45 protein-coding genes and 2 tRNA genes (2 of these 47 running past the window's edge) are annotated in these 57,671 nt (G+C 62.4%); 37 read left to right on the top strand and 10 right to left on the bottom strand.

Translation table 11 applies throughout. From position 1 onward, the window contains the following. On the top strand, positions 1–786 hold the 3' portion of the coding sequence (recA, locus tag IFJ82_RS13150; RefSeq protein WP_040511528.1) for a recombinase RecA. It extends 255 nt beyond the left edge of the window; only the last 786 of its 1,041 coding nucleotides appear in the window; its start codon lies off the left edge, out of view; the stop codon is at positions 784–786. Between the two features lie 131 nt (positions 787–917). Beyond that, the gene (locus tag IFJ82_RS13145; RefSeq protein ID WP_225578670.1) at positions 918–1,313 is read left to right on the top strand and encodes a hypothetical protein; all 396 of its coding nucleotides are present in this window, start codon (positions 918–920) and stop codon (positions 1,311–1,313) included. Between the two features lie 163 nt (positions 1,314–1,476). Here IFJ82_RS13145 and IFJ82_RS13140 read toward each other — a convergent pair whose 3' ends face one another. Further along, positions 1,477–2,808 (bottom strand): glycerate kinase type-2 family protein, encoded by a 1,332-nt coding sequence (locus IFJ82_RS13140; RefSeq protein ID WP_408901688.1) that lies wholly within the window; start codon positions 2,806–2,808, stop codon positions 1,477–1,479. Positions 2,809–2,902: 94 nt separating this feature from the next. On the opposite strand from IFJ82_RS13140, the gene IFJ82_RS13135 reads away from it, so the two are divergent. Together IFJ82_RS13135 and coaA are read left to right on the top strand one after the other, a co-directional pair. After that, complete coding sequence (locus IFJ82_RS13135; protein ID WP_155734134.1) at positions 2,903–3,061, top strand: hypothetical protein; 159 nt, start codon at positions 2,903–2,905, stop codon at positions 3,059–3,061. A gap of 68 nt (positions 3,062–3,129) precedes the next feature. Then, positions 3,130–4,104 (top strand): type I pantothenate kinase, encoded by a 975-nt coding sequence (gene coaA / locus IFJ82_RS13130; RefSeq protein WP_003617930.1) that lies wholly within the window; start codon positions 3,130–3,132, stop codon positions 4,102–4,104. Between the two features lie 117 nt (positions 4,105–4,221). On the opposite strand, the gene aldA is transcribed toward coaA, so the two are convergent. Next, on the bottom strand, positions 4,222–5,670 hold the full coding sequence (gene aldA / locus IFJ82_RS13125) for an aldehyde dehydrogenase (protein WP_003617932.1): 1,449 nt from the start codon (positions 5,668–5,670) through the stop codon (positions 4,222–4,224). Positions 5,671–5,876: 206 nt separating this feature from the next. Further along, complete coding sequence (locus IFJ82_RS13120; protein WP_192264862.1) at positions 5,877–6,440, bottom strand: ferritin-like domain-containing protein; 564 nt, start codon at positions 6,438–6,440, stop codon at positions 5,877–5,879. 190 nt (positions 6,441–6,630) lie between these two features. On the opposite strand from IFJ82_RS13120, the gene IFJ82_RS13115 reads away from it, so the two are divergent. The 5 genes from IFJ82_RS13115 (at position 6,631) to IFJ82_RS13095 (ending at position 11,976) form a co-directional block, all read left to right on the top strand. After that, entirely contained in the window at positions 6,631–7,554 is a 924-nt protein-coding gene (locus IFJ82_RS13115) for an NUDIX hydrolase (RefSeq protein ID WP_225578857.1), read from the top strand. Between the two features lie 158 nt (positions 7,555–7,712). Further along, the gene (gene nadA, locus IFJ82_RS13110; RefSeq protein ID WP_192264860.1) at positions 7,713–8,693 is read left to right on the top strand and encodes a quinolinate synthase NadA; all 981 of its coding nucleotides are present in this window, start codon (positions 7,713–7,715) and stop codon (positions 8,691–8,693) included. Beyond that, positions 8,690–10,300, top strand: a complete 1,611-nt coding sequence (locus IFJ82_RS13105; protein WP_192264858.1) for an L-aspartate oxidase — start codon at positions 8,690–8,692, stop codon at positions 10,298–10,300. Before nadA ends, IFJ82_RS13105 begins: the two co-directional genes overlap by 4 nt. Then, positions 10,297–11,166, top strand: coding sequence for a carboxylating nicotinate-nucleotide diphosphorylase (gene nadC, locus IFJ82_RS13100; RefSeq protein ID WP_192264856.1), 870 nt, complete (start codon positions 10,297–10,299; stop codon positions 11,164–11,166). Before IFJ82_RS13105 ends, nadC begins: the two co-directional genes overlap by 4 nt. A gap of 135 nt (positions 11,167–11,301) precedes the next feature. Beyond that, complete coding sequence (locus IFJ82_RS13095) at positions 11,302–11,976, top strand: GntR family transcriptional regulator (protein ID WP_003617938.1); 675 nt, start codon at positions 11,302–11,304, stop codon at positions 11,974–11,976. A 106-nt stretch (positions 11,977–12,082) separates the two neighbouring features. Here the strand turns inward: IFJ82_RS13095 and minE are convergent, their stop codons facing one another. The 3 genes from minE to minC all read right to left on the bottom strand — a co-directional run bounded on the left by minE (position 12,083) and on the right by minC (position 14,054). Continuing rightward, positions 12,083–12,367 carry a cell division topological specificity factor MinE gene (gene minE / locus IFJ82_RS13090; protein WP_003617939.1) on the bottom strand — a complete coding sequence of 95 codons (285 nt, stop codon included), beginning with the start codon at positions 12,365–12,367 and terminating at the stop codon, positions 12,083–12,085. 2 nt (positions 12,368–12,369) lie between these two features. Beyond that, positions 12,370–13,182 (bottom strand): septum site-determining protein MinD, encoded by an 813-nt coding sequence (minD, locus tag IFJ82_RS13085; RefSeq protein WP_003617940.1) that lies wholly within the window; start codon positions 13,180–13,182, stop codon positions 12,370–12,372. Between the two features lie 140 nt (positions 13,183–13,322). Beyond that, entirely contained in the window at positions 13,323–14,054 is a 732-nt protein-coding gene (gene minC / locus IFJ82_RS13080) for a septum site-determining protein MinC (RefSeq protein WP_003617942.1), read from the bottom strand. 219 nt (positions 14,055–14,273) lie between these two features. Between minC and fzlA the strand changes: the two genes are divergently transcribed. From fzlA to IFJ82_RS13045, 7 genes are all read left to right on the top strand, one after another. Beyond that, entirely contained in the window at positions 14,274–14,942 is a 669-nt protein-coding gene (gene fzlA / locus IFJ82_RS13075) for an FtsZ-binding protein FzlA (protein ID WP_003617943.1), read from the top strand. Positions 14,943–14,953: 11 nt separating this feature from the next. Continuing rightward, entirely contained in the window at positions 14,954–16,183 is a 1,230-nt protein-coding gene (locus IFJ82_RS13070; RefSeq protein ID WP_192264854.1) for a BaiN/RdsA family NAD(P)/FAD-dependent oxidoreductase, read from the top strand. Continuing rightward, positions 16,132–17,559 (top strand): MBOAT family O-acyltransferase, encoded by a 1,428-nt coding sequence (locus IFJ82_RS13065; protein WP_225578669.1) that lies wholly within the window; start codon positions 16,132–16,134, stop codon positions 17,557–17,559. The genes IFJ82_RS13070 and IFJ82_RS13065 overlap by 52 nt, the downstream gene beginning before the upstream one ends. Positions 17,560–17,931: 372 nt before the next feature. After that, on the top strand, positions 17,932–19,290 hold the full coding sequence (locus IFJ82_RS13060; RefSeq protein ID WP_081254607.1) for a replication-associated recombination protein A: 1,359 nt from the start codon (positions 17,932–17,934) through the stop codon (positions 19,288–19,290). After that, positions 19,287–20,264: an RluA family pseudouridine synthase gene (locus tag IFJ82_RS13055; RefSeq protein WP_003617948.1), complete on the top strand. Its 978-nt coding sequence runs from the start codon at positions 19,287–19,289 to the stop codon at positions 20,262–20,264. Before IFJ82_RS13060 ends, IFJ82_RS13055 begins: the two co-directional genes overlap by 4 nt. Before the next feature lie 51 nt (positions 20,265–20,315). Then, positions 20,316–22,799, top strand: coding sequence for an AsmA family protein (locus IFJ82_RS13050; RefSeq protein ID WP_192264852.1), 2,484 nt, complete (start codon positions 20,316–20,318; stop codon positions 22,797–22,799). A 5-nt stretch (positions 22,800–22,804) separates the two neighbouring features. Further along, on the top strand, positions 22,805–23,575 hold the full coding sequence (locus IFJ82_RS13045; protein WP_192264850.1) for an ATP12 family chaperone protein: 771 nt from the start codon (positions 22,805–22,807) through the stop codon (positions 23,573–23,575). A 279-nt stretch (positions 23,576–23,854) separates the two neighbouring features. On the opposite strand, the gene ispF is transcribed toward IFJ82_RS13045, so the two are convergent. After that, positions 23,855–25,042: a 2-C-methyl-D-erythritol 2,4-cyclodiphosphate synthase gene (gene ispF, locus IFJ82_RS13040; protein ID WP_075596005.1), complete on the bottom strand. Its 1,188-nt coding sequence runs from the start codon at positions 25,040–25,042 to the stop codon at positions 23,855–23,857. A 236-nt stretch (positions 25,043–25,278) separates the two neighbouring features. On the opposite strand from ispF, the gene dusB reads away from it, so the two are divergent. The 8 genes from dusB (at position 25,279) to IFJ82_RS13000 (ending at position 35,470) form a co-directional block, all read left to right on the top strand. Further along, entirely contained in the window at positions 25,279–26,349 is a 1,071-nt protein-coding gene (gene dusB, locus IFJ82_RS13035; RefSeq protein WP_192266542.1) for a tRNA dihydrouridine synthase DusB, read from the top strand. Then, the gene (locus tag IFJ82_RS13030; RefSeq protein WP_081378586.1) at positions 26,346–27,476 is read left to right on the top strand and encodes a two-component system sensor histidine kinase NtrB; all 1,131 of its coding nucleotides are present in this window, start codon (positions 26,346–26,348) and stop codon (positions 27,474–27,476) included. The genes dusB and IFJ82_RS13030 overlap by 4 nt, the downstream gene beginning before the upstream one ends. A 112-nt stretch (positions 27,477–27,588) precedes the next feature. Beyond that, complete coding sequence (ntrC, locus tag IFJ82_RS13025) at positions 27,589–29,040, top strand: nitrogen regulation protein NR(I) (protein ID WP_040511547.1); 1,452 nt, start codon at positions 27,589–27,591, stop codon at positions 29,038–29,040. A gap of 3 nt (positions 29,041–29,043) precedes the next feature. After that, positions 29,044–31,314, top strand: coding sequence for a sensor histidine kinase NtrY-like (locus IFJ82_RS13020; protein WP_003617956.1), 2,271 nt, complete (start codon positions 29,044–29,046; stop codon positions 31,312–31,314). Beyond that, the gene (ntrX, locus tag IFJ82_RS13015) at positions 31,304–32,695 is read left to right on the top strand and encodes a nitrogen assimilation response regulator NtrX (RefSeq protein ID WP_003617957.1); all 1,392 of its coding nucleotides are present in this window, start codon (positions 31,304–31,306) and stop codon (positions 32,693–32,695) included. Before IFJ82_RS13020 ends, ntrX begins: the two co-directional genes overlap by 11 nt. A 129-nt stretch (positions 32,696–32,824) precedes the next feature. Beyond that, positions 32,825–33,109: an RNA chaperone Hfq gene (gene hfq, locus IFJ82_RS13010; RefSeq protein ID WP_040510463.1), complete on the top strand. Its 285-nt coding sequence runs from the start codon at positions 32,825–32,827 to the stop codon at positions 33,107–33,109. A gap of 20 nt (positions 33,110–33,129) precedes the next feature. After that, the gene (gene hflX, locus IFJ82_RS13005) at positions 33,130–34,416 is read left to right on the top strand and encodes a GTPase HflX (RefSeq protein WP_174805745.1); all 1,287 of its coding nucleotides are present in this window, start codon (positions 33,130–33,132) and stop codon (positions 34,414–34,416) included. 214 nt (positions 34,417–34,630) lie between these two features. Next, positions 34,631–35,470, top strand: a complete 840-nt coding sequence (locus IFJ82_RS13000) for an inositol monophosphatase family protein (protein WP_003617960.1) — start codon at positions 34,631–34,633, stop codon at positions 35,468–35,470. A gap of 350 nt (positions 35,471–35,820) precedes the next feature. On the opposite strand, the gene mazG is transcribed toward IFJ82_RS13000, so the two are convergent. Then, a complete protein-coding gene (gene mazG, locus IFJ82_RS12995) occupies positions 35,821–36,660 on the bottom strand; it encodes a nucleoside triphosphate pyrophosphohydrolase (protein WP_408901687.1) in 840 nt (279 codons plus the stop codon). A 94-nt stretch (positions 36,661–36,754) separates the two neighbouring features. Here mazG and argC point away from each other — a divergent pair, with 94 nt between their 5' ends. The 5 genes from argC (at position 36,755) to IFJ82_RS12970 (ending at position 41,767) form a co-directional block, all read left to right on the top strand. Continuing rightward, positions 36,755–37,699: an N-acetyl-gamma-glutamyl-phosphate reductase gene (gene argC, locus IFJ82_RS12990; RefSeq protein WP_003617964.1), complete on the top strand. Its 945-nt coding sequence runs from the start codon at positions 36,755–36,757 to the stop codon at positions 37,697–37,699. A 76-nt stretch (positions 37,700–37,775) separates the two neighbouring features. Next, positions 37,776–37,859 (top strand) — tRNA-Leu (locus IFJ82_RS12985). 56 nt (positions 37,860–37,915) lie between these two features. Beyond that, the gene (locus tag IFJ82_RS12980; protein ID WP_192264848.1) at positions 37,916–39,097 is read left to right on the top strand and encodes a phosphoserine transaminase; all 1,182 of its coding nucleotides are present in this window, start codon (positions 37,916–37,918) and stop codon (positions 39,095–39,097) included. Between the two features lie 126 nt (positions 39,098–39,223). Then, positions 39,224–40,387: an ATP phosphoribosyltransferase regulatory subunit gene (locus IFJ82_RS12975; protein ID WP_003617966.1), complete on the top strand. Its 1,164-nt coding sequence runs from the start codon at positions 39,224–39,226 to the stop codon at positions 40,385–40,387. A 90-nt stretch (positions 40,388–40,477) separates the two neighbouring features. After that, entirely contained in the window at positions 40,478–41,767 is a 1,290-nt protein-coding gene (locus IFJ82_RS12970; RefSeq protein WP_003617967.1) for an adenylosuccinate synthase, read from the top strand. A gap of 331 nt (positions 41,768–42,098) precedes the next feature. Here the strand turns inward: IFJ82_RS12970 and rpoH are convergent, their stop codons facing one another. Beyond that, entirely contained in the window at positions 42,099–42,998 is a 900-nt protein-coding gene (gene rpoH, locus IFJ82_RS12965; RefSeq protein WP_003617968.1) for an RNA polymerase sigma factor RpoH, read from the bottom strand. Positions 42,999–43,252: 254 nt separating this feature from the next. Next, positions 43,253–44,224: an RluA family pseudouridine synthase gene (locus IFJ82_RS12960; RefSeq protein WP_062808634.1), complete on the bottom strand. Its 972-nt coding sequence runs from the start codon at positions 44,222–44,224 to the stop codon at positions 43,253–43,255. A 48-nt stretch (positions 44,225–44,272) separates the two neighbouring features. On the opposite strand from IFJ82_RS12960, the gene IFJ82_RS12955 reads away from it, so the two are divergent. The 8 genes from IFJ82_RS12955 to IFJ82_RS12915 all read left to right on the top strand — a co-directional run. Beyond that, the gene (locus tag IFJ82_RS12955) at positions 44,273–44,638 is read left to right on the top strand and encodes a hypothetical protein (protein ID WP_040511556.1); all 366 of its coding nucleotides are present in this window, start codon (positions 44,273–44,275) and stop codon (positions 44,636–44,638) included. A 112-nt stretch (positions 44,639–44,750) separates the two neighbouring features. After that, a tRNA-Glu gene (locus IFJ82_RS12950) sits at positions 44,751–44,826 on the top strand. Between the two features lie 476 nt (positions 44,827–45,302). Continuing rightward, on the top strand, positions 45,303–45,797 hold the full coding sequence (locus tag IFJ82_RS12945; protein WP_062808635.1) for an RrF2 family transcriptional regulator: 495 nt from the start codon (positions 45,303–45,305) through the stop codon (positions 45,795–45,797). A 544-nt stretch (positions 45,798–46,341) separates the two neighbouring features. After that, on the top strand, positions 46,342–47,427 hold the full coding sequence (locus IFJ82_RS12940) for a glycosyl hydrolase family 8 (RefSeq protein WP_040511559.1): 1,086 nt from the start codon (positions 46,342–46,344) through the stop codon (positions 47,425–47,427). Beyond that, the gene (locus tag IFJ82_RS12935; RefSeq protein WP_192264846.1) at positions 47,424–48,485 is read left to right on the top strand and encodes a hypothetical protein; all 1,062 of its coding nucleotides are present in this window, start codon (positions 47,424–47,426) and stop codon (positions 48,483–48,485) included. The genes IFJ82_RS12940 and IFJ82_RS12935 overlap by 4 nt, the downstream gene beginning before the upstream one ends. A 275-nt stretch (positions 48,486–48,760) precedes the next feature. Continuing rightward, a complete protein-coding gene (gene bcsA, locus IFJ82_RS15770) occupies positions 48,761–53,362 on the top strand; it encodes a UDP-forming cellulose synthase catalytic subunit (RefSeq protein ID WP_225578668.1) in 4,602 nt (1,533 codons plus the stop codon). Continuing rightward, positions 53,359–57,267: a cellulose biosynthesis protein BcsC gene (locus IFJ82_RS12920; RefSeq protein ID WP_064478851.1), complete on the top strand. Its 3,909-nt coding sequence runs from the start codon at positions 53,359–53,361 to the stop codon at positions 57,265–57,267. The genes bcsA and IFJ82_RS12920 overlap by 4 nt, the downstream gene beginning before the upstream one ends. Continuing rightward, on the top strand, positions 57,267–57,671 hold the 5' portion of the coding sequence (locus tag IFJ82_RS12915; RefSeq protein ID WP_003617981.1) for a cellulose synthase operon protein D. The gene runs 66 nt beyond the window's last position; the window shows 405 of its 471 coding nt (coding positions 1–405); it begins with the start codon at positions 57,267–57,269; its stop codon lies beyond the right edge, outside the window. The genes IFJ82_RS12920 and IFJ82_RS12915 overlap by 1 nt, the downstream gene beginning before the upstream one ends.

Genomic DNA, 57,671 nt, shown 5'->3' with positions numbered 1-57,671 from the left:
GCACAGAAAAAGGGCGGCACCTGCGCCTTTATCGATGCGGAACATGCGCTTGATCCCGGCTATGCGCGCAAGCTTGGGGTGGATGTGGACAGCCTTCTCATCAGTCAGCCCGACGCGGGGGAGCAGGCGCTTGAAATTGCCGATACGCTGGTGCGTTCGGGGGCGATTGACGTGCTGGTGATCGACAGCGTGGCGGCCCTTGTCCCGCGTGCGGAACTTGAGGGCGAGATGGGCGACAGCCATGTCGGCCTGCATGCGCGCCTGATGAGCCAGGCGCTGCGCAAGCTGACGGGATCGGTGTCGCGGTCCAACACCATGATGATCTTCCTGAACCAGATCCGCCTGAAGATCGGGGTCATGTTCGGCAGCCCGGAAACGACGACGGGCGGCAATGCGCTGAAATTTTATGCGTCGGTGCGTATGGACATCCGCCGGATCGGTTCGATCAAGGACAAGGACGAGGTCGTGGGCAACCAGACCCGTGTGAAGGTGGTCAAGAACAAGATGGCCCCCCCGTTCCGGCAGGTGGAATTCGACATCATGTATGGCGAAGGCATCAGCAAGATGGGCGAGCTGATCGACCTTGGGGTCAAGGCCGGCATTGTGGAGAAGTCCGGGGCATGGTTCTCCTGCGATAGCCAGCGCATCGGCCAGGGGCGTGAGAATGCCAAGCAGTTCCTGCGCGACCATCCTGAAATGGCGGCGGATATCGAACGCCGCGTGCGTGAACAGGCGGGCGTGGTGGCCGAAGCCATGCTGGTCGGTCCCGACGACGACGCAGAATGATGCAATCATCCGTCACGACGGGCCGTGCCCCCGCCATGGTGTGATGGCGGGGGTATGAATGGCACGGGTGTGACGGCAGGATATGCAATAATCGGTCTTTGTGTCGTGGTGCGGGATGATACTGTGCGGGCATGAAACCGCGTCTTGTCATGTTTGGGGTGTTGCTGTGCCTGTCATCGTGTGCCGATACGATGCATGGGGACCGCAATGACCCGGTGGATGTTGATGAGGCGATGCCCCCGATTGGCGGGCATCGCGCCAACGGTACTACGGTGCCCGGACCGGCGCATGCCTCTGCCGCCGGGCATGTGCATCGCCTGCCGCGCGTTGATCCCGAACCTGATCCCCCGATGGAGGCGTATCATCCCATGCCCGATGCGGCGGCGATGCAGATGATTTCCTCCGGTTATGATCCGTCGCAGGCGGGGGACGATGATGATTCCCAAAATCAGGAAGACCCCAAGCACTTTGTCGTGCCTGATACCCAGGTCAGTTATGGCAAGCCGCATGGCGGCAACGCGAACTGACCCATCATTTTATAAGAGCGTGTTTGAAAACAGCTCATTGATAAAAAATAAGAAAAGTTTTTGGGTGCCGCTTTTTTTCAAAAATGCGGCGTCCTTCGAAGCTTTTTAGAAAAAGCTTCACCAAAAACCTTTATAATTTCAGTATGTTATCGAGGGTGGCTTTTCAAACAGTCTCTGACACCATAATCACACGGATATCATTGACGTTTGTAAGTGTCGGGCCGGTCCGTACAAGGTCGCCCGTGGCGTCGAACAGGCTGTAGCTGTCATGGCGGCGCAGGAATTCACGCGGGTCCAGCGCCCGTGCGCGGGCGCGTGACAATGTATCGGGCGTGACGATCGCCCCTGCCGCATCCTCGGTCCCGTCGATGCCATCACTATCCCCTGCGATGGCCCAGATCCCGTCATGTTCCTGCAATGCAAGGGCGAGGGACAACAGGAACTCTGTATTGCGTCCGCCGCGTCCGGGTGGCCCGTCGCCTGCGCGAAGGCTGACCGTCATTTCCCCACCCGACAGCAGTACGGCAGGCCCCGCCACCGGTACACCGTGATGGCGGGCGGACTGTGCAATGCCTGCCATGACGATTGCAGCGTCCCGGCTTTCCCCCTCCAGCGCATCGCCGAGGATCAGCGGGGTCAGGCCGAGTGTGCGTGCCTCCTGCGCTGCGGCCTCAAGCGCCATCATGGGGGTGGCGATCAGGACGAAGCGGTTATCCGGGTTGGCCGCTTCCTGCCCGCAGGGTGGCAAGGGCCGCATGAGGGCGTCCAGGATTTGCGGCGTGACCGTAATGTCACGGCGACGCAGCACCGCCAGCGCATCGGCAGGGGTCGTCGGGTCGGGCACGGTCGGGCCACTGGCAATGGTCAGCGGATCATCCCCCGGCACGTCGCTGATGGCCAGGGTCAGCACGCGTGCAGGCGCACATGCGCGGGCCAGGCGCCCGCCCTTGATGTCCGACAGGTGGCGACGCACCAGGTTCATGTCCCCGATATCCGCCCCACAATGCAGCAGTTCTTGGTTGAGCGCACGCATGTCCGCAAGTGTCAGCCCCGGCGCGGGCAGTTCCATCAGGGCCGACCCGCCCCCCGATATCAGGGCGATGACAAGGTCATCAGGCCCAAGGCCACGAACTTCGTGCAATATGGCGCGGGCGGCATCCTCGCTCCGGCTGTCGGGCACGGGATGGGCGGCTTCCATCACACGTATGCGCGACGTGGTGGCGACGTGCCCGTCACGTGTTACAACAACCCCGCGCAGGGGAACATCCGGCCATGCCTGTTCCAGGGCGACCGCCATGGCCGCCGCCGCCTTGCCTGCGCCGACCACGACACACTGTCCCTTTGGCGGGGAGGGCAGGTGGCGTGCCAGCACGCGTGCGGGTTGCGCACTGTGGATGGCGGCATCGAATATCCGCCGCAATGCCGCACGTATGTTCTTATCGTGCCATGCGTCCGGCATGTCAGGCATCGGCAGGGTGGAATATGTGGGTGTCATCAGGCGATCCATCGTCACGGAAAGGGGCAGGCACGGCAGGTAACCACGGCAGGTAACGCAGGGCAAAACGCCACGCCATTGGCGGAGGAAGGGGGTGGTACCTGCTCTTCATGAAAGGCAGGGCGCGCCATCGGGCAAGGGGGACATGCGTGTCACAATTGTCACGACTGTATCAGGTGGGGGCGGTCGCGGGCGTGTCGTGGCCCTGCACACGCGAAATTGGGGGCGGTTGCTCTGGATCGGGGAAGGGTAAGATGTTACGCCGCCCGGCGTGGATCGTGACATCCGTGTCCAGATCGACCATCAGGAGGAGAGCGGCCCTTGGAGAGTGGAAAGGGTAACAGTCCCGTCACGCCACAGGTCGCGTCATATGGCGCGATCCGGCCATACATGATTTTCCCCCGCCCCGAATGGGCGGCCCTGCGCGCCAATGTCCCGCAATCCCTGAACGAGGCGGAGGTCGCGTCCCTGCGCGGCCATAACGAACCGGTTTCGCTGGAGGATATTGCCGAGGTTTACCTGCCGCTTTCGCGCCTGCTCAACCTGCACGTGCTGGCCAGCCGCAGCCTTAATAATATGGTCAAGAGCGCCTTCCTTGGCGTGCCGCGCCGGACCGTACCCTTCATCATCGGCATTGCGGGCAGTGTGGGCGTGGGCAAGAGTACGTTCGCCCGCCTGTTGCAGGCGGTGCTGTCGCGCTGGCCCGACCATCCCAACGTATCGCTGGTCACGACGGATGGGTTTTTGTTGCCCAAATGCGTGCTGCAGGAACGCGACCTGATGGCGCGCAAGGGATTTCCCGAAAGCTATGACCTGCGGCAGATGATTTCCTTCCTCGCCGCGCTCAAGGCGGGGGAACGCAACCTGGACGTGCCCATCTACTCGCACGAGGCATATGACATCATCCCAGACCGTTACCAGGTGGTGGACCAGCCGGATATCCTGATCTTCGAGGGGCTGAACGTGCTTCAGACCGCCTCTGAACAGCCATTCATGGCGTCGGATTTCTTTGACTTCTCGATCTATCTCGACGCGGATACGCACGATATCGAACGGTGGTACGTGGAACGTTTCCGGATGCTCCAGCAGACGGCCTTTCGCAAGCCGACGTCCTATTTCCACCATTACCGCGACCTGAGCCCGGCAGAGGCGGAAAATGTCGCGCGTGATATCTGGCGGCGCATCAACCTGCCCAACCTTGAAGAAAACATCCTGCCCACGCGTGAACGCGCGCGCCTGATCCTGCGCAAGGGACCAAGCCACAGCGTCAGCACGGTATGGATGCGCCAGATCTGAAGGCGGCATTTCTGGCGCCTGACGCGTTTTCCGGTTCCTGCGGGCCCCCGGCAATGGGCGCATGGCAAAACAGGGGGCCAGAGGCCCCCTGTCATGGTCGCGTGGCGTGCCGCCGCCTCAGTAATTGAGGTAGATGGTCTTGGTATCGACATAAGCTTCGAGGCCGTACTGCCCGTCCTCCCCGCCGATGCCGCTGTCGCCATAGCCGTGATGGAATCCCTGCGCGGCCTCGCCCCCCTCGCGGTTGACATAGATCTCGCCGAAATTCAGTTCGTTGCTCATGCGCATGACTTTCTTGAGGTCCTGTGTGAACATATAGGCCGACAGGCCATAGCGTGACTTGTTGGCCATCATCAGGGCTTCGTCGAAATCCTCCACCTTGATAAGCGAAAGGACCGGGCCGAACACCTCGTTCTGCGTGATATCCATTTCATTCGTAACATTGGTCAGCAGCGTGGGGGCATAGAAGTTGCCCGCGTCGTAGATACCGCCCGTCAGTGCCTTGCCGCCGATCTCGACCTTTGCGCCCTGTGCGATGGCGCGCTGGACCATCGCATCGACCTTTTCCAGTTCGGCCTTGCTGATTTTCGGTCCCATGGTTGTGTCCGCATCCAGCGGGTTGCCGACCTTGATCTGTGCGATTTTCTTGCGCAGGAGGTCCAGGAACTGGTCATACACCGCCTGATGGACATAGGTGCGTTCGTTGGCGGTACAGACCTGCCCGCAGTTCATGAAGCGTGCGGAAACTGCGGCGGTTGCCGCGGCCTCGATATCCGCGTCGTCCATGACGATGAACGGGGCCTTGCCACCAAGTTCGAGGCGCACTTCCTTCAGCCCTTCCGACGCGGCGGCCATGATCTTGCGTCCCGCAGGCGTGCTGCCGGTCATGGTAATCAGCTTGGTGATCGGGTTTGTGACCAGTTGATTGCCCACCGTCACGCCACCACCAGTGACGACGTTGAACACGCCCTTGGGGAAGCCTGCCTCCACCGACAGTTCGGCCAGGGCAAGTGTCGAAAGCGGGGTCAGTTCATGCGGTTTGATGACAAAGGTGTTGCCCGCCGCAAGGGCCGGCCCCAGCTTGCGCGCCGTCAGGGCCAGGGGGAAGTTCCATGCCGAGATCCCGGCAATAACGCCATGGGGGATCTTCTCGATCAGAATTTTTTCGCCCGGTCGGCTGCCGGGGATGATGTTACCCTCCAGCCTGCGGGCATTTTCCGCGGCAAAGCGGATCAGTTGGATGGCAAAATTGACCTCCACCTTTGCTTCGCGGATGGGCTTGCCATTTTCGCTGGTGATGAGGCGCGCCAGCCTGTCTTCGTCGCGGCGGATCAATTCGATCAGCTTGTACAGATAATCCGCGCGGTCGGTCGCGATCAGGCGGCTCCATGTGCCAAAGGCTTCCTGCGCGCCCTGCAGGGCACGATCGACGTCGTCCTTGCTGGCGATGCCGACACTGGCCAGTACGTCGCCGGTTGCGGGATTGCGGATGGTGTCGCGTTCCTCGGTCGTGGCGGGAATCCATTCGCCACCAATGAACAGGTCGTAATTTCTGACGTCTGCCATGTCAGGGTCTCCAGTATGGTCATAATTATGGTCAGTTGCGGATCAGCATAAGGTTAGGCCACCTTCGTAAAAATGGCACAAACCCTGCCTGCCTGCCTGCCTGCCGCGCGGCGGTGGACGGGACGTGCGATGGCGACCGGCCATGTCGGGACATGGCCGGGTCATGCGGGCGCCGCGGAAAAAAGGGGGGGATGCGCGACTGCGTATCAGGGCAGGAAAGGCTTGCCTTCGTGCGCGACCAGAAGGTCATGCATGTCGGTGGCGTGTTCTTCCTCTTCGGCCAGGATCTTTTCAAGCATGATGCGCGTGGTGGGGTCATGATCGGCGAAATAACGGATCAGTTCGCGGTAATGCTCAATCACGAGGCGTTCGGCCACAAGGTTCTGCCGCACCATTTCAACAAGGTTGCCGCCCGCGCCATATTCGCTGGCCGATCGGGTGGCCAGTCCTTCGGGCGACAGGTTGGGCACGCCGCCAAGCTGGTCAATGCGTTCGGCGGCCCACATCATGTGCGCGCGTTCTTGCTTGGCATGGGTTGCGAATTCGGCGGCGATGCTTTCGCTGGTGATGCCTTCGACGGCAATGGAATGCATGGTATAGCGTAAGACGCAGACCAGTTCCGTCGCAACCACCGTCTGCAACAGGTCGATGGCTGTTTTGACATTCCCTTGATAGGCAGGGGTCAGCGCACCCTGTTCAATGGATTTCTGTGCACGTGCGCGCAGGGTCTGCACGTCGGTAAGGAATGTGTTTTCAGTGGCTTTTGCCATTCCGATGCTCCTTTCGGGTCATGAACGGGCACGGTGTCAATGCGAACGAGGTGCCTTTTGCGTCCGTTGCGGAGTGTGTCCGTCATAACGGCAGGGGGGCGGAACGGTTGCATGCGAAACTCCGGGGTGTATCCCCACGATGGGAAGGCATGAAGGCATGAAGGCATGAAGGCATGAAGGCATGACAGGCATGACAGGCTCGGATGGCATGATGTCGCATGTTGTGACGGAACTGATCGCGGTGCTGACGGCCGTGCGCGATGGCGTGCCACAGGTGATGACGATTGATGATGGCCGCCTGTTGCCCTCCGGCCCGCTTGAAAGCGGACATCGTTCCTTGCAGGCTGGTGTGCGGTCATGGGTGGAACAGCAGACCGGCCACCCCATCGGCCATGTGGAGCAGCTCTATACCTTTGCCGATCATGATCGCGTCCTGCATCCCGAACAGGGGCGCAGCATCTCCATTTCCTACCTCGCCCTGACCCGCAGCCATGCGCGGGAGACGGGGTGGCGGGACTGGTATGATTATTTCCCGTGGGAGGACCGTACCAGCGATACGATGCAGGCGGTGACGGACCTGATCGAACGTCGCCTGTGCGCATGGGTTGCGGGCATGGCGGATATCGAAACCCGGATGCGGCAGTGGCAGCGGTGCATGGCGCTGTTTGCGATTGGCGATACGGGCGGGTGGGACGATGAGCTTGTGCTGCAACGTTATGAACTGCTGTATGAGGCGACATTGGTGGCGGAGGCGGGATGCCCCCCCCCGCAGGCGATTCCCGGTCGGTACATGCACCGCGATCACCGGCGCATTCTGGCGACCGCGATGGCGCGCCTGCGTGCAAGGATACGTTACCGCCCCGTCGTCTTCGAACTGATGCCCGAGGAGTTTACCTTGCTGCAATTACAGCGCGCGGTCGAAAGTCTGGCGGGATGCCACGTGCATAAACAGAATTTTCGCCGCCTGGTGACACAGCAGCAACTTATTGAGGAAACAGGCCGGATTGACGAAAAGACCGGTGGCAGGCCCGCCCGCCTGTTCCGTTTCTGTGGCGAGGTGCGGCGCGCGCGGCAGTTCGCGGGCAGCAAGCTGCCGATCGTGCATTCGGGGTGATCCCCCCGCCCGGTGGGCGCGGATGTGGGCGGGATCACGAAAATCCTGATTGACACAGGCAGGGTTTCACGTTGGAAGTGTCCGGCCGGATCATCGTGCCTCACTTATACTCAATTTGAGTATAAAAGAAACTGGGGCCACCGGCGAGGAGGGCAATCATGAATCAACTGGGTCCCCGGCACGCGGCTGACCGGCTTTATGACCGCGTGCGCCACCTGGTTCCTGAGATGGAATGGGCGACGTTCCTTGACGACATCCGCGCGATTGAAGCGCTCAAGCAGCAGCGCAACGCGATCATCCTTGCGCATAATTACCAGACGCCGGAAATCTTTCACTGCGTTGCCGATATCCGTGGTGACAGCCTTGCCCTTGCACGCGAAGCGCAGGAGGCCAATGCCGATGTCATCGTCATGGCGGGCGTGCATTTCATGGCCGAGACGGCAAAGATGCTCAATCCCGACAGCACCGTGCTGATCCCCGACATGCATGCGGGGTGTTCGCTGGCGGATTCCATCACGGCGGCCGATGTGCGCCTGTTGCGGGAACGCCATCCGGGGGTGCCGGTGGTCACTTATGTCAACACCTCGGCAGAGGTGAAGGCTGAAAGCGACATCTGCTGCACATCGGGCAATGCGAAGCGCGTGGTCGAAAGCCTTGGCACGGATCAGGTCATCATGATCCCCGATGAATTCCTTGCCCGCAATATCGAGGCGGAAACCGGGATCAAGATGATTACATGGCCCGGCCATTGCGAGGTGCATGAGCGGTTCACCCCGCAGGAAATCACCCGCATGCGTGATGAAAATCCCGGCGTGGTTGTGCTGGCGCATCCCGAATGCCCGCCAGAAGTCGTTGCGGTAGCTGACTTTTCCGGTTCCACCGCGATGATGAGCGATTATGTGCAGGCCCATGATGGTGGCAAGGTGCTGCTGGTGACCGAATGTTCCATGAGCGACAACCTCGCTTTGCTGCATCCGAAGATTGATTTTGTCCGTCCGTGCAACATGTGTCCGCACATGAAACGCATCACCCTGTCGGGCCTGCGTCACGCGCTGGAGACCATGACGCATGAGGTGACGATCGATCCCACGCTTGCGGCGCGCGGCCGGCGTGCTGTTGAACGCATGCTGGCGATATGACGGGCGCTGCTGCCCTGTCTTCCCTGTCTGCCGTGGGCCTGAGTGATCTGTCTCCGGCCTCCCTGGTGGGGCAGCCTGTCATCGTCGGTGGTGGGTTGGCCGGGGTGATGACGGCGCTGATGCTGGAACAGCCCTGTGTGTTGCTGTCATCCGGGCCGCTGGCCGCCATGCGCCCGGCTCTGGCGTCGAGCATGCTGGCGCAAGGGGGGGTCGCCGCCGCGGTTGGGGGGGACGACACGCCTGCATTGCATGCGGCCGATACGCTGGCGGCCGGGGTGGGCCTGTGCGATCCCGCGATTGTGGCGCGTGTGACGGCCGATGGGCCGGACGCCATTGCGCGTCTTGCGGCATTCGGGGTGCATTTCGATCGTGCGGCGGATGATGGTGCGTTGGTGCTGGGGCTGGAGGCCGCGCATTGCCGCCACCGGATCGTGCATGCCCGTGGTGATGCATCCGGCGCCGCGATCATGGAGGCGCTGGTGGCGCGCGTGCGCGCCACGCCACGCATTACGGTTGTTGAACATGCCCCGGTCCATGCGCTTCTGACGCAGGATGGGGCGGTGACGGGGGTGCGTGTCAACGTGGCGGGACGTGACATCGCATGGCCCACGTCTGCCGTGGTGCTGGCGACGGGGGGGACCGGTGGCTTGTTTGGCGATACGACCAACCCGCTGGGCGCATGCGGGCAGGGACTTGCACTGGCGGCGCGGGCAGGCGCGGTTCTTGGTAATATGGAGTTTGTGCAGTTCCATCCCACCGCGCTGGCCGCGCGGCATGTGACAGGGCCGATGCCGTTAATCAGCGAGGCCGTGCGTGGCGAAGGCGCGGTGCTGGTGGATGAAAATGGCGATCGCTTTACCGAGGAACTGGCCGCGCGCGACATCGTATCCCGCGCGGTGTGGCGGCATATGCGGGCAGGCCACCATGTCTTCCTTGATGCGCGACAGGTGCTTGGTGCGCGGTTCGCCACCCGTTTTCCCGCCATTGACGCGCTGTGTCGTGCGCAGGGCATCGACCCTGCCCGGCAGCCGATCCCGGTGCGTCCGGCCGCCCATTACCATATGGGCGGGATTATGGTGGATGGTCATGGGCGTACCGGCGTTCCCGGTCTGTGGGCCTGTGGGGAGGTCGCCTGTACCGGCCTGCACGGGGCCAACCGCCTTGCCAGTAATTCCCTGCTGGAAGCCGTGTCATTCGGCACATGGGTTGCCCATGACCTGTCCGCCCTGCCGTTGACACGCACCGCCGCGCCATCGGAACAGGGGATTGCGGCACCAATGGCGCCATCACCGTCCGATGCCCGGCGCCGCGCCATGGCGCGTGGCGCGGGTGTGGTTCGTACGCATGATGAATTGCATGAAACCGTGCGCCTGTTCGCCCCACGTCTGGAACATGATGATGCGGCCCTTGTGTCCGCGATGGTGGCCCTTGCGGCATTGCAGCGCGAGGAAAGCCGTGGTGGGCATTTCCGTGCCGACTTCCCCCATGCCGCTGCCGGGGCCACGTCGTCGCGCCTGACGCTGGACATGGTGCGTGCCGCCATTATCCCGATCGTGGCACGGGACGCGCAGATGACTTTCCCCCCTGATAACGGAGTGATCGCATGACCCATTCCCCGTCAATCCGACCCTTGCCCGACCTTATGCTTGAACCTCTGGTGCGTGCTGGCCTCATGGAGGATCTGGGCCGTGGGGGCGACCTGACCACGGATGTTACGCTGGGGGCCGGGGACGTGCAGGCGCATGCGGTGCTGTCGGCACGGCAGGCGGGGGTGGTCGCGGGGCTGGATATGGCACGGCTGTCCTTTTGCCTGATGGACCCGCGCATCGAATTCACCGTCGCAGCCCCCGATGGCACCCATGTCACCCCCGGACAGGTCATCGCCAGTGTGCGCGGCCCGGCGCGTGGCATCCTGTCGGGGGAACGGGTCGCCCTGAATTTCGTATCACACCTGTGTGGCATCGCCACCGCGACGGCACAGGTGGTCGCGGCCGTGGAACCTTATGGCACCAAGGTCAGTTGTACGCGCAAGACCCTGCCGGGCATGCGCGCGATCCAGAAATATGCCGTGCGGGCCGGTGGGGGCGCCAACCATCGTTTCGGCCTGGATGACGCCATCCTGATAAAGGACAACCACCTTGCGATTGCGGGGGGAATTCGTCCCGCCCTGACGCGCGCACGCGCGGCGGCGGGGCATCTGGTCAGTATAGAGCTGGAAGTCGATACGCTGGAACAGTTGGCCGAGGGGCTGGAGGTTGGGGGGGTCGATGTCTTCTTGCTCGACAACATGACACCGGACCAGTTGCGTCAGGCGGTCGCCATGATCGACCACCGTGCCGTGGCCGAGGCATCAGGCGGTGTGACACCGCAAAACGCGGCAACGGTCGCCGCAACGGGGGTTGACCTGATTTCCATGGGATGGCTGACCCACAGCGTCAGGGCAATGGATATCGGGCTGGATTATCAACCATAGGATGTGGCCGTGTGTCATTTTAATTAAATATGCATAAAATATGCAACTGACACATAGTACAAGTTGCCATCTGCCGGGAGATCATTATTTATACGGATTAATAAGATATATTTGTTTGAAGGATAAGAAACCGGTATGGTGGCGGATATCACGGAGCAGAGCAACAAGCCCCCCCGACGTGTACTCAGCGTTGATGCCTATGAACATGTCCGGCGGGGCCTTATCCGCAGCCGCTATCGTGCGGGTGAACGTCTTGTCCTGCGCCCGCTTGCCGCCGAACTGGGCCTGAGCCCGACCCCCGTGCGCGAGGCGCTGCTACGGCTGGTGTCTGAACATGCGCTGGAACTCAATGACCGTAACACGGCGGTCGTGCCCGCCATGACGCGCCGCAATTTCGCGGAAATCCATGCCCTGCGTTCCGACCTGGAGGTCAGGTTGGCAGAGGCCGCGGCCATGAAGGCCAGTGCGCACGGGATTGAAACCCTTGCCATGCTGCATCGTCAGTTCGTCGATGCGCTGGCTGTTCGTGATGATGGGGCGGTTGCCGCCCTGAACGCGGATTTCCATACCACGGTCGCAACACTGGCCGACCTGCCCCTGACGGCGAATATCCTGCGTAACCTGTGGGTGCGGATTGGCCCGCTTTATGCCCTGTCGCGGCCGATGCCCAGCCTGCGCAGCATGGGGGAGGTTCATCCCCATGCCGCATTGATCGATGCGCTGCGTACACGTGACCCGCAGGCCGCACGCGATGCGATTACGCGTGATTTCAACAATGCGCGCATATGGATCGAACCACTGCTGGCGTAAGCGGCGCCGGCATGGTCGTCACAGGGCCGCCGCCATGGACAGCCCTGTGAAACAGGTCGTGATGAAAAATAAGGTCTCCATCACGCTGCCGGTTTCTTGCGTAGCTTTATCGCACTTCGCGAAGTTTCTTTTTTTCGAGGGCTGGCACCTCGATATCTATTTCCAGCATTGAAACCGATGTCCCGCGATCCACCTTGATCTGGACCTTGTCCTGATCGACGGGGATATGCCTTTTGATGACCTCCAGGATCTCGCTGTGGAGCGTATTGAGCAGTTCGGATTCCTGCCCGTCCGTCCCGGCGCGTTCATGCGCCAGAAGGATCTGCAGGCGGTCGCGCGCGACGGGCGCGGAACTGCGGGAACGACCGAAAAGAGTATCAAGCAGGCCCATGATCAGGATCTTCCCTTGAACAGCCACCCGAACAGGCCGCTACGTTCAGTGGGTACGGTGACATCGATCTTTTCGCCTTCCAGCCGGCGCGCCGCCTCGAAATAGGCGCGGGCGGGCGGGCTTTGCGGGCTGGAAATCGTGACGGGCGAACCAAGGTTCGACGCGCGCAGGACTTCCTCGCTTTCCGGGATGATCCCCAGAAGCGGGATCGACAGGATTTCAAGCACGTCTTCGGTGCGCAGCATTTCCCCACGCGCCGCGCGTCCGGGGTCATAACGCGTCACCAGCAGGTATTTTTCGACCTTGCCGCCGGACTTGGCCTTTGCCGTCGTGCTGTCAAGCATGCCGATGATGCGGTCACTGTCACGCACGGAGGACACTTCGGGATTGGTGACGACGACGGCGTAATCCGCATGGTACATCGCCAGTTGCGCGCCGCGTTCGATACCTGCCGGGCTGTCGCAGATGATCCAGTCGAACTTTTCACGCAGTTCACCGATCACCTTGTCCACGCCCTCGGCCGTCAGGGCATCCTTGTCGCGGGTCTGCGATGCGGGCAGGATAGACAGGGTTTCGACGCGTTTGTCACGGATCAGGGCCTGCGACAGTTTTGCTTCGCCCTGAATGACATTGATCAGGTCGTACACGACCCGGCGTTCCGCGCCCATGACCAGATCGAGATTGCGCAGCCCGACATCAAAATCGACCACGACCACGTTCTGCCCCGTCTGTGCCAGCGCCGCGCCCAGTGCCGCGGTGGACGTTGTCTTGCCGACCCCGCCCTTTCCGGAGGTGACGACCAGCACTTTCGCCATTCTAGTTTTTCCTTGTCCTGTTATTTCTGCTCGCGGTCGGGAAGGGTATAGGCCGCAACGGTTGAAATATGGTTGTTAAGTAGTAAGGGCGCGGCAGGGTGGGATGCAACCGCTGCAACGATGAAAACTGTATCTGGAATTCATCTTCTGGGGGAAGGCGCCATCCGCAGGCTGAGTGGCTGCACCACGATTGTGTCATTATTAAGCATGGCCTGTGAGGGCGTTCCTGAAAACTGGGGGTCCATATCCTCGGCGGTCATATAATACCCATCAATCGCCAGAAGTTCCGCGCGCATGTCATGGGCAAAGATGCGGGCTTCGGGCTGTCCGTTCATTCCCGCGATCGCGCGCCCGCGCAGTGCGCCGTAAACATGGATGGACCCTGCGGCGGTAACTTCCGCCCCCGACCCGACGGACCCGATGATGATGATGTCACCATCGGGGTTTACGATCGTCTGTCCCGAACGGATGGGCTGTTCCACGATCAGGGATGATCCCTGTATGCGTTCGGGCACGGGAACATGGTCGTCGGGAATGTCCACTGCCCCCGACGCGCGCCCGCCCTCCAGCCCGGCCGGCCATTGCCAGTGGGCGATGGCGGGGGTGGTGGGGTCAGCCCCCTCGATCGCGATGATGCGGATGCCGCGTTCAAGCAGCGCGGGATACAGCTTGCCAAGGCCAGGTTCATCCGCCCCAAGCAGCGACAGGTCGAGGATGACCGGCTTGCTGGCGAAAAAGGCTGCGGAACGCGCGATCTGCGCATCAAGCCCGGCCATCCAGTCGGACAGGCCGGGTTCGGGTGACAGCACCAGCGCCAGGAAGGAGCGGCCACGGGCACGTATTTTCGGAAGGGAACGCAATTCGTCGGACAAGTGGTTACAGCCTTCGTCTGCCTGGGATTCGTCTGTCTGCGGCCCGACGGGTTATCATGGGCACGTTGCCAATGTGCCAGAAAAAAACGTCCCACGCCACGGCCCGTGGCCGGTGGATGCGCCCCCGGTCACGATCATGGCGCGGCCGCGTGCGATGCAATGCGGTTTTGTTGACATGAAGGCTTGGCGAAGGGTGGTGCGATGCAATAAAGCGGATGCATGCGTATCCTGTATCATCTTCCCCTTTCACCCTATTCCCGCAAGGTGCGCCTTGCACTGGGAGAAAAGCGGCTGCCATTCGAACTGAAGGTGGAACGGGTATGGGAACGTCGCCCCGATTACCTTGCGCTGAACCCCGCGGGCGGGGTGCCGATGCTGGTGGAGGAAACGGGGCTTGCGATTCCCGATTCGTGGGTGATCTGCGAATATCTCGAAGAGGCCTATCCCGACACCCCCCTTCTGGGCCGCACCCTTGCCGAACGGGTGGAGGTGCGGCGGCTCGTCGTCTGGTTTGACGAGAAATTCGGCAACGAAGTGACGCGCAACCTGCTCAATGAAAAGGTGATGAAGCGCATATCCGGTCGGGGCAATCCTGATGGCGGTGCGTTGCGGGCAGGATATGCCAACATCCGCTTTCACCTGTCCTATATCGACTGGCTGGCGGAAACGCGGCAATGGATGGCGGGCAATACGCTGTCGCTTGCGGATTTTGCGGCCGCGGCCCATCTGTCATGCCTTGATTTCATCGACGATGTCGCCTGGGACACCGCGCCTGCGGCCAAGGACTGGTACGCCCGTATCAAGAGCAGGCCGTGCTTTCGCACATTGCTGCAGGATCGCGTCAGTGGAATGACACCGCCCGCCCATTATGCCGACCTTGATTTCTGAGCGCGCCTGTCATGGCCGGTGCCGATGTGCTTGATGCCGTAATCCTGGGGGCGGGGGCCGCCGGGATGATGGCCGCCGCGACGGCGGGACAGGCGGGATGCCGTGTCGTGGTCGTGGACCATGCGGCACAGCCAGGGCGCAAGATCCTGATTTCAGGGGGTGGGCGCTGTAATTTCACCCATCTTGAGTCCGGCCCGGGGATGTTCCTGTCGGCCAATCCGCATTTCGCCAAATCCGCGCTGGCACGTTATACGCCGCGTGATTTCCTTGACCTGCTCGCCCGGCATCGCATTGCGTGGCATGCCAAGGCACCGGGCCAGCTTTTCTGCGATCGTTCAGCAGGCGAGATCGTGGAAATGCTGGTGCGTGAATGCCGGCAGGGCCATGTGGAAATGGCGCTTTCGAATCGTATTATCGCGGTGCGCCGCGATGCCGATGGATGTTTCGTGGTGGAAACGGACCGCATGGCCCTGCGGGCCCGTGCGGTGGTTCTTGCGACGGGGGGGCTGTCGATTCCCAAGCTGGGTGCGACGGGCCTGTCGCACGATCTGGCGCGGCGGTTCGGGCTGAAGATCGTGGAGCCCGCACCCGCGCTTGTGCCGCTGACATTCGGTGCGGGCGACCGGGAATGGATGGTCGAACTGGCGGGTGTGTCGATGGAGGTCGCAACACGCTGTCATGCCGGGGCGGGGCGACGCGCCCGTGACATCGTGTTCCGGGACGGGATGCTGTTTACGCATCGTGGCCTGTCTGGTCCTGCGATCTTGCAGGCGTCGTCCTACTGGTCGGCGGGGATGGCGCTTGATATTGACTGCCTGCCTGGCCGTGATGCGGTGCGCTGCCTGCGTGACCTGAAGCGGGGGCGCCCCCGCATGGGGGGGGCTGCCATGTTGGCGACCCTGCTGCCGCAGCGCCTGGCGCAGATGCTGGCGACGCGCCACCTGCCTGATGGCCCGGTGGGCGAAATGCCCGACAGTGTGCTGGACGCGCTGGGTGCGATGCTGTCGTCGTGGCGGCTGATGCCCAACGGAAGCGAAGGTTACGTCAAGGCCGAGGTCACGCGCGGCGGTATTGATACGGACGGCCTGTCATCGCAGACGATGGAGGCACGCGACGTGCCCGGCCTGTTTGCCGTGGGCGAGGCCGTGGACGTGACGGGATGGCTGGGTGGCCATAACTTCCAGTGGGCATGGTCGAGTGGCCATGCGGCGGGGCGGGCGCTGGCGGAGCGGCGGGGCTGATGCTGTTCAGCACGCAGGGCTTTTTGCTGCTGTTCCTGCCGGTTGTGCTGATGCTGTATTACCTGTGCGCACCCGTGCGCCGGGTGCGGCAGGGCGTGATGATCGCGGCGTCGGTGGTGTTCTATGGCCTGTGGGACTGGCGGTTCGTGCCGTTCCTTGTGGGGATGACGCTGCTCAACTGGGGGCTGGCATGCCTGTGGGGGCGCACGCGCGACCGGGCATGGCTGCTTGGCGGGATCGTGTTCAACCTGTGTGTGCTGGTGTTCTTCAAGGATGCCAACTGGCTGGCCGGTGTGCTGGCGGCCGCGCGGGGGCAGGTACATAATCCGTGGGACATTGTCCTGCCTCTGGGGCTGTCATTTTTCGTGTTCCAGAAAATATCCTATCTCGTGGACCTGATGCGTGGGCGCGCACCGGTTTATGGGGTGGTGGACTTTCTTGAATTCGTGACGTTTTTTCCGCAACTGATCGCCGGGCCGATCGTGCGTCATAACGAGATCGTGCCACAGTTTGCCCAATCCCCGCGTAATGGCGCAATGTGGGAAAACCTGTCGCGCGGGGCGATGCTGCTGCTGATCGGACTGGCGAAGAAGGCGGGGCTGGCGGATACACTGGCAGGCCTGTGTGATCCCGTCTTTGCCCTTGTGGCGCAGGGGCATATGCCGACACCGGGGCAGGCATGGCTGGCGGCGCTGGCTTACACTTTGCAGATCTATTTCGATTTTTCGGGATATTCCGACATGGCGATCGGTATGGCGCTGATGTTCGGGCTGCGCCTGCCATTTAATTTCGACGCCCCGTACCGTTCGGTATCCATCCGCGATTTCTGGCGACGGTGGCATATGACCCTGTCGCGATTCCTGCGCGATTACCTGTATATCCCGATGGGTGGCAACCGGTGTGGGGCCGTACGGCAGGGATGCAACCTTGGGGCGACGATGCTGCTGGCCGGTGCGTGGCATGGCGCGGGCTGGACCTACCTTGTGTGGGGGGGGCTGCATGGCGGGGCGCTGGCGGTCGCGCACTGGTGGGGGCGGCGCGGCAATCGCATGCCCGCGTTGGCGGGATGGGCGCTGACGATGCTGTTTATCATGCTGTCATGGGTGATATTCCGTGCCCCCGACATGGGGGCGGCGCGCATGATGCTGCTGGCGATGGCGGGTGGCGGGCGTGACCATGCCGCGACCGGCCATCATGGCGTTGTGCTGGTCATGGCGCTGGCGGTCGCGTTGGTGGGGCCATCGTCACAGCGCGCGATCCTGCGCGACATGCCGCCTGCGCCATGGATTGCGGTGGCGGGGGGGATTGCCTTCGTCCTGCTCATCCTGCTGATCGGCGGGCGCATTCCTGACCCGTTCATCTATTTCCAGTTCTGATGGCTGCTGTTTGAAAGCAAGTCATTGATAAAAAATAAGAAAAGTTTTTGGGTGCTGCCTTTTGATCGAAAAAGGCGGCGTCTTCTGAAGCTTTTTGGAAAAAGCTTCACCAAAAACCTTTATAATTACAGGATGTTATCAAGCCTGACTTTTCAAACAGTCTCTAAAGAGTGCCTGTTCCCGGAAAACGACGTTTTCCGAAGCATCTGGGACAAGGCTTTCCCCAAGAGATGTTCATGGTTTTCGGATGTCCCCGGCCCATGACCTTTGTCGGGCATGCAGGGTGTATTGCGCCGTCTGTGTTCCTATATGTCATGGTGATGCGCCGCGATGTCACGTGGCGTCCTTTTTCATGGAAACAAGACAGGCCCCATGCCCGATCCTACCCAAGACCTGTTCGGGGACATGCCGGATATGGCGCGTCCACAGGCCACACCCGCTGGGCGCGGGGAAGAAGGCGCATCACGGCACCGCCCGCTTGCGGATCGCCTGCGGCCCGAAACACTGGATCAGGTCGTGGGGCAGGACCACCTGCTTGGCCCCGAAGGCACGCTGAGCCTGATGCTGCGTCACCACAGTCTGGCCAGCCTGATCCTGTGGGGCGGGCCAGGGGTGGGCAAGACGACCATCGCGCGCCTGCTTGCCCATGCGGCGGGTTTACGCTTTGTGCAGATTTCGGCGGTATTTTCCGGGGTGGCGGACCTTAAGCGCGCGTTCGAGGAGGCCCGCCGCCGGGCTGCCAATGGTGAAGGAACGCTGCTGTTCGTGGACGAAATCCATCGCTTCAACCGCGCGCAGCAGGACGGCTTCCTGCCGGTGGTGGAGGACGGGACGGTGGTGCTGGTTGGCGCCACGACAGAAAATCCGTCCTTTGCGCTGAATGGTGCGCTGCTGTCACGCTGTCAGGTGCTGGTGCTGCGTCGGCTTGATGATGCGGCACTTGAACAGTTGCTGTGCCGGGCGGAAGGCGAAACGGGGCGCGCCCTGCCGCTGACGGCGCCTGCGCGTGCGACATTGCGCGCCATGGCCGATGGCGATGGGCGTTACCTGCTGAACATGGTTGAACAGATACTGGCGCAGCCGGGCGACATGGTGTTCGACCCGCAATCCCTGTCACGCCTGCTCGCCAGACGTGCGGCATTGTATGACAAGGACCGGGAGGAACATTACAACCTGATTTCCGCGCTGCATAAATCCATGCGCGGGTCTGACCCGGATGCGGCGTTGTACTGGTTCGCCCGGATGCTCGAAGGGGGGGAGGACCCGCGCTACATCGCCCGTCGCCTGACCCGTTTCGCGGCAGAGGATGTCGGCATGGCCGACCCGCAGGCCCTGCCGCTCGCGGTTGCGGCGTGGGAGACGTATGAACGCATGGGCTCGCCCGAGGGGGAACTGGCACTTGCGCAGCTTGTGGTGCATCTGGCGACCGCGCCGAAATCGAACGCGGTCTATGTCGCCTATGGCAAGGCGCGTCAGGCCGCGCGCGCCACCGGCAGCCTGATGCCGCCCGCCCATATCCTCAATGCCCCGACCAGACTGATGAAGGAGATCGGCTATGGCAGGGGGTATGAATATGACCATGATCAGGCGGAGGGGATCTCGGGGCAGAATTACTTTCCTGACGGCATGCGTCGGCCACAATTCTATCGTCCGACGGGGCGTGGATATGAACGTGAAGTCGCGCGACGTCTGGACAGTTGGGGCAGAGTGCGCGAAAGCCGTGGGTCATGAGTGTCGTGACCCTTACCGTCAGTGATGACGAAGCCGATATCCGCCTTGACCGCTGGTTCCGGCGGCATTACCCGCACCTGACGCAGGGGGCGTTGCAAAAGCTGTGCCGCACGGGGCAGATCCGTGTGGATGGCGGTCGTGTGACCACATCGACCCGCCTTGCCCCCGGTCAGGCGGTGCGTGTGCCCCCCATCCCGCAGGCCAGCCGTCCCGCCCCCGTGACGCACCGGACGCTTGACGATCGCCAGGTGCGCGAAATCCGCAAGATGGTCATCTACAGTGATGATCAGGTGATTGTCCTGAACAAGCCCGCAGGCATTGCTGTGCAGGGCGGGCCGGGCATCACCCATCATATTGACGGGCTGCTTGACGGATTGCGTGAACAGCCTGACGACCCGCGCCCGCGCCTTGTCCATCGCATCGACCGTGACACGTCGGGGCTGTTGTTGCTGGCGCGCACGCCCGGGGTCGCGGCAAAGCTTGCCGCGTCCTTTCGTAGCCGTGACGTGCGCAAGGTCTACTGGGCGGTGACGGTAGGCCGTCCCACGCCTGCATCGGGTATCGTGGATCAGCCGCTGACCCGCCTTGGCGCGGGGGCGGGGGCGATCATGGTTGTTGCGGGGCGGCGCGACAAGGATGCAGTACATGCGTTGTCGGAATATGAAGTGCTGGACGCGGCGGGACGGAAACTGTCATGGCTGGCGCTGTCGCCGCTGACGGGGCGCACCCATCAGCTTCGTGTGCATTGCGAAGCGCTGGGTACCCCGATCCTCGGCGATCCGAAATATGGCGATGATCGTGCCCATGTCGAAGGTTTCCCCGATCAGTTGCACCTGCATGCCCGTATGCTGGACCTGCCGCATCCGGCGGGTGGGCGGCTGGTGGTGTCGGCGGATCTGCCTGCGCACATGAAGGAGACGTTCCGCCAGCTTGGCTTTACGGCGCCTGCGGCCCCCGCGCCACAGCGCGCATGACGCCGCGGCGGTAATCTCATCGCCGCGATCACGCAACGGGATTGAGCGAATATGGCAAACAGCGCGAATTTACGGCGTGGCCTGCTGGTGTCCGCCGCCGCGATCATCGTGGTGGCGGGCGGGGGCGCTCTGGCGTTACGCGGCATCCTTGACCCGCAGGCCCTGCGGGCGCGTGCCATCGCCGCGATCGAACGGCAGACCGGGCGTGAGGTGACGCTTGGCGCGATGGAGGTGCATGTCTTCCCCGCCGCCATTTCCGTGCATGACATTGCCCTTGCGGACATGAAGGGGGGCGACGGCACGCCGATGTTCAGCGCACGCGCCATGGATGCCAGTGTCGGGCTGATGGCGTTGCTGCATCATCGGATACAGCTTGACAACATCACGCTGGACCATCCCGTGCTGCATCTGCGGCGTGATGCGGATGGGCAGGCCAACTGGCGCATGACCCCCAACGGGGCACAGGCGGCTGACGCCACACCGGCCCCGGTGCGGCCTGTGGCCCCGGCGGCGGGCAACCCGTGGTCGGTGCAACTCGGCAGCCTTCGTGTCAGTGATGCGACCGTGGGGTGGGATGACCGCCTGTCGGGCATGAAGACGCAACTGGCGCTGGGTCATGTCCGGGTTGATGGTCTGAATGGCGCGCGACCGACATTCGATGTGGCAGGCACGCGCGATGGGGCGGCCTTTACCCTGTCGGGGCATACAGGAGCGATTTCCCTGACACATGTGGGGCAGGATGCGAAATGGCCGGTCCATTTCGAACTGGCCTTTGCCGATCATCAACAGCCCGCCGGTCATCTGACGGTCGATGGCACCGTGGCCGACCCGGACCGGGCCAAGGGATATGACCTGAAGCTTGACGGGACCCTTTCGCGGCTGGTGGACCTTGCGCCATGGGTTGGGGGGTATGACCTGCCTGACGCCCGCGATGTTGCGCTGTCATTGCGTATTGTCGATGGCAGCACGCCCGCCGATACGAACATCGTCCCGCTGGTGCAGTCATTGCATCTGCGCACAGGGGCGTTCGATGCGGGGCATTACCTGACCGGGCTGCGGGTTGGCAGCCTGTCGGTCGATGCCGCCGGACCAAAAGAGACGCTGGCCGTCGCGGGGGCCGGCAACTGGAATGGGCAGGATCTGAAACTCGCGGCGTCCTTCGGGTCGCTGGAACAGGCGGAACATGCCGTCCTGACGCACCTGTCGGACTCGTTGCCGATGTCTGTGGACCTGTCGGGGGTGGCGGGGTCGCTGCGGGTCGCGGGGATGCTGGGTGGTTCGCGCGCGGTGGTGAATGTCACGGCATCGGCCGGGCATCTCGCGCTGCCCAATGGCGCAGCACTCGATCACCTGGAGGCGACGACCCACCTTGTCAGCGAGGGGAATGGCGCACGTTTCGCCCTGTCTGACCTCAATATCCGCAGCACCCAGCTTGCGCTGACCGGGACGCTGGATATGAGCGTCCATGGCGGCCATGGTGGCGTCCCGCTGGTCAGTGGCGCGGTCGAGGCAAGCTGGCTTGACCTTGATGCCCTGCGCGGGGGGAATGCCACGGCAAAGGCCGCGCCCGCCACATCGGGCGGCAAACCGGGGGATGACCGCATCGCCTTTGAACGCCTGCGTGACATGGACATGGATGTGCGTTTCAATGTGACGCAGATGGAACTTGCGGGTGATGTCTATCGTCAGGCGCTGATGCATGTCGCCCTGCGTGAAGGGCGGCTGGGCATCGACCCCTTGCAGGCCACGGGCACGGGGCGCAGGGTTTCGGGGCGCCTGTCGGTGGATGCATCGGGGGACATGCCGGTCGTGTCGGGCACCATAGGCACGCTGGTGCTGCCCGCGACATGGATCGAGCAGCACGCGGGCATGCCCATGGCGGTGCAGGGGGCATTCCAGCTTGTGGGGGAGGCGACTGCACGGGGGCATACGGCAACCGAACTGCGCAATACGCTGGACGGGCATATGGGGGCCTCCCTCGTCAATGGCACGATCGACGGCGCGGCGCTGGGTTCGCTGCTGGGGCAGGCGGCGCGTGGCCTGACGGGATCGGGGTCGATCCCGCTGCGTTGCTTCGGGATGCATATGGTGATGGCGAATGGGCGGGCGAATGTCGATACGCTTGGCCTTCAGACCTCCGTACTCAGCATGACGGGGCAGGGCAGTGTGGGTCTGGCATCCTATGCGCTGGATCTGCGTCTTGTGCCGCAGGTGATGATTGGCGGGACGGGGGCATCGGTGCCGGTGCGTGTGGGCGGCACGCTGTCCGCGCCCCGTCCGCGCATGGATGCGGGGGCGGACGGGCGCTATGCCATTGGCCTGCTGCTGGGGGATTCATCGGGCAAAAGCACCGTGCCTGACCTGTGCCCCGCGACGCTGAAGGCCGCACGTGAGGGGCAGGCAGGCCCCGAACCCACCGGTGCCGCGCCCCAGCCGACCGGCAATGTGGGCAGTCTGGTGCGCGCGAACCCCAAGGCGGCGCAGAAAATCGACAAGGCGAAAAACCTGCTCAAAGGACTGGGGCTGATACATTGACCGATATGACGCAGGATAGCCCGGCCCCGCCGGGGGGGACGGCCGCGCGCAGGCGTTTTTGGGACACCGCAACCGTGGCCCCGCAGGCGGGGGGGGGGCAGGCGGGGGGATATACCGTACATCTTGATGGCAGGCCGGTGCGCCTGCCGGGGCGGACATTGCTGGTGGTGCATGCGGATGCGCTGGCCCATGCCCTTGCCGGGGAGTGGGAGCGTGCAGGGGGGGGCGCCAAAGGGGGGCTTTTCACACCGGAGGATCTGCCCCTGACCCGGATCGCGGGCACGATGATCGAACGCATCGCCCCCGACCGGGAGGCCACGGTGACGGCATTGCTGCAATATGCCAACGGGGAACTGCTGTGTTATCGCGCGACGCATCCGGCCACGTTATGTGAACGTCAGGCAGCACAGTGGGCGCCGTGGCTCGACTGGCTGCGGGAGCGGTACGGCATCACGCTGCGCACGACCGAAGGGGTCATGCCCATCACCCAGACGCCAGGGACGCTGGCGGCATTGGGGGATATCCTGCGTGGGTATGACGATGCGACGCTTGCCGCGCTTGGCGTCATGGTGCCCGCGATGAAGAGTCTCGTGCTCGGGATCGCGGTGGTGACGGGGGCGTGCGACGCCGCGCGTGCGGCACAGGTCGCGACACTTGATGAACGCACGCAGATGGAAATCTGGGGCAGTGATGCACAGCAGGAGGCCATGCTGGCAACGTTGGGGCGCGAAGTGGCCGAGGCATCGACTTTCCTCGAACTGGCCCGCAAGGGGTGACGGATAAAAGCTGTTGGTAAAGAGAGTGTTTGAAAACACGCCGTTGATAAAAAACAGGAAAAGTTTTTGGGTGCCGCCTGTCGATCGAAAAGGCGGCGTCTTCTGAAGCTTTTTAGAAAAAAGCTTCACCAAAAACCTTTATGATTTCAGTATGTTATCGCGCCTGACTTTTCAAACAGTCTTAACGCTTTTCCCAAAAAACATGAAAAAGCGCCGCCTTTCAGGGTGAAAGGCGGCGCCAGACAACTGTTGTGACCTTGATTGGTGGCTTCGTGGGCGTCAGGGCACCAGCACGCTGACGGCGGCGGTGCAGGCAATGCCTTCTTCACGCCCGGTAAAGCCAAGGCGTTCGGACGTCGTTGCCTTGACGGAGATCCGGTCCACCCCGACCTGTAGCAGCTCGGCCAGCCGTTCGCGCATCGCCTGCGCATGTGGCCCGATCTTGGGCCGTTCACAGATCAGCGTCAGGTCGGCATTGATCAGCATGCCGCCGCGCGCGCGGATGCGTTCGCCCGCATGGATCAGGAAGCGTGCGCTGTCGGCATCCTTCCATTCATTCTGGCTGGGTGGGAAGTGGCGACCGATATCCCCTTCGGCCAGCGCGCCATAGATCGCATCGCACAGGGCATGGATGCCGACATCCGCATCTGAATGCCCCGCCAGCCCGCGCGTATGGGGCACGGTGATGCCGCACAGGATCAGGGGACGCCCCTCGGCAAAGGCATGCACGTCATATCCCAGCCCCGTGCGTGGCAGCAGGGTCGGGCCGATCAGGCGTTCCAGGCGCACCAGATCCTCCTTGTAGGTCAGTTTGATATTGTCTTCGGACCCTGCGACGATGGCCACATGATGGCCCGCGGCCTCCAGCAGTGCCGCGTCATCGGTCGCATCCGATGCCGCCGCCCCGCGATGCAGATCACGCAGCAGGTTGAAACGGAATCCCTGTGGCGTCTGTGCGCGATAAAGGTCGGTGCGCGGCACGGTGTCGGTGATGATGCCGTCCCGCGCGCGCTTGATCGTATCGGCAACGGGCACGCCGGGAATGGCGCCTGCATGGGCGGACAGCGCGTCGATGACCGCGCGCGTGACATCGGCGGGGACATAGGGGCGTGCGCCATCATGGATCAGCACGAGGTCCGGCCTTTCCCCCACCGGCAGGCGGTCCAGCGCCTCGAGTCCGGCGCGCACGCTTTCCTGTCGTGTCTCCCCGCCGGGGACGCATTCCAGGATGGCGCACCCGTTCGGGGTGGCGTCACCCGTGGCGGACAGGCCCGACAGCGCATCGTCAAGCGACGCGCGTTCGCCCACGGGCTGGAGGATCTGGACATGCGGGATCAGGGCATCCGCGGCATGGCGGATGACGGGCCTGCCGCCGAGCGTCAGATACTGCTTGGCGACGGGGGACGCGGTCTGGGCGCTGAAACGGCGGCCCTGACCTGCGGCAAGGAGGATGGCTGCAACACGCATGGTCGGCAGGAATGCGGCCATGTTGCGCCGACGTCAAGCATCATGGCCGCCAATTTCGTTCCCCGGACGCATTATCATCAATTGCGTGATGGAAACGGAAAAGGTATTCTGCCTAAATCATAAGCATTGTGGTGTGTGGACGGCGGGGTATGTCCCGGGCGGTGACGGCTGGCGTCGCGTCTGGTGCGCGTAAATGGCGTGCGGGTGGGCAGGCCGCCGGGGAAAGCGGATTTTTGATGTCATCTGAACTGTTGTCGCCGATTGATCTGGGAAATGGCATCGTCCTTGACGTGCCGGTGATCCTGGCCCCGATGTCCGGTGTGACCGACCTGCCGTTCCGGCGTCTGGCGCGGCGTCTGGGCGCGGGGCTGGTGGTATCGGAAATGATCGCGTCATGGGCGATGGTGCGCGAAAACAGCAACACCCTGCGCATGGCGGAGGTCGCGGGCGATGGCCTCAATGCCGTGCAGTTGGCCGGGTGCGACCCCGATGCGATGGCGCAGGCCGCACGCATTGCGGTGGATCGCGGCGCGAACCTGATCGACATCAATTTCGGCTGTCCGGTCAAGAAGGTGGCCGTGGGGCAGCAGGCGGGCTCCGCCCTGATGCGGGACGAGGCGCTGGCCGCGCGGCTGCTCGCCACCGTCGTGCGCGCGGTGGACGTGCCCGTCACGCTCAAGATGCGCATGGGCTGGGATCATGACAGCCTCAACGCGCCCACGCTGGCACGCATCGCGCAGGAGGCGGGCATCCGCATGGTGACGGTCCATGGCCGCACCCGCCAGCAGTTTTATAACGGCACGGCGGACTGGCGTTTCGTGCGCCGGGTGAAGGAGGCGATCGACCTGCCGGTGATCGTCAATGGCGATATCCTGACGGTGGGTGATGCACGCGAGGCCCTGGCGCAGTCGGGTGCTGACGGGGTGATGATCGGGCGTGGCTGTTATGGCCGCCCGTGGTTCCCGGCACAGGTGGGGGCGGCGCTGACGCGCGGTGTCATCGTCGATGAACCCGATCTGGCGACGGAAAAGGGTATCGTCCTGGAACATTACACCATGATGGTGGAACATTTCGGCGCGCATCCCGGCCTGCGTCTGGCGCGCAAGCATGTGTCGTGGTACTCCGCCGGCCTGCCGGATTCGGCCGGGTTCCGGGCTGCGGTCAACCGTGTCGATACGGTTGATGCCGCATTGTCGATGATCGGGGAATTCTATGACCGCCAGATCGCGGCCGGGCATGTGCGTGGTCCACGCCCGTCCACCACCGGCGCGGAGTGCGGCCCCGGGCCAAGCGCACGCGCGGCATGACGGGGCAGGCGAGCCCATCTGTCTGTACGCCCGCAACCGTTACCGGCGCAGGCCGCATCGTCCTTGATGCGTTGCCACTGCCGGTCATGGTGGTGGGGGATGGCATGATGATCCATTACGTCAACGCCGCCGCCGAACCGTTCCTGGGCATGTCGCGCACCCATCTGGTGCAGATGCGCCTTACAGATATCATCCCCTCCGACCATCCTGTCTTCTTGCTGATCGAGCAGGTGCGCGACCATGGGCAGACCGTGGTGGAACACGAAGTCACGCTGGAGGGGCCGCGCCTGCACCGCGAGGGCGTGACCGTGCAGGGCGCCTCGTTGATGGAGGAGCCGGGGTCGGTCGTCCTTACGTTCCACGATTCCTCGGCCGCGCGTGTGCTGGATCGGCAACTGACCTTTCGTTCCGCCGCCCGCAGTGTGGCGGGAATGGCCGCAATCCTTGCGCATGAGGTCAAGAACCCGCTGTCGGGCATCCGTGGCGCGGCGCAGCTTCTGGAAAGTTCGGTGGGGGAGGCGGACCGCGAACTTGCGGTCCTGATCCAGGACGAGGTCAACCGCATCCGCGATCTTGTTGACCGTATGGACATGTTCAGCGACAAGCCGATCGAACGCCGTCCCGTCAATATCCACCGTGTCCTTGAACATGTCCGCCGCCTTGCACAGCAGGGATTTGCCGCCGACATCCGCTTTGAGGAGGTTTATGACCCCTCGCTTCCGCCGGTGTGGGGCAATCGCGACCAATTGGTGCAGGTGCTGCTCAACCTCGTGAAGAATGCGGCAGAGGCGCTGCATGGCCCGGATGCGCGGCCCGATGCGCAGATCACGCTGAGCACAAGCTATCGTCCCGGTATCTGGGTTTCCACGGTGGGGGGCAAGCGCAGGGTGCAGCTGCCGCTGCTGGTATCGGTGCGGGACAACGGACCGGGTATTCCAGAAAATATCCGCCCCCACCTGTTCGAGCCCTTCCTGACCACCAAGACCAGTGGCAGTGGGCTGGGCCTGGCGCTGGCGGGCAAGATCGTGGGTGACCATGGTGGCGTCATCGAGGTTGAAAGCCGCCCGGGCCAGACGGATGTGCTGCTGCACCTGCCGGTGGTGGCCGAAGACCGCGACATGCCGTAAGGGGCGGTGTCGTTTTTCCTGACCTGTTACGAACATCCGCCCGTGATATCCGCCCATGCCCGGCGGCCCCTGCATCCGGGCGATCAAGAAGCTGAAAGATTGTAAAGCCGTCATGTCGCTGCCGACCATCCTTGTTGCCGATGATGACCGTTCGATACGCACCGTGCTCAGTCAGGCATTGGGGCGTGCCGGATATCAGGTCCGGGCCACGGCCCATGCCTCCACCTTGTGGCAGTGGGTGGAGGAAGGTGAAGGCGACCTTGTCATTACCGATGTCGTGATGCCCGACCTCAACGGCCTCGACCTGATCCCGCGCATCCGCCGTATCCGGCCCGACCTGCGTGTCGTGGTCATGAGCGCGCAGTCAACGCTGACGACGGCGGTACAGGCGACGCAGCGCGGGGCGTTCGAATACCTGCCCAAGCCGTTCGATCTGAAGGAAGTTCTGGCGGTGGTTGCGCGCGCGCTGGCCGCACCCGCCAGCGTCGTGCCCGCGGCCGCCACGGCCCAGCCGGAGGAGCAGATGCCCCTGATCGGGCGGTCGGTGGTGATGCAGGATATCTATCGCATCATCGCGCGGCTGACGACGTCGGACCTGACGGTCATGATCTCGGGCGAGAGCGGGACGGGCAAGGAACTGGTGGCGCGTGCGCTGCATGAATATGGCCGCCGCCGCGCCGGGCCGTTCGTTGCGATCAACATGGCCGCCGTTCCGCGCGACCTGATTGAAAGCGAGCTGTTCGGCCATGAACGCGGCGCATTCCCCGGTGCGACCAGCCGTGTCGCCGGGCGTTTTGAACAGGCCGCCGGCGGCACGCTGTTCCTTGATGAAATCGGCGACATGCCGCCCGAGGCGCAGACGCGGCTGTTACGCGTGTTGCAGGATGGGGAGTTCACGACGGTGGGCGGTGTGCAGCCGGTGCAGGCCAATGTGCGCATCATCGCCGCCACCCATCGCGACCTGCGCCAGGCGATCCGCGCCGGTACTTTCCGCGAGGACCTGTACTATCGCCTTAACGTCGTGCCGATGCGCCTGCCGCCGCTGCGTGAACGGGTGGAGGATATTCCCCTGCTGGCGCGGCATTTCCTCAATGCCTGTCAGGAGGAGGGGACCCCTGCAAAGATGCTGGATGACGCGGCCATGGCACCGTTGCAGGCCTATCGCTGGCCGGGGAATGTGCGCGAACTTGAAAACCTGATGCGCAGGCTCAGCGCGCTATATCCGCAAGAAACGCTTGGCGCGGATCTGGTGGAGCATGAGCTGGAGGAAGCGCAGGCCATGTCCACCCCGGCGACAGAGGTTGCCGCGCGTGATAACGAAACGCTGTCTGATGCGGTGGGACGGCATATCCGCCATTTCCTCGATACCGGGCAGGACGGGATGCCGCTGCATGACATTTATGACAAGGTGATCGCAGAGGTTGAACGCCCGCTCATCACCATGACGCTGTCGGCCACACGCGGCAACCAGATCAAGGCGGCGGCGATGCTGGGCCTGAATCGCAATACGTTGCGCAAGAAGATACGTGACCTTGATATCCCCGTCGTGCGTGGTGGTGGCTGACCCATGGCGCGAACGGGTGGCGACCTCAACGGCGCGCATGGTCTGGTGCGACGCGGGCTGGACCTGCTGGTGCGGCGCAATGTCTCGCTCCTGCTGGTGCTGCTGGCGCTGTGCCTGGGGGTGGCGACGTTTGTCGTACTGTCGGGGGGGATGTCGCTTGCGCGCCATCCACAGATCGAGGCGCTGATCTTCATCCTTAATTTCCTCGTCCTGCTCCTGCTGGCGACTGCGCTGACGGAACAGGTGGGGCGCATGCTGGCCGAACGGCGCAGCGGGCTGGCGGGGGCGCGGCTGCATGTGCGGCTGATGACGCTGTTCGGGATTGTCGCGGTCGCGCCGACCATTGTCGTGGGCGTGTTCGCGGCCATCTTCTTCCATTATGGCATCCAGATCTGGTTCAGCGACCGCGTCAATACCGCCCTGAACGAAGCGCTTGAGGCGTCGCGCGGCTATCTGCAGGAACATAACGCCAATATCCGTACCGAGGCGTTTTCGCTGGCGAACTACCTTGTCAGCGCGCAAAGCGGGCTGATGGGTAACGGTACAGACCTGATGCGCGATCCCGACTCGCTGGGGCAGATACTGGATTCGCAGGCGACGTTGCGCGGCCTGAACATGGCCGTCATCTATGACCCGTTCACGAACACCGTGGTCGCATCAGGTGGCCTGATGGGGCATTCCGGATACCGGCAGGACCTGCCGCCGCCCGCCGCCACCCTGATGGCGCGGACCAATGACATCGCCATCCTTGACTCCCCCGATGAAAAGACGGTGCGCGCCGTCATTTCTCTGGGTGATACACCGCCGCTTATGCTGATGATCTCCCGCCCCGTTGACCCCGACATCCTGGGGCATATGCGCAAGACCGAAGGTGTGGTCAGCGATTACCAGCGCCTTAATCGCAACCGTGCGAAGATCCAGTTTACCTTTGTCCTGATCTTCGCGCTTGTCGCGATTCTGGTGCTGGGGGCGGCGATCCTGATCGGGCTGGTGCTGGCGACACAGATCGTGCGTCCCCTCAGCCTGCTGATCCTTGCTTCCGAACGGGTCAGTCGGGGCGACCTTGCCTCCCACGTGCCCGAAGGCGATGGCGATGATGAGGTCTCCAGCCTGTCACGTGCATTCAACCGCATGACCGACCAGCTTTCGACCCAGCGTACCGAACTGATGAACGCCTCCACCCAGATCAACGAGCGTCGCCGCTTTACCGAAGCTGTGCTGTCCGGGGTGTCGGCAGGGGTGATCGGCCTCGATTCCCATCAGGTCATCGAACTGCCTAATCGTGCGGCCAGCGTGCTGTTGCACCGCGACCTCAATGACGCGGTGGGCGCGCGGCTGGTGGATGTGGTGCCGGAATTCGCCCCCCTGCTGGAACTGGTGGCCAAGGGGGTGAACCGCGAATTGACGGACGAGGTGCATGTGGTCGCGGGCACGCGGTCCTGCACGTTGCTGGTGCGGATCGGCGCGGAAATGCAGGGGAGTGTGACCGGCGACGTGGCGGATGGCTATGTCGTGACGTTCGATGACATCACCGCCCTGCAGGTGGCGCAGCGCAAGGCGGCGTGGGCGGACGTTGCGCGTCGCATCGCGCATGAAATCAAGAATCCCCTGACGCCCATACAGCTTGCGGCGGAGCGGCTGAAGCGGCGGTTCCTGCGCGAAATCGCATCTGATCCGGACACATTTTCGCAATGCGTGGACACGATCGTGCGACATGTGGGGGATATCGGGCGCATGGTGGATGAATTTTCCGCGTTCGCGCGCATGCCGCAACCGGTGATGCGCGACGAGGATTTTTCGCGCATCGTCCGTGAAACCCTGATCCTGCAACGCAGCGCGCATCCTGAAATCCGTTATGTGGTCAACCTGCCCGATCGTGGGCCAAAGGTCGAATGCGACCGCCGCCTGATCGGGCAGGCGCTGACAAACCTTTTGCAGAATGCCGCCGACGCCATTGCCATGCGTCCCAAAGAAGGGGATGCTGTGCAGGAGGGTGAGGGTATTGCCGGGACGATCCGCCTCGACCTGTCATGCGGGCAGGGGGTCGTGCGCCTTGCTGTCACGGATGACGGGATCGGGTTGCCGGTGGAAGACCGCACCCGACTGACGGAGCCCTATGTGACGCACAAGCCCAAAGGAACGGGGCTGGGTCTTGCAATCGTCAAGAAGATTCTGGAAGACCATGGGGGCAGTGTAGGTCTAGAAGATTGTCCCGAAGGTAGGGGAGCTGTTTCGACGTTGATTTTGCCGATAAAGGACGACCATGGGACATGAAATCCTGATCGTCGATGACGAGCCTGACATAAGGCTGCTTATCGAGGGAATCCTGAGCGACGAGGGATACGAGACACGGCTGGCAGGGGATGCCGATTCCGCCATCAGCGCCTTTCGCGAACGCCGTCCGTCGCTTGTTATCCTTGATGTATGGCTGCAGGGATCACGCCTTGACGGGCTTGGCATCCTGAATGTCTTCCACAAGGAAGAACCCTCCGTGCCGGTTGTCATGATCTCCGGTCATGGCACGATCGAGACCGCGGTGGCGGCGCTTCAGCACGGGGCGTACGATTTTATCGAAAAACCCTTTCAGTCCGATCGCCTGCTTGTGGTGGTCCGCCGTGCGCTGGAGGCGTCGCGCCTTGCGCGTGAAAACGCTGAACTGCGCCTGCGTGCAGGGTCGGAGGCGATGCTTGACGGGCGCAGTGCCGCAATCGTCGCGGTGCGCAACCAGATCGACCGTGTGGCGCCCACCGGGTCGCGCGTGCTGATTTCCGGGGCCGCGGGCGCGGGCAAGGAAGTGGCCGCGCGCATGATCCATGCCAGTTCGCGCCGTGCCGAAGGGCCGTTCATTGTCCTGAACTGCGCAACGCTTGCCCCCGGTCGGTTTGAGGAGGAATTGTTCGGTATCGAAGGAACCGACGATGGGGCGGGGCGTCGTACCGGCGTGCTGGAACGTGCCCATGGTGGGACGCTGGTGCTGGACGAGGTCTCTGACATGCCGCTGGAGACACAGGGCAAGATCGTGCGCGCCCTGCAGGACCAGACGTTCGAACGCCTGGGCGGGTCACGCCGGGTGAAGGTGGACGTACGTGTCTTGGCGACGACGAATCGTGACCTTCAGGCCGAAATTTCGGCCGGTCGTTTCCGCGAGGATCTGTACTACCGCCTTGCCGTCGTGCCGTTGCGTGTGCCGGGCCTGCGTGAACGGCGCGAGGATATTCCCGACCTTGCGCGGCTGTTCCTGCGCCGGGCGGCGGAAAATGCGGGCCTGCCGCTGCGTGAACTGTCGGGAGATGCGATTGCGGCCCTGCAGAATTACGAATGGCCGGGCAATGTGCGTGAACTGCGCAACCTGATGGAACGCCTGCTGATCATGATGCCGGGCACCGGGACGGACCCGATCCGCGCGGACATGCTGCCGTCCGGCGTGGGGGAAGGTGCGCCGGCATTGTTGAAATTCGATTCCGACGAGGATGTGATGGGCCTGCCCCTGCGTGAGGCGCGTGACCTGTTCGAAACCCAGTACCTGCAGGCCCAGCTCTTGCGCTTTGGTGGAAACATCAGCCGTACTGCCGGGTTTGTCGGCATGGAACGCAGTGCCCTGCATCGGAAGCTCAAGCAGCTTGGCGTGACATCGGAAGATCGCAACCCGGCCTGAGATTTTGCCCGATGAACGCATGCCTGCTAAACAATGAACCGTGATACGGACGGTGGCAACGCCGTAGCATGGACATGGGGGCACCCATGTTCTGTGAACCGCCCAACAGCAACAAAGTAAGGCCCAGCCGTGGCAAAAGACCCTTCGCAGAACGTTCAGGATGTCTTCTTGAACCATGTCCGTCGATCCAAGACCCCTGTTACGATTTTCCTTGTGAATGGCGTAAAGCTGCAGGGAATCATCACGTGGTTCGACAATTTTTCCGTCCTGTTGCGCCGTGATGGGCATACGCAGCTTGTATACAAGCACGCGATCAGCACGGTGATGCCTGCAACCCCCGTCACCCTGTTCGAACCGCCCGCCGCAGAAGGCGAGGATGTTGCGCCCATGGCCGGTAGTGGCGAATTCCTGTGACATCGGCCCCTGGACCGGTCATGACGCGCGCGGCCGTCATCCTGCCATGGGAACGCCCCGACAGGCAGGATGAAAGCCGCGCCGCCGAAGCCCGCCTCGAAGAGGCCGTGGGGCTTGCCGCTTCCATCGGGCTTGTCATCATCTGCAAGGCGGTCCTGCTGTTGCGTGCGCGCCGTCCCGCCACCCTGCTGGGTAGTGGACAGGTCGAGTCGCTGCATGCGACGGTCCGGGCGGACAACATTACCGTCGTTATTATCGATTCCCGCCTGACCCCGGTGCAGCAGCGTAACCTTGAACGCGCGCTGGGGTGCAAGGTCATCGACCGTACGGCCCTGATCCTCGACATCTTTGGCGAACGCGCCGCGACAAAAGAAGGCTCGCTTCAGGTCGAGCTTGCGCATCTTGAATATCAGCGCAGCCGCCTTGTGCGCACATGGACCCATCTGGAACGCCAGCGCGGTGGCTTCGGCTTCCTCGGCGGTCCCGGCGAAACACAGATCGAGGCCGATCGCCGCATGATCGGCGACCGTATCGTCCGCCTGAAGCGTGAACTGGAACAGGTGCGCCGCACGCGTGGCCTGCACCGGCAGGCGCGCAGGCGGGTGCCGTTCCCCGTGGTGGCGCTGGTGGGGTATACCAATGCGGGAAAATCGACGCTGTTCAACGCCCTGACCGGGGCCAGCGTCTATGCGCAGGACCAGCTTTTTGCGACACTTGATCCCACGATGCGCGGCATCCGCCTGCCATCTGGGCGCCAGATCATCCTGTCGGACACCGTGGGGTTCATCAGCGACCTGCCAACCGAACTGATCGCCGCCTTCCGCGCGACGCTGGAGGAGGTGGCGGAGGCCGACATCATCCTGCATGTTCGTGATGCCTCCCACCCCGAAACGTCGGCACAGCGTGCCGATGTGGTCGAGGTGCTCGAAGGCATGGCCCATAGCGGGACGATCGAACCCGACTGGCAATCACGCGTGATCGAGGTGCTGAACAAGGCTGACCTGATGGGCGGGCGCGACGCAGTGGGCGCGCGTCCCGGCGCGATCGTCATTTCCGCCATTACCGGTGATGGCCTGCCTGACCTTTTGGCGGCGATTGATGAACGCCTGACCCATGCGATGGAACTGGTGCGTTATCGCGTGCCCCTGTCCGATGGTGCGGCGATGGCGTGGCTGTATGAACATGGCGAGGTGGTCGAACGTACCGACCATGAGGACGGGGTGGACATGCATGTGCGCCTGTCACCTGCCAACCGCGCCCGTTTCGAAATGCAGCACGCCACCGGGATTACCTGCCTGGACAGTTGAGGGACCGTTCCAGGTCAAGGGATTGATAACAGGGAAATAACCCTTCCGGCATCAGCGTCGAAGCTTGTGCATGGTGGTCGTGGCGGGATGTGTTTCATGTTTTCCTTTTCCGTGCTGATGACCGTTGTGTGACTGGCATGGGGGTGGCGTCGTGGTGATGACGGGGCCAAGACTGTCACGCACATCATGGGTGGAAGCACGGAGGAGCGGGGCAATGACGGACCGGATTGGTATCGCGGATATGGAAGTGATCCTCGGCCTGATGCGCGATGCGGCGCGCGACGAGGTCATGTCGCGTTTCCGGCGATTGGGGCATGCGGACATCCGTGCCAAGACATCCGCGCTGGATGTCGTGACCGCTGCGGACGAAGCCGCTGAACACGTCATTACGCGTGCCTTGCACGACCTGTATCCCGATGCCCTGATCGTAGGGGAAGAGGCGGTGGCCACCCGGCCCACGCTTTTGTCGGGGCTGGGGGATGCGGAACTTGCCTTTGTGATCGACCCGATTGATGGCACCGCCAATTATGCCGCCGGTGTCCCGTTATTTGGCGTCATGGTGTCTGCTGTTGCACGGGGGGAGGTCGTTGGTGGCGTGATCCTTGATCCCGTGTGCGATATCGCGGCGGTTGCCGCGCGGGGGCATGGGGCGTGGCTGCATGACCGCGATGGCGGGCGGCAGGTGATGCGTGTGGCGCCCGCCGTTCCCCCGGCACAGATGTCAGGCAACGCGTCATGGCGCTATCTTGCGCCGGAGCAGCGCGACGCGGTCGCGCGCAACCTGCCGCGTGTCATGGGGTCATGGGATTTCCGTTGCGCCGCACATGAATATCTGATGCTGGTCGATGGGAAATGCCATTTCCTGCTGTTCAACCGCACCATGCCATGGGACCATCTGGCGGGGTGGCTGATTCATCGGGAAGCGGGTGGGTATGCCGCGCATTTCGATGGGTCCGCCTATCGCGTGACGGACCGTGACGGGGGGCTGCTTTACGCCCCGGACCGCGCAAGCTGGCATGCCCTGCGTGACCTGTTATTCAGCGCGGCGGATTGAAACCGTCCCCCCGAAAGCATGGCCGTAAACGCTTTATCCGATTTTCCCCTGGAAAGAGGATCGCAAAGAACATAAGAGACTGTCTGAAGCGTCAGGCGCGATAACATACTGAAATCATAAAGGTTTTTGGTGAAGCTTTTTTCAAAAAGCTTCAGAAGACGCTGCCTTTTTGGAAAAAAGGCAGCACCCAAAAACTTTTCTTGTTTTTTATCAACGGCTTGTTGTCAAACAGTCTCTTAAGGCTTTACGGGCGGCTCCGAAAAAAACTTGCCATTTGAAATAACGGGCGAAGATCCGAGGAGGGGGCTGCATGCCGCGTCAGGGCCGTCTTTTCCTTTCGCGCGCTTGGATCATGTCTCCCCACGTTCGCGGCGTTTGACCACCTGCCACCCTTCTTCCATCACGCTGACATCCACATCACGCAGCGCCAGCCCACGGTGTGCGAGGTCGTGTTCCATTTCAGTAAAGCGCCGGGTGAATTTGGCGTTGGCATGGCGCAGGCAGGCTTCGGGATCGAGGTCAAGCTTGCGCGCCAGTGTGGCGAGCGTGAACAGCACATCACCCAGTTCATCCTGTATCCGCGCCTTGTCCCCGCTCTCGAGTTCGGCCTTCAGTTCGGCCACTTCCTCGTCCACCTTGCCCATGACGCCCGCCACATTGTCCCAGTCAAAGCCGACACGTGCCGCGCGTGCCGACAGCTTGCGCGCGCGCAGCAGGGCGGGCAGGCCGACCGGCACGTCATCAAGTGTGCCCCGCCGTGCGCGTGCGGCGCGTTCGCGTTCCTTGCCGTTCTCCCACTGGCCCTGCGCCAGTGTCGCATCGCCAAAGACATGGGGGTGGCGGCGTACCATCTTGTCGCCAATCATGCGTGCGACGGTGGCGAAATCGAATCGCCCGGCCTCCGCCCCCATCTGTGCATGATAGACAACCTGCAACAGCAGGTCGCCAAGTTCGTCAGGCAACCCGTCCCAGTCCTGCCGCGCGATGGTATCCGCCACTTCATAGGCTTCCTCGATCGCATAGGGGGCGATGGTCGTGAAATCCTGTTCCCGGTCCCACGGGCACCCCGTCACCGGGTCGCGCAGGCGCGCCATGATGTGCAGCAGCCGGCCAAGCGCCCGTTGCGCGTCTGTGGCCTCGATATCTGGGGCCTCGTCGGCGGTGGCGGCGGGCATAGGGGTGTCAGGCATCGGGGGCTCCTGTTGTGGTTGCGGCGGCGGGTGATGATTGTATAGTCCGCCAGTCCACGCAATGTCGGACGGATCTTGCCGGGAAACAGGGATCATGAACACGTACGCACGGCCATCGGTATTCATTGACGGGGAAGCAGGCACGACAGGTCTGGGAATCCGCGCCCGGCTTGAGGCGTTGCCGGTGGATGTGCGCTCCATTGACGCGGCGCGACGCAAGGACCCTGACGCCCGACGGGACATGATGTCGGCGGTTGATCTGGTGGTGCTGTGCCTGCCGGATGCGGCGGCGCGTGACGCGGTGGCGATGGTGGACGGGCTTGTCACGGCAGGCCATCGCGCGCCACGCGTGCTGGACGCCAGCACGGCGTTTCGCACCGCACCGGGCTGGGTCTATGGCTTTCCCGAAATGCAGGCGCAACAGGCGCAGGCGATCCGCACGGCCACACACGTCGCCAATCCGGGCTGTTATCCCACCGGTATCATCGGCCTGCTGCATCCGCTGGTTGCGGCGGGGCTGGTGCCTGCGGATTATCCCGTCACCGTCAATGCGGTCAGTGGCTATAGCGGTGGCGGGCGCACGATGATCGAGGCGCATGAGCGCGATGGCGGCCCGGCCTTCGAACTTTATGGCCTGTCATTGCAGCACAAGCACCTGCCGGAGGCACAGATTTATTCCGGCCTGTCGCGCGTGCCGGTATTCGTGCCGTCGGTCGGGCATTTCGCGCAGGGCATGATTGTGTCGATCCCACTGCACCTTGACCTGCTGGGGCATGGCGTGCGGGGGGCGGACCTGCATGCGGCGCTGGTGGCGCATTATCGCGGTTCCGACCGTATCAGCGTGCCCGACGCCTGCACCAGCCTGTGTGCCGACACTCTGGCAGGGACCGACCGGATGGAGCTGCGCGTGCATGTGAATGAGGAGCAGCGCCAGGCAGTGCTGACGGCGCGGCTGGACAATCTGGGCAAGGGGGCGTCCGGTGCCGCGATCCAGAATATTGCCCTGATGCTGGGGCTGGAGAGTCCGTCCGGGATGTGATATGTGCGCAACGCGGCCCGCTGTGGTGTGCGATGAATTGCCACCGGCCCTGTTGTACTGTTAAGCAGGCCTGCATGCGAGAGTGACGGAACGGTAGACGTAGTCGACTCAAAATCGACCGCCGCAAGGCATGGGGGTTCGAATCCCCCCTCTCGTACCAGTTGGCGCATCATGTCGTGATGTGCCGTCCCTTTTGCCCGTGTTGCGAACAGGACGATGTTCTCCTTGCCCGAAATCCAGATCGAAAAGCCGTCGGCACGGCCCCGCAATCCGTGCTTTTCTTCCGGCCCCTGCGCCAAGCGGCCGGGATGGTCCGTGGCGGCGTTGTCCTCGGCGCTGGTGGGGCGTTCGCATCGTTCAAAAGAGGGGCGGGCGCGTCTGGATGAGGTCATCACCCGTTCCCGCGACATCCTTGGCATGCCGGCCGACTGGCGTCTGGGGATCGTGCCGGCGTCCGATACAGGCGCCGTGGAAATGGTGTTATGGTCGTTATTGGGGACGCGCCCGGTCGATGTGCTGGCGTTTGAAAGTTTTTCGGCCACATGGGCCAATGATATCATAGCCCAGCTCCAGCTTCCTGATGCCCGCGTCCTGCGCGCCGGGTATGGCGAGGTACCTGACCTTGCGGATGTGGACTGGTCGCGCGACGTGGTGCTTACATGGAATGGCACCACATCGGGGGCGCGTTTTGCGGATGGCGACGCCATTCCCGCCGATCGCGGGGGGCTGGTGATCTGTGATGCGACATCCGCCGCGTTTGCGATGGACCTGCCGTGGGACAAGCTCGATGTCGTGACATGGTCATGGCAGAAGGTGCTGGGGGGCGAAGCCGCGCACGGGATGCTTGCCCTGTCGCCACGTGCGGTCGAACGCCTCGTATCGCAGCCCGCGCCGCGTCCGCTGCCCAAGATTTTCCGCCTGACGAACAGGAATGGCCTTATCGAAGGCATTTTCCACGGCGATACGATCAATACACCCTCCATGCTGTGTGTCGAAGATGCGCTCGACGGGCTGCGCTGGGCAGAGCAGGTGGGTGGCCTGGCGGGGCTGATCGCGCGTAGCCGCGCCAACCTTGCGGTGATTGCGCAATGGGAGGCACGCAGCGACTGGGCGTCCTTCCTTGCCGCGTCGCCGCGCCATCGCTCCAGCACGGCCATCTGCCTGCGTATCGTCGCCCCGTGGTTTACGGCCCTCGATCATGAAACGCAGACGAAGGCGGCGCGTGAAATTGTCGCCCTGCTGGCGGCCGAGGGTGTTGCGATGGATGTCGGCAGTTATCGCGATGCACCGCCGGGCCTGCGTCTGTGGGGTGGGGCAACGGTGGAGGCATCAGACCTTGCCGCTGTTGTGCCGTGGCTTGACTGGGCGCATGCACAGGTCCGCGCGACCTATATCTGATCCTTTTGCCCCCTGTGTGACGTTGCACGTGTGTGGCGTCTCGCTTGTGTGGTGCTGTCCTGTGTGGCGCTTGGCCGCCACGTCCTGTCGCCTGATGCGCGCACGCCAAGAATATAGGCCCGAACCATGACGGATGACCCGCCCCTCAATCCCGCGCTGCTGCCTTCCGGATTCGTCGATGTGCTGCCCCCCGCCGCAGAGGCGGAGGCCATCGGGCTTGAAGCCCTGATGCGGGTTTTTTCCACCCATGGGTATGACCGGGTGTCGCCGCCGTTGCTTGAATTCGAGGAAACGTTGCTGACGGGATCAGGGGCGGCGGTCGCAGAACAGACATTTCGCCTGATGGACCCCGATACGCGGCGCATGATGGCGTTGCGTCCCGACATGACACCACAGATCGCACGCATCGCGGCGACCCGTCTTGCGCATGAGGAACGGCCCCTGCGCCTGTCCTATGCCGGGGCGTGCGTGATGATGGGCAGCCCCGCGCGGGAGACGGATCGCCAGATCCTGCAGGCGGGGATCGAACTGATTGGTCCCGATACGCCTGTGGCGGATGCGGAAATTGTGGCGCTGGGCGCGGAGGCGTTGCAGGTGCTCGGTGTGCCGCATGTCTCCTTTGACCTGACGATGCCGCCGCTGACGACCACGCTGCTGGCGACGGAGTCCTTTGGTCCCGCCGCCCGTTCCGCCCTGTTGCGCGCGCTGGACCGCAAGGATGCCGCCGCCGTGGCGCGTCATGGTGGTGCGCTGGCGCCGGTGCTGACGGAACTGCTGCATGCGGCGGGACCGGCGCATCGCGCGCTGGATGTTCTGGCGCGTGTCGATCTGCCGCCTGCCGCGCGGGCGCAGAGCGACCGCCTTGCGGCCACGGTCGCGGCAATAGAAAACCGGGTGCCGGGCGTGCGGCTGACGGTCGATCCGGTGGAATTCCGCGGTTGGCAGTATCACACCGGCGTCTGTGTCAGTGTTTATGCGCTGGGACGGCAGGAAGAGCTTGGTCGGGGCGGGCGTTATCGTTCGAATGACGATGAACCCGCCTGCGGCCTGACGCTGCGTCCTGATGTGATCCTGCGTGTCGCCCCCCCGCGTGCGCGGCGCATGCGGGTGTTCGTGCCGTGGGGGATGGACCCACGGGTGGCGCAGGCATTGCGTGCGCAGGGATATGCAACGGTTGCGGCCCTGGGGGATATCGCCGATCCGGCGGCGGAGGCATACCGGCTTGGCTGCGCCTTTGTCGCGGTTGGTGGAAAGCTGGAGCCGGTGCAGGTCACAGATCAGCCGGGCTGAGTTTTTTCTTTCATCATTAATGGATTTCCTTCCGGTCGCGCCTGACGATGCGCATCCGGATCGTCAGAGAAGCAGAGCGAGGAGCAGTACATGTCCAACGTCACCGTTATCGGCACCCAGTGGGGTGACGAGGGCAAGGGAAAGATCGTTGACTGGCTCGCCAGTCGCGCGGACATTGTCGTGCGGTTCCAGGGTGGCCATAATGCCGGGCATACGCTGGTGGTGGGGGATCAGACCTACAAGCTGTCGCTGCTGCCCTCCGGGCTGGTGCGTGGCAAGACCGGCGTGATCGGCAATGGTGTCGTCGTCGATCCCGAAGCATTGCTCAAGGAAATCGACCGCGTTACGGCGCAGGGCCTGAAGGTCACGCCTGATACGCTGAAGATCGCGGAAAATGCGCCTCTGATCCTGCCGGTGCATGGTGCGCTTGACCGTGCGCGTGAGGCCGCGCGCGGTGAGCGTAAGATCGGCACCACCGGCCGTGGCATCGGCCCCGCATATGAGGACAAGGTGGCGCGTCGCGCAATCCGTCTGTGTGACCTGGCGGAGCCGGAAACCCTGGACTGGAAGCTTGACGAACTGCTGTTGCATCATAACACGCTGCTGCGTGGGCTGGGGGCTGCGACCTTTACCAAGGAAGAGCTGATGGCGTTCCTGACCGGTATCGCGCCGCGCGTGCTGCCGTTCATGGCCCCCGTGTGGGATCTGCTTGACGACAGCCGCCGTGCCGGGTCGCGTATCCTGTTTGAAGGCGCGCAGGCGGTCATGCTTGATGTTGACCACGGCACCTATCCATATGTCACCAGTTCCAACACCGTTGCGGCCAATGCAGGCACCGGCAGCGGCGTCAGCCCGACCAGCATCGGTTTCGTGCTGGGGATTGCCAAGGCCTATACCACCCGTGTGGGCGAGGGACCGTTCCCGAGCGAACTGCATGATGAAATGGGCCGTACGCTGGGTCAGCGCGGACATGAATTCGGTACCGTGACCGGTCGTCCCCGCCGTTGCGGCTGGTTCGATGCCGTGCTGGTGCGCCGTGCCGTGCGTGTCGGCGGCGTAAACGGGCTGGCATTGACGAAGCTTGACGTGCTTGATGGCCTTAAGGAAATCAGCATCTGTGTCGGCTATGAACTCGATGGTGTGAAAACCACGCATTTCCCGTCCGCCCCGGGCGCGCAGTCGCGTATCCGTCCGGTGTTCGAGACGATGGAAGGCTGGGAAGGCACCACGCATGGCGCGCGTTCATGGGCAGACCTGCCCGCGCAGGCGATCAAGTATGTCCGCAGGATCGAGGAACTGGTGGAGGCGCCCGTCACCTTGCTGTCCACCAGCCCGGAACGTGACGACACAATCCTGATGCGTGACCCGTTCGAGGATTGAGCAAGCAGGATAAAAGCTTGCAGATACCGCCTTTGCCAAAAGGCGGTATCCGGGCTGCGTGTTGAAGGCACCTGCCGCCAAGACCTTTGCGTATAAGAGAGTGTTTGAAAATAAGTCATTGATAAAAAAGAACAGTTTTTGGGTGCCGCCTTCTGATCGAAAAAGGCGGCGTCTTCTGAAGCTTTTTGGGAAAAAGCTTCACCAAAAACTTTTATGATTTCAGGATGTTATCGCGCCTGACGTTTTAAACAGTCTCTAATAACCTGTGTATAATAAAACGGCCCGGAAGATCGCTCTTCCGGGCCGTTTTTCATTATCCCGCCAGCATTATTCAGCCCTTGTGGGCTTTTTCATGTTCCTCACGCCGGGCTGTCACTTCGGCTTTCATCGCGTTCTGCACCTTTTCAAAGGCGCGGACTTCGATCTGGCGCACCCGCTCGCGCGAGATGTTGTAGACATGCGACAGGTCTTCGAGTGTCGCCGGGTCATCCTTCAGGCGGCGTTCCGTCAGGATATGGCGTTCACGTTCATTCAGGGACTGCATCGCATTTGCCAGCAGCGCCTTGCGCCCGGAATATTCCTCGTTTTCGGCAAGGGTCTGTTCCTGGTTGTCGTGGTCGTCCACCAGCCAGTCCTGCCATTCCCCTTCGCTATCGGTGCGCAGGGGGGCGTTCAGGCTGTGATCCGGTGCGGACAGGCGCCGGTTCATGTTGACGACATCCTGTTCCGGGACACCCAGCGACTTTGCGATCTTGTCCACCTGTTCAGGTTGCAGGTCGCCATCGTCGATGGCCTGCATCTGCCCCTTCAGGCGACGCAGGTTGAAGAACAGCTTTTTCTGCGCCGCAGTGGTACCGATTTTCACCAGCGACCAACTGTGCAGGATATATTCTTGAATTGCGGCGCGGATCCACCACATGGCATATGTCGCCAGGCGAAAACCACGTTCGGGGTCGAAACGGCGCACGGCCTGCATCATACCGATATTGCCTTCGCTGATCAGTTCCCCCACCGGCAGGCCATAACCGCGATAGCCCATCGCGATCTTCGCCACGAGGCGCAGGTGGGACGTGACCAGTTTATGTGCTGCTTCCGTGTCGCCCTTTTCCTTCCACAGGCGCGACAGTTTCAGCTCTTCCTCTGGGGAGAGCATCGGAAATTTGCGGATATCCCGAAGATATTTGGACAGGTTGTTTTCGGGGCCGGATAGAATTGCGGAAGAAGAGGCCATCAGAATCGGACTCCTGTGTCCGGATAAACAAGCTGGCGGGTCAGTCTGTAACGAGCAGGCGACCAACGGGTTGCAGCCGTTTTCCGAGAGACGCACGACTGGACTTGTTGTCGTCCCCACAGGACATCCCCGGAATGGGCGATATCGTGCGGGACGTCCAGTTAGCCTGGGGGCGTCGGCCCCGGCGAACATCCTCAAGCGATACTGTCCATTCCCCCGTGCGTCAAGGAAACGCGCATTAAACCGCCTTAATATCAGCCAATCGCGGCAAGCAGGTCCTGGAAATCGCGGGGGGGCGGCGTCTCGAACAGAAGATGCGCGCCCGTGCGGGGATGGACGAAACCAAGGCGTGCGGCATGCAGCGCCTGACGCGGAAAGTCGAGCGCCGTGGCCCGGGCATCGGCAGGCAGCCCACGCGCGGCGGCCGGGATGCGGCGCAGATAGGTCGGGTCCCCCACCAGGGCATGTCCCGCATGGGCGAAATGCACCCGGATCTGGTGCGTGCGCCCGGTCGCAAGCTTGCATTCCACATGGCTGAGGCTGCCGTGAAAGGTATCGAGCGTGCGGTAATGTGTCAGGGCATGCTTGCCCCCGCCATTACTGATGACGGCCATACGCTTGCGCTCGCGCCGGTCGCGTCCGATCGCCCCATCGAATGACCCGGTGGTGGGCGCGAGGACGCCCCAGCATACCGCCTGATAGGCACGTTCGATGTCACGGCTGGCAAAAGCGGCGGACAGCGCATGATGCGCCAGTTCCGTCTTGGCCGCCACCATCACGCCTGATGTGTCCTTGTCCAGCCGATGCACGATGCCCGGACGGCGTTCCCCGCCAATGCCTGTCAGGCTGTCGCCACAATGGCCCAGCAACGCATTGACCAGTGTTCCGTCCTCATTGCCCGGTGCGGGATGCACAACCAGTCCGGCGGGTTTGTCGAGGACGATCAGGTCGCGATCCTCAAACAGGACATCGAGCGCGATATCCTGTCCCTGCGGCGTTGCCGGGGCGGCGGCCGGCACGCGCAGTTCATATCGCATGCCCGCCCGCACCGGATCGGCCGGATCGCGCAGTACCACACCATCGCGCAGCAGGTGTCCGGCCTCCATCAGCGCCTTGATGCGCGAACGTGACAGCGTGCCAATCGTGTCGGCCATAAAGCGGTCGGTGCGTTGCCCTGCATCCCCGACGGTGGCAATGACGGGTTCAGGCTGGATGTCTTGGGTCATGGGCGTCCATTAATGGAAAAACTCGCGTTCGGAAACGGAAAGCACACGATGGAAAAACAGGGATCGCGCGCATTGCTTGCCGCGGTGATCGGCATGGGGATTGTGCTGGCGGTGGGATCGCTGGTTCTGGTGGGGGTTCTGGTGCATCGGATATCGCATCCCCGCGCCACCGCCCCGGCCACCATTCCGGCCCCCGCCGCAGTCACTGCGCCTGTGACAACCACCATGGCCGTGCTGCCGCAGGATCTGGGGCGGCTGGTGCTGGATGAACCGGCAGGCACGCATGTCACCTCCATTGCACGGCAGGCGGACATGGCGTTGGCGGTGGCGTTGACGGGTGGGGGCGCGGATCGTGTCATCATCTGGGATCTTGCGCATAATCGCATTATCGGGCGGTTGCAGGTTTCGCCCTGACAACACATCGGGGAAATGATCCGGTGTGAAAGAAAAATCACACAGATCGCATTTTGGGGGATTCGTCCGCTTGTGTCGGCTGACGCAATCCTCTAGAAGCGCCTTCGGCCTTGTCCCGTTCGTCTAGAGGCCTAGGACACCGCCCTCTCACGGCGGCAACACGGGTTCGAATCCCGTACGGGACGCCACTGTTTCTGCAATGGTTTTTGTGGAATTCAGTGTAATGTCTGAAAATAAACTGTCCCAGCCTTGCCAGAAATATCTGGTCATTGCCTTAGCGACACTCTCTGGCCTTTCCCTGCTCTTCATAAATAATGCCGTGCGCTGCCCTGTGGTCGTATAAGGCCGGAAATACGGGGCATGGCGTCATGAATCCGTATCCGGTCGGCATTGGCATGACCCATGTATCCGAAGGTACGAATGCTGCTTCGGATATGGTGAGGACTGGCCCTGCCAGATGCGCCAGCACCGGATGTTGTGACAACATTACAGATTTGTCATAATATATGTGATAATATAATAAATCTTATATATAAATATAGCAGGGGCTTTTTTTGTAGGATATGGAATATTATTGTTTTTTAAGTTCCAAGGCGGAATGCGGCCACCCATGACGCCGTATGGCGATGTCCCGCCTTCATTTCGGAAGATGCGAACAGATTAGATGCGTTTGACCCTGCATACCGATTATGCCCTCCGGGTTCTGCTTTACGTTGCGTTGCGTCCAGAGACGCGCGTGTCGATACGTGAGGTGGCGCAGGCCAACAGGGTGTCGGAAACCCATATGGTCAAGGTTGTCCACAAGCTTGGGCGTGCCGGGCTGATTCGCACGGTCCGTGGCCGTGGCGGCGGGATAGAGCTGGGTCAGGCCGCCGAGGATATCCGCATCGGCGCCGTCGTGCGCCTGACAGAAGAGGAGCGGCAACTGGTCTCGTGCATGCGGCCCAAGGCCGAGGCCGAGGATTGTGTGCTGAGCGGGTTCTGCCAGTTCTATTTCGTTTTGGGCACTGCGCTTGATGCATTCATGGAAGTGCTGGACCGCTGGACGCTTGCGGATATCCTCAAGATGTCCGCGCGTGACGACATGATGCGTCGCCTGTTCATCGTTGACGAAGCTGCCCTGAACGATCAGCTTCCGCAATCGGGCGGTGCGGGATAATCTGCGCTTTACTTGCTTCTTTTCGTGGTTCGGGGCTGTTATTCTCACTTCTGGCGCGTAAAGATGTAAATATAATGCAGAATTCCCATGCAATCATTTGCGGTTTGGGAAGTGTCATTGATCTATGTCAACCCGGATTGAAATTTTAAATATCTTTCGGGTTTCCAATTCCCTTTGAACGTAAGAAGATTATTACACCTGCTTAAGCTTTCGGGTGTGGTGGCGTCTGGTTTGATCAGGTGGTGCCTGTCCTGGCAAGGGAAGGTTCCCGGTGTGGGTTCCGGCATGGTGCCGGGATGTCGATGTTGGGGCTTGTGATAAAATTACAACTGCCCCCAGGTCGTATCGTGGCACGGGCTTTGCCATTGTTTGCCAAGGGCGGGGTGATGATTATGATCGTGACGCGGCGCGGACTATATCCCAAGTAAATTTACGGTCGGGGATGTGTTTCGGGAATTGCGCCGCATCTGGTTCCGGTTTGTGTCGTATCGTGCTTTGAGTTCGCGTCTTTGGGGATATGTAAGATCTGATGCAGTTGATTTCCATGATGACTGAAGAAAACAATTCTCCGACCGCAAGCGGGGTCGGGCGACGTTCCTTTATGTCGGTCATGGCGGCGATGGGAGGGGCGCAGGTGCTTTCATCCACCGGTGCGTTCGCAGACCCCGCCCCCGATGCGGTGGCGCAGCAATGGGCCATCTTCCGCGCCAAGTATCTTCGTCCCAGCGGACGTGTCGTGGATACGGGCAATGGTGGCGAATCCCATAGTGAGGGGCAGGGCTATGGCATGCTCTTTGCCGCGTCGGCGGGGGACCTTGCGTCGTTCCAGTCGATGTGGATGTGGGCGCGCACCAACCTGCAGCATACCAATGACAAGCTGTTTTCCTGGCGGTTCCTCAAGGGGCATCAGCCCCCGGTGCCCGACAAGAACAATGCCACAGATGGCGACCTGCTGATCGCGCTTGCGCTTGGTCGTGCGGGCAAGCGTTTCCAGCGCCCCGATTACATTCAGGACGCCATGGCCATTTATGGCGATGTGCTGAACCTGATGACGATGAAGGCGGGACCGTATGTCGTCCTCATGCCCGGTGCTGTCGGTTTTACCAAGAAGGACAGCGTGATCCTCAACCTGTCCTATTACGTGATGCCCTCGCTGCTGCAGGCGTTCGACCTTACGGCCGACCCGCGCTGGCGTCAGGTGATGGAAGACGGGATTCGCCTTGTTTCCGCCGGGCGTTTCGGGCAGTGGCGCCTGCCCCCCGACTGGCTGGCGGTGAATCGCGCCACCGGTGCGCTGTCGATCGCATCGGGATGGCCGCCGCGCTTTTCCTATGATGCGATTCGGGTGCCGCTTTATTTTTATTGGGCGCATATGCTGGCGCCGAACGTGTTGGCTGATTTCACCCGATTCTGGAATAATTTCGGGGCTAATGCCCTGCCGGGATGGGTTGATCTGACAACAGGGGCGCGTTCGCCGTACAACGCCCCGCCTGGATATCTTGCTGTTGCCGAATGCACGGGGCTTGATTCTGCCGGGGAACTCCCGACACTGGATCATGCGCCCGATTATTATTCCGCAGCGTTGACGCTGCTCGTTTACATCGCGCGGGCGGAGGAGACTATAAAGTGAGTGCTTCAGGGTCTGATGAGGTGGCTGGGGGAGGGCAGGCTGGAAGTCCGCAGGATTTTCAGCGGGTCCTGCGTTCTTTTGGTGTCGAAGGTGGGCAGTATTCCTACCGGCCGTTTGTTGACCGTTCCTTTGATGTGACAGGCGTGCCCGAGGCTGTTGAAAGGCACTTCGATCAGGCGGAGCATGACACGGCGGTTGAGGAGCAGATCACTCCCGCGCCACAAATCGCGGTCGCACCGCCACCGCCGCCAGTCGTTCCTGAGCCGCCCGCCATCGTGACGGAAACCGCGCCCCCGCCGCCTGTCGTGGTCAGCGCTCCGGTCACGTATGAACCCCCGGCTGCTGACGTGCCGGCAGAGCCCCCCGTTCAGGAAGCCCCCGTGCAGGCGGCGCCGGTTCCCCCTGCGCCTGTGCCCCCGATTGCGGAGCAGGCTCCTCCCGCGGCTCCGGACCCGGCATCCGTGCCGTATGCGAACGTCGCGGCAGCACCCGTTCCACCTGATCCCGCACCGGTTACGCCTGCGCCGCAGGCGCGCGTGACGGGGCCGAACACCCGTATGGTGGAACCCTTTTCCCGCCCGCAGGTCCGCACGGTGCAGGAGGGGGTAACCCCGTCACGTGTACCTTCGCGTTCAATGAACGCTTTCCCCCGCACATCAGCATCGTCCATAAGTGAGCGTCCGGTGGACAGGGGTGTTGCCGATGAATGGAGTCCTGTTCCGAAGGCACGCCTCAGCCCGCGGGAGCGTCCGCGTCCCGGCGATCTGAGCTTTTTCTTTCAGGGGATGCGCGACACCCGTGATGAAAAGAAGTTCTTTCCCGTGGCGTCCACGCGATCAGTTCGTTCTAATGTTTCCAGGATGACCAGCATGACCAAGACAGACACGAATTCCTCTCAGGCTTCTCGTCCCGGCAGCCCCGTCGCCTCGCCTGATGGGTCGCCCACAATGGCCGAAGTGTTCATGACGCTGGGTGGTCGTGCGACGGAACTCCTCAGCCCCCGTCCTTCGCTGCGGGAGGCGCTGTTGCGTCGTCGTGAAAACGAAGAAGAATCCTAAGGCCCTATATTCAGGCGACCGCCTGTCCCTGTGTCCCGCCTGGTGAAATGGCGGGGGCAGGGGCGGACACGCTGCACTGGCTCGGCGATCTATTCCGTCTTTGGCCTGGGTGATGTTTTCGCAGCCCAGGCGGGCCCGCTTTGCCCCGATGTGACCGCAGATGGTCGGGGTCAGGTTTTTTTGACGTAATTTTTCTGTTTTACAGCATTTCGGACGAGTTGTTTATGCCAGAGGTTCGGTCGTCAACGCAGTCAGAGTCAGGAATGTCACAGTGGATGGGGAAAATTCTTTCCATTCGCGGTGCTGGGCTGATTATTGGTGTTTTTGGCCTGTGTGCGCTGATTGCGGCTACGTCCGTGACCCTGCCGCCAGAACAGCAGTTGATTGTGGCATTTGTATGTGTCGTGATCTTTTTTATTGTCGGTCATAAGCCCAGCCGTCGGTCCCAGATTTTCCTTGAAGTGCTGTCAGGGCTGGTTTCGCTGCGCTATCTGACATGGCGCCTGACGGAAACGCTTTCATTCGATACATGGTTGCAGGGTCTGCTTGGGACAATGCTTCTGGTGGCGGAACTTTACGCCCTGATGATGCTGTTCCTCAGCTATTTCCAGACGATCGCGCCACTGCATCGTGCGCCTCTGCCGCTGCCGCCGAACCCTGACGAATGGCCTACGGTCGATATCTTCGTCCCGACCTATAACGAAGAACTGAGCATTGTCCGCCTGACGGTGCTGGGATCACTGGGGATTGACTGGCCACCGGAAAAGGTGCGGGTTCATATCCTTGATGACGGCCGTCGTCCTGAATTCGCCGCCTTTGCCGCTGAATGTGGCGCGAATTATATCGCCCGCCCGACGAACGAACATGCAAAGGCCGGTAATCTTAACTATGCCATTGGTCATACCGATGGTGATTACATCCTGATCTTTGACTGCGACCACGTCCCGACCCGCGCCTTCCTGCAGTTGACAATGGGCTGGATGGTCGAAGACCCGAAGATCGCGCTGATGCAGACCCCGCATCACTTCTATTCCCCCGACCCGTTCCAGCGGAACCTGTCGGCTGGTTATCGTACCCCGCCCGAAGGCAACCTGTTTTATGGCGTGGTGCAGGATGGCAACGATTTCTGGGATGCGACCTTCTTTTGCGGGTCATGTGCAATCCTGCGTCGCACGGCGATTGAGCAGATCGGCGGCTTTGCGACCCAGACCGTGACCGAAGACGCGCATACCGCACTCAAGATGCAGCGTCTGGGCTGGTCCACGGCCTATCTGCGCATCCCGCTTGCCGGTGGTCTCGCGACGGAACGCCTGATCCTGCATATCGGACAGCGCGTGCGCTGGGCGCGTGGGATGCTGCAGATCTTCCGCATCGACAATCCTCTGTTCGGGCGTGGCCTGTCATGGGGGCAGCGGCTTTGTTACCTGTCGGCCATGACGTCGTTCCTGTTCGCTGTCCCGCGCGTCATCTTCCTGAGCTCCCCGCTGGCGTTCCTGTTCTTTGGGCAGAACATCATTGCCGCGTCGCCGCTCGCGCTGCTGGCCTATGCCATCCCGCACATGTTCCACGCCGTCGGCACGGCGTCGAAGATCAACAAGGGCTGGCGCTACTCCTTCTGGAGTGAGGTCTATGAAACCACGATGGCGCTGTTCCTGGTGCGCGTGACGATTGTCACCCTGCTCAGCCCTTCACGTGGGAAGTTCAACGTGACGGACAAGGGCGGGTTGCTTGAAAAAGGTTATTTCGACCTTGGCGCCGTCTATCCGAACATCATCCTTGGCCTGATCATGTTCGGCGGCCTGGCGCGTGGTGTCTATGAACTGTCTTTCGGCCATCTCGACCAGATCGCCGAACGCGCCTACCTGCTGAACTCCGCCTGGGCAATGCTCAGCCTCATCATCATCCTTGCGGCCATCGCCGTGGGGCGTGAAACACAGCAGAAACGCAACAGCCATCGCATCCCCGCAACCATCCCGGTGGAAGTGGCGAATGCCGATGGGTCCATCATCGTGACGGGCGTGACCGAGGACCTGTCCATGGGTGGGGCCGCGGTAAAGATGTCATGGCCTGCGAAGCTGTCGGGGCCGACGCCGGTTTATATCCGTACTGTCCTTGACGGGGAGGAACTGATCCTGCCCGCCAGGATCATCCGTGCTGGCAACGGGCGGGGGATCTTCATCTGGACGATTGATAACCTGCAGCAGGAATTCTCGGTTATCCGCCTGGTGTTCGGCCGTGCCGACGCATGGGTTGACTGGGGCAATTACAAGGCCGACCGCCCGCTGCTCAGCCTCATGGACATGGTTCTCAGCGTCAAGGGCCTGTTCCGTTCAAGTGGCGATATCGTCCATCGCAGTTCCCCAACCAAGCCTTCGGCTGGCAATGCCCTGTCTGACGATACGAACAACCCGTCACGCAAGGAGCGTGTGCTGAAGGGAACCGTGAAAATGGTTTCGCTTCTGGCGCTGCTGACATTTGCCTCCTCGGCACAGGCAGCGTCAGCGCCCAGGGCCGTCGCGGCGAAGGCCCCGGCCCATCAGCCCGAAGCCTCTGACCTGCCGCCGTTGCCCGCGCTTCTGCCCGCCACCAACGGCGCGGCGCAGGCGGGTTCGGGCGATGCCGGCGCCAATGGACCCGGCAGCCCCACGGGCCAGCCCCTGGCGGCCGACAGTGCCGATGCGCTGGTGGAAAATGCGGAAAATACGTCCGATACGGCGACTGTCCATAATTATACCCTCAAGGATCTTGGCGCCGCAGGGTCCATCACGATGCGTGGCCTTGCCCCGTTGCAGGGGATCGAGTTCGGGATTCCCTCTGACCAGCTTGTGACGTCTGCGCGCCTTGTGCTGTCGGGTTCGATGTCGCCCAACCTGCGTCCGGAAACCAATTCGGTCACAATGACGCTGAACGAGCAGTATATCGGCACGTTGCGTCCCGACCCGGCGCACCCGACATTCGGCCCCATGTCGTTCGAGATCAACCCGATCTTCTTCGTCAGCGGAAACCGTCTGAACTTCAACTTCGCCTCCGGGTCGAAGGGATGTTCGGATATCACGAACGATACGCTGTGGGCCACGATCTCGCAGAACTCGCAGCTTCAGATCACGACAATCGCGCTGCCGCCGCGTCGCCTGCTGTCACGTCTGCCGCAGCCCTTCTATGACAAGAACGTGCGCCAGCATGTTACGGTCCCGATGGTGCTGGCGCAGACTTATGACCCGCAGATACTCAAGTCCGCGGGGATTCTCGCTTCGTGGTTTGGCAAGCAGACGGACTTCCTCGGCGTGACGTTCCCGGTGTCGTCCACCATCCCACAGAGTGGCAACGCCATCCTGATCGGCGTGGCCGATGAACTGCCGACCAGCCTCGGGCGGCCGCAGGTCAATGGCCCGGCGGTTCTGGAACTGCCGAACCCGTCGGATGCAAACGCCACGATCCTGGTGGTGACGGGGCGTGACCGTGATGAGGTCATTACCGCGAGCAAGGGCATCGCCTTCGCGTCTGCTCCCCTGCCGACCGACAGCCATATGGATGTCGCGCCGGTCGATATCGCCCCGCGCAAGCCCAATGACGCGCCATCTTTTATCGCGATGGACCATCCGGTGCGCTTTGGCGACCTTGTAACGGCAAGCAAGCTACAGGGAACCGGCTTTACGTCCGGTGTGCTGTCGGTTCCGTTCCGCATTCCGCCCGATCTTTATACGTGGCGTAACCGCCCGTACAAGATGCAGGTACGTTTCCGTTCCCCCGCGGGGGAGGCGAAGGATGTCGAAAAGTCACGTCTCGATGTCGGGATCAACGAGGTTTACCTGCATTCCTATCCGCTGCGCGAAACGCATGGCCTGATTGGCGCGGTTTTGCAGGGTGTCGGCCTTGCCCGCCCTGCAAGCGGCATGCAGGTGCATGATCTCGACGTACCGCCGTGGACCGTGTTCGGGCAGGATCAGTTGAACTTCTACTTTGACGCGATGCCCCTTGCGCGCGGAATCTGTCAAAGTGGCGCGGCAAACAATGCGTTCCATCTTGGACTTGACCCGGATTCCACCATTGATTTTTCCCGTGCCCATCACATCGCCCAGATGCCCAACCTTGCCTATATGGCGACGGTCGGTTTTCCTTTCACCACCTATGCCGATCTGTCGCAGACGGCGGTTGTTCTGCCTGAACACCCGAATGCCGCGACTGTTGGCGCCTATCTTGACCTGATGGGGTTCATGGGCGCGGCGACGTGGTATCCGGTTGCGGGCGTGGACATTGTGTCGGCCGATCATGTCAGTGACGTTGCGGACCGTAACCTGCTGGTGATTTCGACGCTGGCGACAAGTGGCGAGATCGCGCCGCTGCTGTCACGTTCATCCTACGAAGTGGCGGATGGTCATTTGCGCACGGTGTCGCATGCGTCCGCGCTGGATAACGCGATCAAGGCGGTCGACGATCCGCTGACGGCTTTCCGCGACCGTGACAGCAAGCCGCAGGATGTCGATACCCCCCTGACGGGTGGTGTCGGCGCGATGATCGAGGCGGAATCCCCCCTGACGGCGGGCCGCACCGTTCTGGCGCTGCTGTCGTCTGACGGTGCGGGGCTGAACAACCTCCTTCAGATGTTGGGGGAGCGCAAGAAGCAGGCGAATATCCAGGGGGACCTGGTTGTTGCCCATGGCGAGGACCTGTCTTCGTACCGCACTTCGCCGGTCTATACGATCGGCACCCTGCCGCTCTGGCTGTGGCCGGACTGGTATATGCACAACAGACCGGTTCGTGTGCTGCTTGTCGGCCTGTTGGGATGTATTCTGATCGTCAGTGTTCTTGCACGGGCTCTGGCGCGGCATGCGACCCGGCGTTTCAAGCAGCTTGAGGATGAGAGGCGCAAGTCGTGACCCATAAACGATATGCTTCGTCCCTGTCCGCCGGTCTTCTCGCAACGACCTGCGTCGCAGGTCTGTTGCTGCAGGCGAACGGCGCACGGGCACAGCAGGCGGCAGAGGCGCAGGCCCCGGCCAGCAGCACCACCATGATGCAGGCAGCCACCGTTGCCCCCGCCCAGAGTGGGCAGGCCGCGGTGGTGCAGCGGCTGGTGCAGCAGGCCCGTTTCTGGATGCAGCAGCACCAGTATGAAAATGCGCGCCAGTCCCTGCAGAGTGCTGCGCGACTTGCACCGGATTCCGTTGATCTGCTGGAGGCCGAGGGCGAATATCAGTCGCATATCGGCAATCGTGATGCCGCCCTTGATACGCAGCGTCGCCTGCATCAGGCTGCACCTGGCAGCACGTATGAAAGCCAGTTGAACGACCTGCTGCATGAACAGGCGATTTCCCAGCCGGACCTTGCGCATGCGCGCTCGCTTGCTGCATCCGGGCACAGCGATCAGGCGGTGGAAGCGTACCAGCACCTGTTCAACGGTTCGACGCCCACGCCCTCGCTCGCGGTTGAATATTACCAGACGCTGGCTGGCGTCTCGGGGCAGGCCGGCACGGCACAGGATGGGCTGATCCGTCTGGTCAAGGCCAATCCTTCCGATTTCCGGGCGCAACTGGCGCTTGCGCAGGTCCTGACCTATCAGCCCGGCACCCGGATGGAGGGGCTGCAGCGGCTTCAGGCGCTCCAGAAGTACCAGTCTTCCGCCCCGGTGGAGGCTGCGACGGCGGAAAAATCATATCGCCAGACGCTGTCATGGTTACCGGTTACACCCGAAACACTGCCGTTGATGCAGAAATGGCTGGATGCACATCCATCCGACAGCGCATTGCGGACCCATATGGCAGAACCGGCAGGCGGGCCGCCGGATAAAGGCGCGCTGGCGCGGCAGGACGGGTTCAAGGCGTTGAACGCCGGACGTCTGTCCGCAGCCCAGGCCGCGTTCCAGAGCGCACTGAACCTGAATGCCAAGGACGGCGATGCCCTGGGCGGCCTTGGCCTTGTCGCCATGCGCGCGGGCCATAACGAGGAAGCGCATCGTTACCTCGAAGATGCGATCGCGGCTGATCCCAAGAATGCGGCGCACTGGCGTCCGGCACTGGCTGGCATGGCCGTGGGCGAGGAATATGGCAGCGTCCGTCGCCTGATCGCCAGTGGACAGACACAGGAAGCCGAACAGCGCCTGATGACGCTGGCGCGTCAGCCCGGACAGTCCGAGGGCGCGACCCTTATGCTGGCGGATTTGCAGCGCAGCACGGGCCAGACCGGCGAGGCCGAGCGCAATTACCGGGCGATTCTGGCGCGCAATGGTGACAATCCCATCGCACTGATGGGACTGGCCCGTGTGCTGATGGGGGAAGGCCAGGAGAACGAAGCGAACGCCCTGCTGTCGCGCCTTGGTGGTCGCTATAGCGATCAGGTGCAGCAGATCGAGGTTTCGGGCATCATGGCCGAAGCCGCCCGCACGTCGGATTCAGCGCAGAAGGTCAGCCTTCTGCGGCAGGCCATGACCAAGGCCCCGGATGACCCGTGGTTGCGCATCAACCTTGCCAATGCGCTGCAACAGCAAGGTGACAGCGCGGAAGCGGCCAATGTCATGCGTCCGCTTTTGACCAGCCCGCGTACGCCGGCCGATTATCAGGCGGCGATCCTGTATGCGTCCGGCAATGGCAATGATACGCTGGCGCGCCGTTTGCTTGCGGGACTGTCGCCGGATGATTATTCCCCGGCCATCCGCACCATTGCCGATGAAATGGCGATCAAGGCCGATCTGGCCAGCCGCCTTTCGATGGTTTCGAATCCCACGCCGCTTGTGCGCGAGGCTCTGGCCGCGCCGGACCCGACGGGCGCGCGTGGTGTGGCGGTGGCCGACCTGTTCCGGCAGCGTGGTGACATGCTGCATGCGCATATGGCGCTGCGCATCGCCTCCACGCGCAATATTGACCTGACGACCGAACAGCGGCTGGCCTATGCCACCGAATATATGAAGATCAGCAATCCCGTTGCCGCAGCGCGCCTGCTTGCACCGTTGGGCGATGGCAGCGGGACCGCAACCGGTTCCGCGATGTCGCCGGATCAGCGGCAGACGCTGATGCAGTTGCGCATGGGCATTTCGGTGGCACAGTCGGACCTGCTGAACCAGCGTGGCGATCAGGCGGCGGCGTATGATCACCTTGCGCCCGCGTTGCAGGCCGATCCAGAGGCGACATCCCCCAAGCTTGCGTTGGCGCGACTGTATAACGGGCGTGGCAAGTATGGGCACGCGCTGGACATCGACCTTGCTGTTCTTCGGCATAATCCGCAGGACCTTGATGCGCGGCAGGCCGCCGTGCAGGCCGCGGCGAATGACGGCAAGGACAACCTGGCCATGCAACTGGCGCAAGATGGGGTCCAGCAGTCGCCGATGGATGCGCGCAGCTGGCTTGGCATGGCGGTGGCGGACCGCGCTGTGGGCCATGGCGACCGGACGCTTGCTGACCTGCGCCGGGCGTATGAATTGCGCCTGCAGCAGCTCAAGATCAGTCGGGGTGATGCCATCGGCGGTGATGAAACGCAGGCGACCGCGCCGCCGACGGCCAATCCGTTCCGTCGCGATGCATACGGGCATGCGCTGTCGCTGGGTGCGCCCCCGGGTGAGAACGGGTACAGCACGGCAGGAAGCGTGCCCGAGATTTCGGACCAGATGCTGTCCTCCATCAACGGGCAGATCCATACCCTGTCCGAAGACATGGCGCCGTCTGTTGATGCCGGCCTTGGCTTCCGTGTCCGTTCCGGCACTCCGGGCATGGGCGCGTTGACCGAGGCATCCGTGCCGATCGTCGGGCGCATCCCGCTGCAGGCTGGTACTTCGGCGCTGACATTCACGGCCACGCCAACCTTCCTGACGTCGGGGCACCTGCCGCAGACCGGGTATGATATACCGCGTTTCGGCACCAACCTGTTCGCGCTGGAACGGAACCTGCAGAACCAGAACAACAGCGCGGAACATCGCATCAATACCGATACGATCGGGCGCGAGGCAGGTGTGGCGCCTGATGTCCGCTTTGCCAATAACTGGGTCAGTGCCGATGTCGGTGCCTCGCCTCTGGGCTTTACGCTGCCGAACGTGATCGGTGGTGTTGAATTCGCCCCGCGTGTCGGGCCTGTGACCTTCCGTGTCAGTGGGGAACGCCGCTCCATTACCAACAGCGTCCTGTCCTATGGCGGGATGACCGATGCCCTGACCGGCAAGAAGTGGGGCGGTGTTGTCACCAACCACTTCCATGGACAGGTCGAGGCCACGCTGGGCAATACCATTGTGTATGGTGGTGGTGGTTATGCCATCCAGACCGGCCATCATGTCCAGAGCAATACCGAAGTGGAAGGCGGGCTGGGGGCGAATACCCTGGTTTATCGCAACCGCAAGCACGAAGTGCGTGTCGGTGTGAACCTGACCTATTTCGGCTATAAGCATAACGAGGACTTCTATACTTACGGGCAGGGTGGCTACTTCTCGCCGCAGTCCTATTTTGCGGCAACGGTGCCCGTCCGGTATTCCGGGCATAGTGGCCTGTTTGACTGGGATGTCACCGGGTCCATCGGTTATCAGTTGTTTCATGAACACAGTTCGGCCTTCTTCCCGACCAATCCTGTGTATCAGGCCCTTGCGAACGGGCTGGCGGGTGTATCTACTGCTGAACTATCCTTGGAATCGGCCAGGTATCCCGGCGATGATGTCGGTAGCCTTGTTGGTGGTTTCGATGGCAGGGTGGGTTATCGCGTCAGCCATTCGCTGCGCCTTGATCTGTCCGGTCGTTTCCAGAAGGCTGGAAACTGGGATGAGGGCGGCGCCATGATCTCGGCTCACTATCTTATTATGGACCAGTAATGACAATTTTTGAGAAAAAACCGGATTTCACCCTGTTTCTTCAGACCCTGTCATGGGAAATTGATGATCAGGTCGGGATCGAGGTCAGGAACGAGCTCCTGCGTGAGGTCGGACGGGGCATGGGCACGCGCATCATGCCGCCGCCGTGCCAGACCGTGGACAAGCTGCAGATCGAACTGAACGCGCTTCTGGCCCTGATCGGCTGGGGCACCGTGACGCTCGAACTCCTCAGCGAGGACCAGTCCCTGCGCATCGTGCATGAAAACCTGCCGCAGGTTGGCAGCGCGGGCGAACCTTCGGGTACGTGGCTGGCTCCGGTGCTGGAGGGGCTGTATGGCCGCTGGGTGACGTCGCAGGCGGGTGCGTTTGGTGATTATGTCGTTACACGCGATGTGGACGCCGAG

The sequence above is a fragment of the Novacetimonas hansenii genome (genome assembly GCF_014843995.1).
In the GTDB taxonomy this organism is placed as follows: Bacteria; Pseudomonadota; Alphaproteobacteria; order Acetobacterales; family Acetobacteraceae; genus Novacetimonas; species Novacetimonas hansenii.
Note: the sequence above shows the minus strand (reverse complement) of the source record. Positions and strands in the feature narration are given on the sequence as shown.

What these genes read in the sequence shown, in the direction of transcription:
- nadA (WP_192264860.1), top strand. Translation starts at nt 7,713, where the DNA reads ATGAATCAACTGGGTCCCCGGCACGCGGCTGACCGGCTTTATGACCGC.
- ispF (WP_075596005.1), bottom strand. Translation starts at nt 25,042, where the DNA reads ATGCGTGTTGCAGCCATCCTCCTTGCCGCAGGTCAGGGCCGCCGTTTC.
- ntrX (WP_003617957.1), top strand. Translation starts at nt 31,304, where the DNA reads ATGGGACATGAAATCCTGATCGTCGATGACGAGCCTGACATAAGGCTG.
- minD (WP_003617940.1), bottom strand. Translation starts at nt 13,182, where the DNA reads ATGGCGAAAGTGCTGGTCGTCACCTCCGGAAAGGGCGGGGTCGGCAAG.
- IFJ82_RS12970 (WP_003617967.1), top strand. Translation starts at nt 40,478, where the DNA reads ATGTCCAACGTCACCGTTATCGGCACCCAGTGGGGTGACGAGGGCAAG.
- rpoH (WP_003617968.1), bottom strand. Translation starts at nt 42,998, where the DNA reads ATGGCCTCTTCTTCCGCAATTCTATCCGGCCCCGAAAACAACCTGTCC.
- dusB (WP_192266542.1), top strand. Translation starts at nt 25,279, where the DNA reads ATGTCATCTGAACTGTTGTCGCCGATTGATCTGGGAAATGGCATCGTC.
- mazG (WP_408901687.1), bottom strand. Translation starts at nt 36,660, where the DNA reads ATGCCTGACACCCCTATGCCCGCCGCCACCGCCGACGAGGCCCCAGAT.
- argC (WP_003617964.1), top strand. Translation starts at nt 36,755, where the DNA reads ATGAACACGTACGCACGGCCATCGGTATTCATTGACGGGGAAGCAGGC.
- IFJ82_RS12960 (WP_062808634.1), bottom strand. Translation starts at nt 44,224, where the DNA reads ATGACCCAAGACATCCAGCCTGAACCCGTCATTGCCACCGTCGGGGAT.
- IFJ82_RS13020 (WP_003617956.1), top strand. Translation starts at nt 29,044, where the DNA reads ATGGCGCGAACGGGTGGCGACCTCAACGGCGCGCATGGTCTGGTGCGA.
- IFJ82_RS13105 (WP_192264858.1), top strand. Translation starts at nt 8,690, where the DNA reads ATGACGGGCGCTGCTGCCCTGTCTTCCCTGTCTGCCGTGGGCCTGAGT.
- IFJ82_RS13065 (WP_225578669.1), top strand. Translation starts at nt 16,132, where the DNA reads ATGGTCGAGTGGCCATGCGGCGGGGCGGGCGCTGGCGGAGCGGCGGGG.
- IFJ82_RS13060 (WP_081254607.1), top strand. Translation starts at nt 17,932, where the DNA reads ATGCCCGATCCTACCCAAGACCTGTTCGGGGACATGCCGGATATGGCG.
- IFJ82_RS13030 (WP_081378586.1), top strand. Translation starts at nt 26,346, where the DNA reads ATGACGGGGCAGGCGAGCCCATCTGTCTGTACGCCCGCAACCGTTACC.
- aldA (WP_003617932.1), bottom strand. Translation starts at nt 5,670, where the DNA reads ATGGCAGACGTCAGAAATTACGACCTGTTCATTGGTGGCGAATGGATT.
- hflX (WP_174805745.1), top strand. Translation starts at nt 33,130, where the DNA reads ATGACGCGCGCGGCCGTCATCCTGCCATGGGAACGCCCCGACAGGCAG.
- IFJ82_RS13055 (WP_003617948.1), top strand. Translation starts at nt 19,287, where the DNA reads ATGAGTGTCGTGACCCTTACCGTCAGTGATGACGAAGCCGATATCCGC.
- IFJ82_RS12975 (WP_003617966.1), top strand. Translation starts at nt 39,224, where the DNA reads ATGACGGATGACCCGCCCCTCAATCCCGCGCTGCTGCCTTCCGGATTC.
- IFJ82_RS13120 (WP_192264862.1), bottom strand. Translation starts at nt 6,440, where the DNA reads ATGGCAAAAGCCACTGAAAACACATTCCTTACCGACGTGCAGACCCTG.
- IFJ82_RS13070 (WP_192264854.1), top strand. Translation starts at nt 14,954, where the DNA reads ATGGCCGGTGCCGATGTGCTTGATGCCGTAATCCTGGGGGCGGGGGCC.
- IFJ82_RS13050 (WP_192264852.1), top strand. Translation starts at nt 20,316, where the DNA reads ATGGCAAACAGCGCGAATTTACGGCGTGGCCTGCTGGTGTCCGCCGCC.
- IFJ82_RS12955 (WP_040511556.1), top strand. Translation starts at nt 44,273, where the DNA reads ATGGAAAAACAGGGATCGCGCGCATTGCTTGCCGCGGTGATCGGCATG.
- IFJ82_RS13095 (WP_003617938.1), top strand. Translation starts at nt 11,302, where the DNA reads ATGGTGGCGGATATCACGGAGCAGAGCAACAAGCCCCCCCGACGTGTA.
- nadC (WP_192264856.1), top strand. Translation starts at nt 10,297, where the DNA reads ATGACCCATTCCCCGTCAATCCGACCCTTGCCCGACCTTATGCTTGAA.
- bcsA (WP_225578668.1), top strand. Translation starts at nt 48,761, where the DNA reads ATGGGGAAAATTCTTTCCATTCGCGGTGCTGGGCTGATTATTGGTGTT.
- minE (WP_003617939.1), bottom strand. Translation starts at nt 12,367, where the DNA reads ATGGGCCTGCTTGATACTCTTTTCGGTCGTTCCCGCAGTTCCGCGCCC.
- IFJ82_RS13000 (WP_003617960.1), top strand. Translation starts at nt 34,631, where the DNA reads ATGACGGACCGGATTGGTATCGCGGATATGGAAGTGATCCTCGGCCTG.
- fzlA (WP_003617943.1), top strand. Translation starts at nt 14,274, where the DNA reads ATGCGTATCCTGTATCATCTTCCCCTTTCACCCTATTCCCGCAAGGTG.
- IFJ82_RS13045 (WP_192264850.1), top strand. Translation starts at nt 22,805, where the DNA reads ATGACGCAGGATAGCCCGGCCCCGCCGGGGGGGACGGCCGCGCGCAGG.
- IFJ82_RS12980 (WP_192264848.1), top strand. Translation starts at nt 37,916, where the DNA reads ATGTTCTCCTTGCCCGAAATCCAGATCGAAAAGCCGTCGGCACGGCCC.
- IFJ82_RS12940 (WP_040511559.1), top strand. Translation starts at nt 46,342, where the DNA reads ATGATGACTGAAGAAAACAATTCTCCGACCGCAAGCGGGGTCGGGCGA.
- IFJ82_RS13145 (WP_225578670.1), top strand. Translation starts at nt 918, where the DNA reads ATGAAACCGCGTCTTGTCATGTTTGGGGTGTTGCTGTGCCTGTCATCG.
- ntrC (WP_040511547.1), top strand. Translation starts at nt 27,589, where the DNA reads ATGTCGCTGCCGACCATCCTTGTTGCCGATGATGACCGTTCGATACGC.
- IFJ82_RS13140 (WP_408901688.1), bottom strand. Translation starts at nt 2,808, where the DNA reads ATGACACCCACATATTCCACCCTGCCGATGCCTGACATGCCGGACGCA.
- IFJ82_RS12945 (WP_062808635.1), top strand. Translation starts at nt 45,303, where the DNA reads ATGCGTTTGACCCTGCATACCGATTATGCCCTCCGGGTTCTGCTTTAC.
- IFJ82_RS13115 (WP_225578857.1), top strand. Translation starts at nt 6,631, where the DNA reads ATGACAGGCTCGGATGGCATGATGTCGCATGTTGTGACGGAACTGATC.